The organism is Photobacterium sp. OFAV2-7, from assembly GCF_022347985.1.
GTDB lineage: Bacteria > Pseudomonadota > Gammaproteobacteria > Enterobacterales > Vibrionaceae > Photobacterium.
Map to the genome: position 1 here is coordinate 1 of NZ_JAKRFQ010000004.1, position 57,217 is coordinate 57,217.

The following is a 57,217-nucleotide window of genomic DNA, read 5'->3' on the forward strand; positions in this document are numbered from 1 at the left end:
CATTATCTCTTCGCCAGTTGCATTCTCTGGCAAGTTTAGTATGTGAAACACTTCATTTTCATCATTGTCCATGATCTTTGAGGCGATGTGATATACAGCAAATATAGGAGGCAATTTATCAACAAGCGTGCAAAGCTTCACAGGTAGTAGCATTGCATCCCCAACTTTAGCTGCATCCAATTTGGTAGCGACTACGCCCCCAGTTTCTATCAAATACTGGGGGCAGCTTTTAACAAATAACTTAGGCACCGCTATCTTGATATGTGATTGATAGTTTTCTTTAAAATGAAATGCGCTTCGATACTTACCCGAATCCATAGGCCAATCTTGCTCGTTAAAGTTTTGGTTCGCATTCATAATGATATTGAAGAAGTACTTGGCATTAGAATGCGGATCAGCACAAAACCAATCGATCATTTTTTCTGCAACGTCTTTAATTCGATGCGAATGGTAGGAAATTAGACGCCATGAATAAGTACCAAAGTACTCGTCGAAAATTGTTGGTGGCAATTCATTCGTTAGTTCATGAGCTTTCTCAGGGTTTTCTTGAAAAACAGTTTCTAAATACTGCCCCCATAGATAGACGAGATTTCGTTTTTCATGTGCCTCCAATTCAGCCTTATCTTGGTATTGGTCTATATTCTTACGAAGTAGCGACGCGGCGAGTTCATAGTTTTTATCTTTGTTTGCAAGCAGAGAGTACAGTGTCATCACTTCTTCTCGTTGCTTTTCTTCCTCAGTCAACGTGTCCAAGCGCTTGCTAACGGTACTGTACTGTCTAGCTTGGTGCAGAATATTTAGAAATGAGAAATAAGGTTCTGATAGCCACGGAAGGTGGTCACCAAACGCAACTTGATAGAGTCGTACAGCCAGTTCAGAATACCCGTGCAGTGCCAACTCGAGTGCCACGGTGTTAACATACGAAACAGCTAAATTTGAGCTTGCAAACGTGTTCTCTATTATTTCTTCTATTTGCCTGTGGGGAAATTCTTGTGCTGGAATAATAGGGCAACTGATAGCAACTAGTGCCATAAGGTTCGCTTTGGCACTCATCGACTCCTGCTCAGCCAAGCTACCTAAAGTACCAATGATTAAGTCGGTGTCGCCACTTTCGTATAACAACTTACATGCAGGAAGGTTGCAAAAATCCGTCTTAGTTTGGTTTATTAACTCTAGTGCGATTTCTTCTGGCTCCAATACTTTTAGGCCATCAAATTCCTTGAGTTTTGTTTGTGTAAGAATTGACTGTAACTCTTCGTTGTCGAAATAGTTCTTCGCTTCCAGATGTTCTTTGTTACTGGAAAGACAGTCGCTAATAATGAAACAGGAGTATTGAGTAAAGCAAAATAGCTGAGTGAGGATATTCAACAGTTTAAAATCTGGCACTTCACTGGACGTAATCAACTCAATGAGAGAGTCTCGCAGATGGTCAAATTTAGACTTTTCATCGGAGCTAAGGCAATAATAGTCCTTATTAATTAGAGTGTTTGCATTGACGCACTCTAAAATCACCGTTTCACGCTTAAAATCTGCTAGGGGCTTTAACGCCCGTAACTGTTCGAGAATGCTATTGGACTCGGCTATCATTGATAGCTCCAGTGTTTTCTCAAATAAAGCGCTTAAGATGAAATCAGACAACTCATCTTTGCGTTCTACAAGCCCGCACACATAGTCTCTTGTTGCTAACCTCTGTAAAAACACATATTGAGGAATTGTCAGCTCAGGACGCGATAGAAAGTACTTCTGAGCCGCATCAACACCATTTCTCATATCGATAAGCTTCAGTACCGCTGCTTCAGCGAGCTCTTTTGCAAATGAAGATAATTCTTGGTTTTGTGAGTAACCTTCAACGAGCCGCTCGTCTTCTCTTTGAGTATCTTCACTCAATAATATTCTAAGAGAGGCGATTGCAAGTAGCGCTTCATCGTCTAAAACTTTAAGTTCACTTAGTAGGCTAAGTCTAGCCAGTGCACTGGTTTTCTTGTTTTCCCGAAAGTCTTGGAGAGCTTCGACGAGAGGGCGACTAATTGTGTTCAGTGTAACCGTATCGGTGATTTGCATCTGAAGAGTTTGTATGAATACATCTGCATTGACGATCTTATCGCCGCCAAATGCATCACCATTACCGTGACTGGTTATGTTATAGGTGTTCATTGATACCTCGTGGAGCATACTCTTTTTCTGCGGTTCTGACTGTACTAGTAAGACGCTATAAGAAGGCTTTATAATTGCCCCAGCCAAGGGGCTGGGGTAGGCTTGTGCGTGAAATACTGGGGTTAATTATCGCCGGCGTCGCTCTTATGCTCCATCACTTTATCACCGTTGATTTTATCACCCATAACTTTATCACCGTAGAACGCATCACCGCTGCCATGTGCGTTAATATTGATAACGGTCTGTGGTTTATCGTTCAATTGAGTGATTACTTCTTGAAGAACTCTAGATGACTCGATCAGAGCCGTTAACTCTTCTTTTGAACCAGCATTCTTATATTCTTGTTTAGATAACTCTTCAGCTATGACTCCAGCAACCCTGTCTTCAATATTAACGACATTCTCTAATCCTGCTTTGATATAACCAGCTGTGAGCTTTATTGGCGAAGATACCAAGTCATACAACGCGCCGCCAAGTAGAGCACCACTTACAAAATCCATAATGAATCCTTAAGCAACATATTAGGGAGGGACATTATACTTCTTCTATATCTCCCTAAAAGTGTAAAGAATTTTAGATACCAAAAATCAATGTTTACTGTGAAGTCGGTAGGTAAAATTGTTTTTTTTACAAAAATCCTTTATTTGTAATGGTTCTTTTTTTGGGGATATTGCAGCAATAGCAGTACAGGACTGACTTAGTCACTCACTCACGCACATCTAACTCAAAATTTTCTTGCATATAAAGACATCTCATCCAAGAACAAGATCCCGTTATGGGCCAGAGAGATTTCACCCGGCCTCGGCACCGAGCCGCCACCGACCAGCGCAGCCATCGAGCTGGAATGGTGCGGAGTCCGAAACGGCCGGGTGCGCCAGTTACCCTCATGCAATGCCTGCTGGGTCAGCGATGCCACCGCCGCAGTTTCCAGCGCCTCATCGACCGTCATCTCCGGCAGCAAGTCACACAGCCGAGAAGCCAGCATCGTTTTGCCGGTACCGGGAGGACCGAGAAACAGCAGATTATGGCCTCCGGCGGCAGCAATCTCCAGCGCCCGCTTGCCCTGTTGCTGGCCGATGATATCTTGCATGTCACGGCCGGAAGAGATCGGCGCTGGCGCATTTTTCGCCTCGCTGCGAACGCGCAGTTCCAGCTGGTGCTGCCCGCATAACTGCCCGCAGACGGCCAGCAGATCCGGTGCCGATTTATGAATATCTTTACCCACCAGGGCTACCTGCTCCCCGTTGCTGTCGGGCACCACCAGGCAACGGCCAGCCTGCTTTGCCGCCAGCGCCGCGGGCAAGGTTCCCTTGACATGACGCAGCTCGCCAGAAAGCGCCAACTCGCCTAAAAACTCATAACTTTGTAGGCTATCTGCCGGTATTTGCTCAGAAGCGGCCAAGATCCCCAAGGCTATCGGCAAGTCAAAACGCCCGCCTTCCTTAGGCAGATCGGCCGGTGCCAGATTCACCGTAATACGCCGGGAGGGAAACTCGAAATTGGCATTCACAATCGCACTACGGACCCGGTCTCGGGCTTCCTTGACTGTCGTTTCCGGCAACCCGACCAAAGTCAGTGCCGGCATCCCGTTACTGATATGCACTTCAACCGTTACTGGCGGTGCATCAACACCGACGCAGGCGCGGCTATGAACAATCGCAAGAGTCATGATCTATTCCCCGGTGAAATATCACCCACTTAAGTTAATAAAAATCAGTAATTCCGTTTCACAAATAGCCTATTTATGCACAAAGATTGCTAATTAATTTTCACTTTTTACTTGTCATGCGACAGATGTCTGTGTTACCACTTAGAAAGAGCAACAAATAAACAATAAAACTGGACAGACAGTAGATGCCATTTAACGCCAACGCTATCGCACTCATTCTCATCGTCATCGTGGTGATTATTTCACCGCGAGAGGGGCTGGCAGGCGTAAAGTAGCAACAAACACAACAAACGCAGAAAGCCCCCGCACCGAACGGTCCGGGGGCTTTTTTTTAGACATTGGATGTAATTATGCTGGAAATACCACCAATACAGCTTTCAGCAACACACGAGCAAGGAAAAGGGGAGCAGCGATGACGGGAGCAGAGTTAGTTGTTAATGCGCTGCAGCAGCAGGGGATATCCACGGTCTTCGGATATCCGGGCGGGGCTATCATGCCCATCTATGACGCGCTCTACGACGGCGGGGTCGAGCACATCCTCTGCCGTCACGAGCAAGGTGCCGCCATGGCAGCTATCGGCATGGCCAGAGCCACCCAGGATGTCGCCGTCTGCATGGCCACCTCCGGCCCGGGGGCGACCAACCTGGTCACCGGCCTGGCGGATGCCTTTCTTGACTCCATCCCGCTGGTGGCCATCACCGGACAGGTAGCCAGCTCACACATAGGCACCGATGCGTTCCAGGAAATGGATGTCATCGGCATGTCACTGTCCTGTACTAAGCACAGCTACCTGGTTACCGATATCCACGAGCTTGCTCCGACGCTGGCCGAGGCTTTCGAAGTCGCCAAAAGCGGCCGCCCCGGTCCGGTCATTGTCGATATCGCCAAAGATGTCCAGCTCGCCCAGGCACCGGTAGAAACCCTACCGCCCTTTACGCCACCGGCCATCCCGGTAGCCTCCAATGAGTGCCTCGCCAATGCCCAACGCATTTTGTCGCAAAGCCAGCGCCCGGTGCTCTATGTCGGCGGCGGGGTACAGCTGGCCAAGGCGACCCAGACCATTCGCACTTTCCTGAAGATGAATCCGATGCCTTCGGTAAGTACGCTGAAAGGGCTCGGCACCATCGAGCGCCACGATCCTCACTACCTGGGCATGCTTGGTATGCACGGCACCAAAGCCGCCAACCTGGTAGTACAGGAGTCGGATCTGCTAATCGTAGTCGGTGCCCGCTTTGACGATCGGGTGACAGGCAAGCTGGATACCTTTGCTCCCCACGCCAAGGTCATTCACCTGGATATCGATGCGGCCGAGTTTAGCAAGCTACGTCACGCCCATGCTCCGCTTCGAGGCGATATCAATGTGATCCTGCCGCAGCTAGAGCTCTCCCAGGATATTACGCCTTGGGTAGAGCGCAGTGAGAGCCTGCGTTCCGAATTCAAGTGGCGCTATAACCATCCCGGTGATCTCATCTACGCACCGCTGCTGTTAAAGCAGCTATCGGACATGATGCCCGACAGTGCGATGGTCTCGACCGATGTCGGCCAGCACCAGATGTGGGCAGCGCAGCACGTCCAGCCTCGCGAGCCGCAAAACTACATTACCTCGGCCGGACTGGGGACTATGGGCTTCGGCCTGCCCGCAGCCATGGGCGCCAAAGTAGCCAGACCGGACGACGAGTCGATCCTGATCTCGGGCGACGGCTCCTTCATGATGAACGTCCAGGAGCTCGGCACTCTCAAGCGCAGGCAAATTCCCGTCAAGATGGTTCTGATCAACAACCAGCGCCTGGGCATGGTTCGACAGTGGCAGTCACTATTCTTTGACGGCCGCCACAGCGAAACCATCCTCGATGACAACCCGGACTTCGTCACCCTGGCCAGTGCATTTGGTATTCCGGGCAAAACCATTACCACCAAAGCCGAGGTCGAACCGGCTTTGAAAGAAATGCTGGAGAGTGAAACGTCATACCTGCTTCACGTTCTGATCTCCGAAGAAGAAAATGTGTGGCCTCTCGTTCCGCCCGGCGCTGCAAACCAAGATATGCTGGAGAATACTTAATGGATAGATATTTACTCGACATCAAAGCGGATGATAAGCCAGTATTATTAGAGCGCGTCCTTCGCGTCATTCGTCACCGTGGCTTTATCATCAAGCAAGTTATGGCGACACAAAACCATGAAAGTAAGATAGCCAGTGTAGAAATAATCGTAGACAGTGACCGGCCCATCAGCACGCTTATCAACCAAATAGAAAAGCTATGGGATATCCGCACTGTCAAGACAACAATATTGGATCAGCGTGATTAGCGCATAAGGAAGGATACAAGATGGCAAACACAGCAGATTATATTTGGTTCAATGGTGAGCTCGTTCCGTGGCAAGATGCCAAGGTACACGTACTCACCCACGCAATGCATTATGGGACCTCTGTTTTTGAAGGGATCCGCTGCTACGATACGCCAAGCGGCCCAGTCGTATTTCGCCACCAGGAACACATGCAACGCCTGAAGGATTCGGCGAAGATTTACCGTTTTCCTATTCCCTATTCCGTCGACGAGCTGATGGCAGCCTGCCGCCAGACCCTGCGCGAGAACAAGCTGACGTCGGCCTATATTCGCCCACTCGGTTACGTGCCGAATGTCGGCCTTGGTGTCTGCCCGCCACCGGAAACCGAGATGGACTTGATCATCGCCGCATTCTCATGGGGCACCTATCTGGGTGAAGATGCCCTGGCCAACGGCGTCGATGCCATGATTTCCAGCTGGAACCGTGCCGCGCCAAACACCATCCCAACCGCGGCCAAGGCCGGGGGTAACTACCTGTCTTCATTGCTGGTCGGCGGCGAGGCACGACGCCACGGTTATGCCGAGGGTATCGCTCTGAGCGTTGACGGTTACCTGTCTGAAGGGGCCGGCGAGAATATCTTTGTAGTTCGCAACGGGGTGATTTCTACGCCACCGGCAACCAGTGCCATTTTGCCGGGAATCACCCGTGACTCGATAATGACGCTGGCCAAAGAGCTCGGCTACGAGATCCGCGAAGAAAATATCGCCCGCGAGGCACTGTATCTGGCCGATGAGGTGTTTATGACAGGTACCGCTGCTGAAATCGTACCGGTGCGCAGCGTTGACCAGATCACCGTCGGTGAAGGACGACGCGGTCCGGTGACCGAAAAAATCCAGTCGACCTTCTTTGGCCTGTTCAATGGCCAGACCGAAGACAAATGGGGCTGGTTGGATCCGGTCTACCCAGAATCAGCAGATAAATAAGTTAACTCACATAGCTGCCCGGTCCTTCCTCCGGGCGGCTAGAAAAAGGAATTTGTAGTTATGCCTAAGTACCGTTCAGCCACCACGACCCACGGCCGCAATATGGCCGGCGCCCGCGCTCTATGGCGTGCAACCGGTGTAAAAGATGAGGATTTTGGTAAACCCATAATCGCGGTGGTGAACTCGTTTACCCAGTTTGTGCCGGGTCACGTCCACCTCAAAGACATGGGACAACTAGTAGCCGGCGAGATCGAAAAAGCCGGTGGGATCGCCAAAGAATTTAACACCATCGCCGTCGATGACGGTATCGCGATGGGTCACGGCGGCATGCTGTACTCCCTGCCATCACGCGAGCTGATCGCCGACTCAGTCGAATACATGGTCAACGCCCACTGCGCCGATGCGATGGTGTGTATCTCCAACTGCGACAAAATCACCCCGGGAATGCTGATGGCCGCGCTGCGGATCAATATTCCGGTGATCTTTGTGTCGGGCGGGCCGATGGAAGCAGGTAAGACCAAGCTGTCTGATCAGATCCTCAAACTCGATCTGGTCGACGCGATGATCCAGGGTGCCGATCCGACGGTGTCCGACGAGCAGAGCGAACAAATCGAGCGCTCGGCCTGTCCGACCTGTGGCTCCTGCTCGGGCATGTTCACCGCCAACTCGATGAACTGCCTCACTGAAGCACTTGGTTTAAGCCAGCCGGGCAACGGCTCAATGCTGGCCACCCATGCCGACCGCGAACAACTATTCACCAATGCCGGTAAACGCATCGTCGATCTGACCCGCCGCTACTACGAGAAGGATGATGCCAGCGCGCTGCCGCGCAGCATTGCCACCAAGAAAGCCTTCGAGAATGCCATGGCACTGGATATCGCCATGGGCGGCTCGACCAATACGGTATTGCACCTGCTGGCAGCCGCGCAGGAAGGCGAGGTCGACTTTACCATGGAAGACATCGACCGGATGTCGCGTCTGGTACCGCATCTGTGCAAGGTCGCACCGTCAACCCAGCAATACCATATGGAAGACGTTCACCGTGCCGGCGGCGTCTACGGTATCCTGGGCGAGCTCAACCGAGCAGGCCTACTGCACAGCGACTGCTATAACGTACTAGGGCAAACCTTCGCCGACTCACTGGCCCATTTTGATATAGCCGTAACGGAGTCGCCGGAAGTCAAAGATTTTTATCGTGCCGGCCCTGCCGGTATCCGTACCACCAAGGCGTTCTCGCAAGACTGCCGCTGGGACAGCGTCGATGACGACCGTGAGAACGGCTGTATCCGCAGCAAAGAACACGCCTTCAGCCAGGACGGCGGATTGGCAGTGCTATCAGGCAACATGGCCGTTGACGGCTGTATCGTCAAAACCGCCGGTGTTGACGAAAGCTGCCTGACCTTCCGCGGCCCGGCAGTAGTCTTCGAAAGCCAGGATACCGCGGTCGAGGGGATCCTCGGCGGTAAGGTGAAAGCGGGTGATGTGGTTGTTATCCGCTATGAGGGACCCAAAGGCGGACCGGGCATGCAGGAAATGCTGTATCCGACCACCTACCTCAAATCCATGGGTCTGGGCAAAGAGTGCGCCCTGATCACTGACGGCCGTTTTTCTGGCGGCACCAGTGGCCTGTCAATCGGTCACGTCTCTCCAGAAGCGGCAAGCGGCGGGACCATTGGCCTGATAAAAGACGGCGATATCATCGATATCGACATTCCAAACCGCAGTATCGAGCTTGTGGTCGAGGAACAGGAGCTGGCTCAGCGCCGTGCAGCGAACGATCAACAGGGCTGGCAACCGGCTGACCGTCAGCGCGAAGTGTCTTACGCGCTACGCGCCTATGCACTGCTTGCCACCAGCGCCGACAAAGGGGCTGTCCGAGATAAAACCAAGCTGGAAGGATAGAATGATGAGCGAAGTGAAACAGGCCGGGGATGTAGCGCTACCAAGCGGAGCCGACTACCTTCGCGATATTCTTCGGGCACCGGTCTACGAGGTGGCACAAGTCACCCCGTTGCAGACCATGAGCCGCCTGGCCGCAAGGCTGGGCAACAGCGTTCAGCTTAAGCGGGAGGACCGCCAGCCGGTCCACTCGTTCAAGTTGCGCGGTGCCTATACCATGATGGCCCAGCTTACCGAGGCACAGCGTCAGGCCGGGGTCATTGCCGCCTCGGCGGGCAACCACGCCCAGGGGCTGGCGTTGTCGGGCAAGCAGCTCGGGGTCAGTACCACTATCGTCATGCCGCGTACCACACCGGATATCAAGGTGGATGCGGTCAGAAGCTTTGGCGGCAAGGTCGTCCTGCACGGCGGCAACTTCGACGAGGCCAAGGCCCATGCCGAGGCACTGGCAGCCCAGCATAGCTATACCTTCATTCCGCCGTTCGATCACCCAGCAGTTATTGCCGGACAGGGCACGATAGGCATTGAGCTGGTCCAGCAAAACGGCCATCTCAACTATGTCTTTGTGCCGGTGGGTGGCGGTGGCCTGGCTGCTGGGGTGTCAGTGCTGCTCAAGCAGCTGATGCCGGAAATCAAGGTTATCGGCGTTGAGGCAGAAGACTCAGCCTGCCTCAAGGCGGCACTTGATGCCGGTGAGCCGGTCACGCTGGATCAGGTCGGCATGTTTGCCGACGGTGTCGCGGTAAAACGGATTGGGGAAGAAACCTTCCGCCTTTGTCAGCAATATATCGATGATGTGATCACAGTGACCAGTGACGAGATCTGCTCGGCTGTCAAAGACATCTTCGAAGATACCCGTGCTATTGCCGAACCATCCGGGGCTCTGTCGCTGGCCGGGCTGAAAAAGTATGCCGAAGAACACCAACTGCAAGATCAGCAGCTGGCCGCCATTCTATCGGGGGCCAACCTGAACTTTCATGGCCTGCGTTATGTATCTGAGCGTTGTGAGCTGGGTGAGAAACGTGAAGGCCTGCTGGCCGTTACGATCCCCGAGCGACCGGGGGCGTTTCTGGACTTCTGCCATATTATCGGCGGACGGGCAGTGACGGAGTTTAACTACCGCTACAACGACGATGCACTGGCCAATGTCTTTGTCGGTGTCCGCTTGCTGCAGGGACAGGAAGAGCTGGATAGCATCATTCACGATCTGCGCAAGGGCGGCTATCCGGTGGTTGATTTGTCTGACGATGAAATGGCCAAGGTGCATGTCCGTTACATGATCGGTGGCCGACCGTCGAAACCACTGAAAGAGCGGCTGTACAGCTTTGAGTTTCCGGAATACCCGGGAGCACTGCTGAAGTTTTTGAATACGCTCGGTACACACTGGAACATCAGTTTGTTCAACTACCGCAACCATGGTGCCGACTACGGCCGGGTATTATGCGGGTTCGAACTGGAAGATCATGATTTGCTGTCATTCACCAGCCATCTCCGTGAGCTGGGGTACCAGTGGAAGGATGAAACGGATAACCCTGCCTATAAGTTCTTCCTGGCGCAGTAACGCCATATGTAACTCACTAAAATAGCAGCCTTCGGGCTGCTTTTTACTCAGTGTCGACGACTTATTTCACAGAATCCAAATGCTCGATATAGCTACTTATCATGCCTATCTGGTGGGCAATGAGCTTGGTTTTCAGCGGCTCCGGCACCTTGTCTAACAATTCGATCAACTGTTGGCTCTGAGTGTGTCGATGTATAGACTGCGGGATCGTCTCCTCTTCAATAAACCAGGTCAATGGTCGCCCGGTGATCTCCGCAATCTTCATCAGGGTTGTTATCCTTGGCTCGGTTTTCCCCGACTCAAGGTCAAGGTACGTTTGCCTTGCAATATCAAGGCGCTTTGCCATTGCAACTTGCGAAATCTCTTTCCACTCTCTGGCATCTCGAACTCGCGCCGCAATGTGTGGTTTTGAGCTTTGCATTTAGCCACCATCTGTTAATTATGTCCCTAACTAACCTTCCTCTCAGACAAAGACAACAAGTTGTAATTGCAGGAAAAAGTGTCAAAGAACGGGAAATTATCTAACAGAATTGCATAAGTTCACTACAGATCTAGCGAAACTGTGAGCCTATACGTTTAATGTCGAGCAAAGCAGACAACTTGAATCACCAATGTAAAACATTGTATACATACAAAAAGCATCGTAATTAAATGCGTATTGATATGGGATTTATTTGTCTTTCTGAGTCAGTGCCCGGGTGTATTCCGCCATAAAGCCGGCCAGGTTAATACTCTGCTGCAAAATAACATTTCTGGCCGAGTGGGGGAGGCGGCTAAAGTATTGCAATAGACGATCGATTTCCTCTTTGTATTCGCTTTCCAAGATTTCTATCCCTTCGTCACCGTAAACAAACCAGGTCAGGGGTCGCTCGGTGATTTCCGAAATCTCAGACAACAGCCTGACTTTGGGTTCGGTCTTTCCGGTTTCCAAATCGAGATAGGTCTGGCGAGCGACACGCAACTGCTGCGCCATATGGACCTGAGTAAGCCCTTTCCACTCACGCGCTTCCTTAATTCGCGCCGCGATTTTCGCTTTGGGATCTGTCATGTCTAACCTCCAATACAGAATTAAATGAATACTGCCCAGCTTTCAATCCTAGGGGTGCATAACATAAGCCAACTTTTCAACAAGAAACAAAAAGATTAAAAATCAAATACTTAAAGATATTATTATTGATGAGATTCTTATTATGAGTTGCAGTTCGTCACTATGCAGATCTTTTTTCCTATTTCGCAATAAAACTAGTCAATCTTGTCTAGAGAGTAGCTTCTCCCATGCTCAAAAACGAGAAAAGGCGCCAAAGTTGGCGCCTTTTCTCATTATTGAGACTCTCGAAAAGTCAGTTATTCAACCGTCACAGCTTTCGCCAGGTTACGCGGCTGATCCACATCGGTTCCCTTGATCAACGCGACATGGTACGACAGCAACTGCATTGGTACTGTGTAGAAAATAGGGGCAATCACTTCATCGACACGAGGCATGGTAATGATCTTCATCCCGTCAACCTCTTCGAAGCCTGCCTCGCTGTCAGCGAAGACATACAGCAAGCCGCCACGAGCACGTACTTCCTCGATATTCGACTTCAGCTTCTCAAGCAAGTCATTGGTTGGTGCCACGACGATAACCGGCATATCAGCATCAATCAGTGCCAACGGACCGTGTTTTAGCTCACCTGCCGCATAGGCCTCTGCGTGAATGTAAGAGATCTCCTTAAGCTTCAGTGACGCTTCCATGGCAATCGGGTAAAACTCACCGCGACCAAGGAACAGGGCATGGTGCTTGTCGGCAAAATCTTCGGCCAGCTGCTCGATTGGCTTGTCGAATGCCAGTGCTTTTTCAACCTGGGTCGGTAGCGAATGCAGAGAATCGACGATCGCTTTCTCTTTGGCCGTATCAATCAGGCCTTTCTCTTTACCCAGAGCCGTCACAAACATCAGCAGCGTTACCAGCTGGGTAGTAAATGCCTTGGTCGATGCCACACCGATTTCTGTACCGGCACGGGTCATGAAGGCCAGATCGGATTCACGAACCAATGATGAGCCAGCAACGTTACAGATGGTCATTGCAGCCATGTAGCCTTTCTCTTTGGCCAAACGGAGGGCAGCCAACGTATCGGCAGTCTCGCCTGACTGGGACAGAGTGATCAGCAGGCTATTCGGACGGGTCACAAACTTGCGGTAACGGAACTCTGAGGCAATCTCGACATCACAGCTAACACCGGCCATCGCCTCGAACCAGTAGCGGGCAACCATACCGGCATTGTAGGAAGTACCACAGGCGACAATCTGCACATGCTCGACATTTTCCAGAATATCGGTCGCACCGTTGCCAATGCTTTCAACAATCACAGAACCACTTCCGATACGGCCTTCCATGGTGTTGATCAGCGCACTTGGCTGCTCATAAATTTCTTTTTGCATGTAGTGACGGTACTGACCCTTGTCAGCGGCATCCTGCTGCAGGTTAGATTCGTGTACCTCGCGAGTGGCCGGCTGGCCGTCAACATCAAAGATATTCACTTCGCGGCGGGTGATTTCAGCCACATCGCCTTCTTCAAGGAACATAAAGCGACGGGTTACATTCAGCAGCGCCAACTGATCTGAGGCCAGGAAGTTCTCGCCGACACCCAAGCCAATGACCAGCGGGCTACCAGAACGCGCAACCACAACACGCTCTGGATCGCGGCGATCCATCACAACCGTCCCGTAGGCACCTTCAAGCTGAGCCGCTGTTTTCTGTACCGCTTCAAGCAAAGTAGCAGCTGTGCGCAGCTCCCACTCAACCAAGTGAGCAATCACTTCGGTGTCAGTCTGCGAAACAAATACGTAGCCGCGCTCGGTCAATAACTCGCGCAGTTCTTCATGGTTTTCAATGATCCCGTTATGGACCAGCGCAATGTTGTCACCTGACATATGCGGGTGGGCATTAGCCTCTGACGGCTCGCCATGCGTTGCCCAGCGCGTATGGGCAATACCGGTTCCACCTACAAGCGGTGCCTGCTCGACAGCATCAGCCAGCTCCTGCACTTTACCCAGGCGGCGGACGCGGGTTAGGTTACTCTCGCTATCAATCACCGCCACACCGGCAGAGTCATAGCCACGGTATTCCAGACGACGCAGACCTTCGACAAGAATTTCAGCTACATCACGCTGTGCTACTGCACCAACAATCCCACACATAATCGTTTCTCTCTAAAAGTTTATTCCGATGCTGTACAGATCACCTGTACACCATGCTGTTCAATCTGTTGTTTCGCTTCGTCACTCAAGCCGTCATCGGTAATCAAGGTACTGATATTCGACCAGGGAAGCTCAAGGTTGGGGATCTTGCGTCCAACCTTGCTAGATTCGACCATCACCACGACCTCGCGTGACACCTCGGCCATCACTCGGCTCAGTCCGATCAGTTCATTAAACGTCGTTGTACCGCGTGCAATATCAATACCGTCAGCGCCGATAAACAGCTGATCAAAGTCGTAGGAGCGCAACACTGACTCCGCGACCTGGCCTTGAAACGCTTCCGAATGCGGATCCCAGGTACCGCCGGTCATTAGCAAAGTCGGCTCGTCCTCTAGCTCATTCAAGGCATTGGCGACGCTCAGTGAGTTAGTCATTACTATCAGCCCCTGCTTGCCCCCCAGCAAGCCAATCAGGCCCGCCGTGGTACTACCGCTGTCGATGATGACCCGGTTATGGTCACGGATCCGCTCAGCCGCCGCTTTGGCAATCGCTAACTTACGAACCGAAACATTTTCTTCTACCTCACTGACCATTTCGGTCGGCATCGCAATCGCACCGCCATAACGGCGCAGCAATAAGCCGTTCTTTTCCAGGGCGGCAAGGTCTTTTCGAATGGTGACTTCCGAGGTGGCAAAAAACTTCGCCAGCTTATCAACGCTGACTTCACCCGCTTCATTGACCATGGAGACAATGGCATGACGGCGCTGCTGGGTATTTCGCTTCGACATAAATTACGAACTGACACTTTAAAGTTTCGATTTGAAAGAAATGGTAGCAGATCAAAACTTTCCTGATCAAGAATGTGCAATTAATTTTTTATAAAAAAGAAGAAGAGGGAAGAGGGAAGAGGGAAGTAAAATAACCACTCTGGCACAAAAAAGGCAAGGATAACCCTTGCCTTTCTTAGCATAAGAAACAGCCGTTATTTTTGTTTCACCGGGCGTTTCCAGCCTTTGATGGTACGGGCTGGGGCGCGAGTAATGACTAACTCACCTTCACCGATATCCCGGTTGATTGTCGCGCCTGCACCGATGGTCGCTCCCTTGGCCACTTTAACCGGGGCAATCAGCTGGGTATCAGAACCAATAAAGACATCATCTGCAATCTCAGTCTTGAACTTATTGGCGCCGTCATAGTTACAGGTAATGGTACCGGCACCGATATTAACCCGGTCGCCAATCTCGGCATCGCCCAGATAGGTCAGGTGGTTGGCTTTGGAGCCCTTGCCCAGACGCGCCTTCTTCATTTCGACAAAGTTGCCGACATGCGAGTCACCGACCAGCTCGGCTCCAGGTCGCAGGCGAGTAAACGGTCCTACGGTACAATCTTCACCGACCGTCGCACCTTCAATCACGCTATACGGACGGACAAGCGTGTTGTCATCTATCTCACAGTCTTTCAGAACACAGCCAGCGCCGATAACCACGTTATCACCCAGCGACACTGAGCCCTCGATGATGACATTGACGTCAATCTCGACATCCGTGCCGCACTGCAGCTCACCGCGCAAGTCAAAGCGGCTTGGGTCACGCAACATTACACCTTGCTCGAGCAAGCGTTCTGCCTGCATCTCTTGATAAGCCCGCTCCAGTTTTGCCAGTTGAATACGGTTATTCACCCCTTCCACTTCGATAGCTTTCTCCGGGTGTACTGCCTCGACGGCACGGCCTTCATTGTGGGCCATCGCAATAATGTCGGTCAGGTAGTACTCGCCCTGGGCGTTATCGTTTTTAAGCGCTGCCAGCCAGCGCTTGAGATCGCCGCCGTTGGCAACCATCACCCCAGTGTTAATCTCTTTGATCAACTTCTGCTCTTCGGACGCATCTTTCTGCTCGACAATCGCCACCACAGGGCCGTTGCGACGGACGATGCGGCCATAGCCAGTCGGATCGTCAAGTACCACCGTCAGCAGGGCAATACCGCCCTCTGGCTGGGCATCAAGAAGGTTTTCCAATGTCTGGCCACTGATCAGCGGCACATCACCATAGAGGATCAGCACTTTCTCGTCATCGGCTAGATCCGGGCAGGCCTGGTTAACCGCGTGCCCCGTCCCCAGCTGCTCAGCCTGCAGTACCCAGTTTACCGGCTCTTCAGCCAGGGCAGCCTTCATCTGCTCACCGCCGTGGCCATAGACCAGGTGGATATTTTCTGCACCCAGGCCGTCACAAGTATCGATGACATGCTTGGCCATCGGCTTGCCCGCCAGCTTATGCAGCACCTTAGGTAAGTTCGAGTACATGCGGGTTCCTTTACCCGCCGCCAGGATCACAGCACTGAAGCTCATGATAGATAATCCTTCTTGATGCATATTCAATTTTAAACTTCCCGCATTGTATCGGTTCACCCAGGAAGGTTTAAGAAAAATAGATTTTTTTTTGCGAGTAATAACCGTATATCGCCTGCAAATGCAACAAAACACACGGCGTACAGCAAACAATGATATAACTATCAGGTACTCTTAGACGGCCAGCACCGTCAGGCAGCAGACATAAAAAAAGCGACCCTAGGGTCGCTTTTTTGCGTCATGCGCCTGATTAACGCGCTTTTTTCGTCAGCTCGATAACTCGAAGCTGAGCGATCGCTTTAGCCAGGTCACTGGCCGCCTGAGCAAAGTCGATATCGCCATGCTGGTTGTGGATATGCTCCTCAGCCTGACGTTTCGCTTCTTCCGCCTTAGCAGCGTCCAAATCTTCACCACGGATTGCGGTGTCAGCCAGTACAGTTACTGTACCTGGCTGAACTTCCAGCATGCCGCCGGAAAGATAGATAATCTCTTCCTCGCCATGCTGTTTAACGATTCGAACCATTCCCGGCGTTATAGCGGTCAGCAGCTGCACGTGTCCTGCGTGAATACCCAGTTCACCTTCGCTACCGGTCACCTGGATGTTTTCAGCACGGCCAGAGAACAGTTTTTTCTCTGCGCTTACTACGTCCAGGTGGAAGGTTATCGCTGCCATGTCGCCTCCTACTTAGCTTAAAGCTTCTTAGCGTTTTCCAATACGTCTTCGATCGCGCCGCAGTACATGAATGCCTGCTCTGGGATGTCATCGTATTCGCCAGCTAGAAGACCTTTGAAACTACGTAGCGTGTCTTTCAGTGCTACGTAGATACCAGGGTCACCAGTGAAGACTTCAGCAACGTGGTAAGGCTGAGTTAGGAAACGCTCAATCTTACGGGCACGGGATACAGCTTGCTTATCTTCTTCAGATAGCTCGTCCATACCCAGGATTGCAATGATATCTTTCAGCTCTTTATAGCGCTGCAGAATGCTCTGTACACCACGAGCGATGTCATAGTGCTCCTGACCAACCACTAGCGGATCAAGCATACGCGATGTTGAATCCAGTGGGTCGATCGCCGGGTATAGACCTAGCGATGCAATCTGACGAGAAAGTACAACTGTCGCATCCAAGTGGGCAAACGTTGTTGCCGGAGATGGATCCGTCAAGTCATCCGCAGGTACGTATACTGCCTGAACAGAGGTGATAGAACCGCTCTTCGTTGACGTGATACGCTCCTGAAGTACACCCATCTCTTCTGCAAGAGTTGGCTGATAACCTACCGCAGACGGCATACGGCCAAGAAGTGCCGATACCTCTGTACCCGCAAGGGTATAACGGTAGATGTTATCGATAAACAGCAGTACGTCACGACCTTCGTCACGGAAACGCTCTGCCATTGTCAGGCCAGTCAGGGCAACACGTAGACGGTTACCTGGTGGCTCGTTCATCTGACCGTAAACCATTGCTACTTTAGACTCTTCAGGATTTTCGACGTTAACAACGCCTGCTTCCTGCATCTCGTAGTAGAAATCGTTACCTTCACGAGTACGCTCACCAACACCGGCGAATACTGACAGACCAGAGTGCTGTAGTGCGATGTTGTTGATAAGCTCCATCATGTTAACGGTCTTACCTACACCCGCACCACCGAACAGGCCGATTTTACCACCCTTGGCGAATGGACAAATCAGGTCGATAACCTTAACACCTGTTTCCAGTAGCTCAGTCACGTTAGACTGTTCTTCGTAGCTTGGTGCTTCACGGTGAATCGCGTAACGCTCTTGCTCGCCGATCTCACCACACTCATCAATTGGCTGGCCCAGAACGTTCATGATACGTCCTAGGGTTGCATTACCAACTGGAACCTCAATTGGGCGGCCTGTATTTTCAACAGACAGACCACGACGCAAGCCATCAGAACTACCCATTGCGATACCACGTACAACACCGCCACCTAGCTGCTGCTGAACTTCAAGAACTAGCGTGCCGTTCTCTTTAGCATCAACGTGTAGGGCGTCGTATACCTGTGGTACAGAGTCCTGCGGAAACTCTACGTCGACTACCGCACCGATGATCTGTACGATCTTACCTGTAGCCATCGTTAATCCTCTAAACTTATTAATTCTTTGCCTTAAACAGCTGATGCACCAGAAACGATTTCTGACAGTTCTTGTGTAATCGCCGCCTGACGGGCTTTGTTGTACACAAGCTGTAGATCGTCAATCAAGTTTCCTGCATTATCTGTTGCTGCTTTCATCGCAACCATACGGGCCGCTTGCTCACTGGCAAGGTTCTCGACCACCCCCTGGTAAACCTGTGATTCGACATAGCGAACCAGTAGGGTATCCAGCAGGGCTTTCGGCTCGGGCTCATAAATGTAGTCCCAAGAGTGGTTGCGCTGCATTTCTTCGTCTTCTGACTTAGGCAAAGGCAGCAATTGATCGATAACTGGTTCCTGAACCATGGTATTAACAAACTTGTTGTAAACCAGGTACAGGCGATCCAATTGGCCTTCATCATATTTCTTCAGCATTACGCCAACAGTACCAATCAGCTCTTCGACGGATGGGTTATCACCCAAACCAGAGACCTGAGCGATAACGTTACCGCCGTAGCTGTTAAAGAACGCCGTAGCCTTCGCGCCAACAAGCGCCAAGTCAATTTCAGCTCCTTTATCTGACCAGCCTTGAATGTCAGTCATGGCTTGCTTGAACAGGTTAATGTTCAAACCACCACACAGACCGCGGTCAGTAGAAACAATGATGTAACCCACGCGCTTGGCTTCACGCTCTTCGAGATAAGGATGCTTATACTCAAGGCTGCCAAGGGCGATATGACCGATCACTTTGCGCATAGTTTGTGCGTATGGACGTGATGATTCCATGGCATCTTGCGTTTTACGCATTTTAGATGCTGCAACCATCTCCATCGCTTTTGTGATCTTCTGAGTGTTTTTAACACTACCGATCTTGTTACGAATCTCTTTTGCGCCGGCCATCGTTACTCTCCGTTAGTAGGTGATCGCAAGCGATCACCAACCAATTACCAAGTCTGGGTCGCTTTGAAATCTTCAACCAGTTTTACAAACTGAGCTTCGATTTCACCATTCCAAGCACCCGTTTCATCAACCTGAGATACTAACTCAGCGTATTGAGCTTTGGCATATGAAAGCAACGCATCTTCAAAATCAGCCAGCTTGTTCAGCTCGACATCATTCAAGTAGCCTTTTTCTGCAGCAAAGATAACCACAGCCTGCTCGAACACAGACATAGGTGCATATTGCTTCTGCTTCATCAGCTCAGTTACTTTCTGACCGTGATCAAGCTGCTTCTTGGTTGCTTCATCAAGATCTGACGAGAACTGGGCAAACGCCGCTAGTTCACGGTACTGTGCCAGTGCAGTACGGATACCGCCAGACAGTTTCTTGATGATCTTGGTCTGCGCAGAACCACCTACACGCGATACAGAGATACCTGGGTCAACCGCTGGACGAATACCGGCGTTGAACAGCTCTGTCTGCAGGAAGATCTGACCATCAGTGATCGAGATAACGTTGGTCGGTACGAATGCTGATACGTCGCCCGCTTGCGTTTCGATAATCGGAAGCGCAGTTAGGGAACCAGTACGGCCTTTCACTTCACCGTTAGTGAACTTCTCTACGTAGTTCTCGTTTACACGTGCAGCACGCTCTAGTAGACGAGAGTGGAGGTAGAAAACATCACCTGGGAATGCTTCACGGCCAGGTGGGCGCTTAAGCAGTAGTGAGATCTGACGGTAGGCAACAGCCTGCTTAGACAGGTCATCGTATACGATCAGTGCATCTTCACCTCGGTCACGGAAGTATTCACCCATTGCACAACCTGAGTATGGTGCCAGGTATTGCAGTGCCGCCGCTTCAGAAGCTGATGCAACAACAACAATCGTGTTAGACAGTGCACTATGCTCTTCCAGTTTGCGAACTACGTTAGCGATAGTTGACGCTTTCTGGCCGATAGCTACATAAACAGAGTAAATACCAGAGTTTTTCTGGTTGATGATCGCATCGATCGCCATCGCTGTTTTACCAGTCTGGCGGTCACCGATGATCAGCTCACGCTGGCCACGGCCAATTGGGATCATTGAGTCAACTGCCTTATAACCAGTCTGTACAGGCTGATCAACAGATTGACGATCGATAACGCCAGGTGCAATCACTTCAACAGGAGAGAATGTCTCTGTTTCGATTGGACCTTTACCATCGATTGGCTCACCCAGGGTGTTTACTACACGGCCTAGTAGAGCCGGGCCTACTGGTACTTCAAGGATACGACCAGTACCCGTTACTTTCATGCCTTCCTGAAGGTCAGCATATGGGCCCATTACAACCGCACCAACCGAGTCACGCTCAAGGTTAAGTGCCAGTGCAAAACGGCCACCTGGTAATTCAATCATTTCACCTTGCATTACGTCTGCAAGGCCATGGATACGAATGATACCGTCGCTTACCGATACGATAGTACCTTCGTTACGCGCTTCACTTACAACGTCGAACTTTTCGATACGCTGTTTGATCAGTGCGCTAATTTCCGTGGAATTAAGTTGCATGCTCCAATTCCCCAAATCAAGACTGCAAAGTATCGCTCAGGCGGTTTAGTTTTCCGCGTACTGAGTTATCGATGACCAAGTCTCCAGCTCTAATCACAACCCCGGCTATCAGGGTCTCGTCTACACTGCAATTCAGCTTAACCTTACGGTCCAGGCGTTCTTCCAGCTTCGCGCTGATCGCGTCAAGTTGGCTATCGTCCAGAGTAACCGCCGAGGTTACTTCCGCATCGATAGTCTTCTCATGTTCGTTTTTCAGGAACAGGAACTCGTCGCAGACATCAGGGAGCGCTTTCAGGCGTCCGTTTTCAGCCATCACCTTAAGAAGGTTCTGGCCAGACTCGTTGAGTTGCTCGCCGCAAACCGAAATAAAGATTTCGGTCAGCTTGTCGGCAGCATAACCGCTGTCCAGGATATCCTGGATAGTCTCATTATTGGCTACCTCGGCAGCAAAGGTGAGCATTTCAGCCCACTGGGCCAGCTCACCTTTCTCAACCGCAAGATCAAAAGCTGCTTTAGCGTAGGGGCGTGCGATAGTAGTCATATCAGACATGTGCTTGCCCCTTTAATTACAGTTCTGCAGTGACTTTGTTAAGAAGATCAGCATGCGCATCCTTATCGATAGAACGCTCGATGATTTTCTCAGCACCAATCACAGCTAGAGTTGCAACTTGTTTGCGTAGATCATCACGTGCGCGGTTACGTTCGGCTTCGATCTCAGCAAGACCTTGGGCCAGAATTTTGTCACGCTCAGCCAGGGCTTCAGCCTTCGCTTCGTCGATGATTTGAGCTTTGCGCTTGTTCGCTTGCTCTACAAGTTCAGTTGCAGTTTGTTTCGCTTCTTTTAGTTGCTCAGAAGCATTTGCCTGCGCTAGGTTCAGGTCTTTGGCAGCGCGATCCGCGGCTGCCAAACCGTCAGCAATTTTCTTCTGACGATCTTCAATCGCTTCCATAATTGGTGGCCATACATATTTCATGCAGAACACCACAAATAGGAAAAACGCGATAGCCTGACCCAGCAAGGTTGCATTCATATTCACAACGCATCTCCTTAAAAAGGGTTGCTATGGGTCCGTTCGTTTTTATTTATTAACCAGCTAGTTGGCCAACGAATGGGTTTGCGAATGTGAATAGTAGAGCGATTACGATACCGATCATTGGAACCGCATCAAGCAGACCTGCAATGATGAACATCTTAACTTGCAGCATAGGTGCCATTTCAGGTTGACGAGCTGCACCTTCAAGGAATTTACCACCTAGAAGTGCGAAGCCGATCGCTGTACCCAGTGCAGCAAGACCTACAATGATGCCCACGGCAATTGCAGAAAAGCTTAGTAAAGTTTCCATCACTATCTCCAGTTTATAGTTGTCGGCTAAAGTGCCAGTAAAAAATTAAAAATTTACAAATAATCGTTAATGATTGTCTTCATGCGCCTGAGACAGGTACACAATAGTCAACATCATAAACACGAATGATTGAATTGTAATGACCAGGATGTGGAAAATTGCCCACGGGACCGAGCCCAGCCATTGTGCCCACCACGGCATTAATGCCGCAATTAGGATAAACACCACCTCACCGGCAAACATGTTACCGAACAGACGCATACCAAGCGAAATAGGCTTCGCTAGCAACGACACTACTTCAAGCAGCAAGTTGAACGGGATCATTACCGGGTGATTGAACGGGTGAAGTGCCAGTTCTTTCGCAAAACCGCCAAGGCCTTTGATTTTGATGCTGTAATAAAGCATCAAAGCAAACACACCCAACGCCATTGCCATGGTGATGTTGACATCAGCACTCGGTACTACCTTAAGATAAGGAATACCTAACCAGTGCTCCGCCGGATACGGAAGAAAATCAATTGGCACTAAGTCCATGATGTTCATCAGCATGATCCAACAGAATATGGTCAGAGCCAAAGGAGCTATCAGTTTATTGCGGCCATGGAAGGTCTCTTTTACGCTGCTATCAACGAATTCGACCATAATCTCCACAAAACACTGTAGTTTTCCTGGAACTCCTGATGTCGCTGATTTCGCTGCCTTGTAGAATAGCCCTAAAAAGAGCAGTCCTGTGAAAGCAGAGAAAAACAGGCTATCTATATGAACCGTCCAGAAACCATCACCCACCGACAAGTTAGTCAAGTGGTGAGTAATGTAGCCTGACGGCGTTAGCGCTTCACCTGGCGCAGCCATAACTCATCCTATTTGTTGTTGTTAATGAATAAAACCGGCCCAAAGATATTAATCCCGAGAGCCAGCAAATAGGTCAGTTTGAGGGGAACAAGTTCCACCTCGACATACAGGTAAACAATGGCAAATAGGATGACCGTGATGAGGATTTTCAGCACTTCTCCACCGTAAAATGACGCCATGATCAGCCGGGCCCGGCGGGCTCCGCTGAATAGAAAGGCACATTTAGCAAAGACAGCGTTGGCAATTACAAAAATGCCGCCACCTATTAATGCGGAGATTCCCCAGTCAACACTGACAGCAAACACTGCCAGTAATGCCGTTGTCAAAACGACGCCAGATTGTAGCAAGAGCAACCGTTTCGCCAGTTGGCGGCCCGGTCTAACTAGCGCCGATACCATGTATTCGTTCCTCGAGTCCATTCCACTACACAAACGTCGTGCTGGGAAAACTGCGAAAATTATACGGCTCATTAGATTGAATGCAATCTAATCGCAGCAAAAAAAAGTGTTAGATTTTACAACACAATAACTTGATCACGTCATTGTAAATTTTGCAACAAAATATCCACGTTTTATGTCACATTTCGTGACCAAACATTGCAATGAATTGCTTCAATTTGTGGGCTTCGTCAAAGCTGAAAACGATTTTTCCTTTACCGTTTTTCTGCTGATTAATCGCCACCTGGGTGCCAAAGTGCTCACTTAGGTGATTTTCTGCCGCTTCGAGCTCGGCATTCACGGCTTTCATTTTTGGCTCGGCAACAGGTTGTAAAAGTTTCTTCACCAGCTTCTCGGTGTCACGAACCGTTAACAGCTTGGCAACAACCATTTGTGCCGCTTCCAGCTGCTGCTCGGGCTCAAGCGCGAGCAGGGCACGGGCATGGCCCATTTCGAGCTGTCTCTGCTCGACCATGCGCTTAACCGGCTCCGACAGCTGGTTCAAACGCAACAGGTTTGATACGGCCGCCCGCGATTTACCCACGGCTTCGGCAACCTGTTGGTGGGTCAGCGAAAATTCATTCTGCAGCCGCTCCAGTGCCTGCGCCTCTTCCATCGCATTGAGATCTTCCCGCTGGATATTCTCAATAAGGGCAATGGCTACCGTCGCCCGATCATTAACATCCTTAATAATACAAGGGACTTTCTGAAGCCCAGCTTGACGGGCCGCGCGCCAGCGTCGCTCACCGGCAATAATCTCAAACTGCTGCGGCGCGACTTCGCGCACCACAATCGGTTGAATCACACCCTGGGCACGGATTGAGTCCGTCAGCTCGGCCAGAGCGTCATCCGACATATCTTTACGAGGCTGGAACTTACCGGCCTGCAGCGCTTGCACAGGAAGGTCTTTCAGTGTCCCTTCCTCTGAGAGCGATTGTGCCTGCTCGGCACTTTTTTGTTTTGCCTGGGCAACCGAACTGGTAGCCAGTAGCGCATCAAGGCCTTTTCCAAGGCCTCGCTTATTCATGTTCATTGTTTACCCTTATGCATCCACAGCGCCGGCATTGCGCTCCATTTCGTCGCGACGAATAATTTCACCGGCCAGGGCCAGATATGCCTTGGCACCACTGGAGTACTTATCGTAGTACATTGCCGGACGCCCGTGGCTCGGAGCTTCTGCCAAACGGACATTTCGTGGGATCACGGTACGGTAGACTTTCTCGCCAAAGTGTTTCTTCAACTGTTGGGAGACTTCATTTGCCAACCGGTTACGCGGGTCATACATGGTACGAAGCAACCCTTCAATCTTCAGGTCGGCATTCACCACGGCGGTCAATTTGCTGATGGTATCCATCAATGCGGTCAGGCCTTCCAGCGCAAAATACTCACACTGCATAGGGACAAGCACAGAATCAGCTGCTGTCATAGCGTTGATTGTAAGAAGGTTTAATGCCGGAGGACAATCGATAAAGATGAAATCATAGTTATCACGAACTACCTCCAAAGCGTTACGCAGGCGCACTTCGCGGGCAAACACTTCCATCAGCTTGATTTCTGCGGCCGTCACATCACCGTTGGCGGCAATCAGATGATAGCCGCCGGTCGTGTCGGTGACCGCCACTTCGCTAAACGGGGTTTCTTCGACCAGAAGATCATAGGCTGTTGCATCAACCTGGTATTTATCCACGCCGCTGGCCATGGTGGCATTTCCCTGCGGATCCAGATCAATAACTAGAACTTTGCGCTGTGTCGCGGCCAGTGAAGCCGCTAGATTAACGCAAGTGGTGGTTTTACCCACGCCTCCTTTCTGGTTGGCAACCGCTATGACTCTTCCCACGAAAAAACCTCATCAATTAATCCTTTGCCGTCAAGATTACTAGATGACGCTCGCCTTCTAGCTCTGGGACTTGCAAAGATTTGACCTCAGTCACAGAACACCACTCAGGGAGTTCTTCGACCTCTTGTTGATTAAATTGCCCTTTCAGCGCCATAAAACACCCGTCCCTATTCGGCAGGTGGTGGCACCAGGACACCATATCATTCATCGACGCAAATGCACGGCTCAATACTGCATCAAAGCCCACTTCCGGCTGAAATTCCTCAACCCGGCTCTGCACCGGCGTCACATTCTCGATACCCAGCTCATGGATCACCTGGCGAATAAAGCGAATTCGCTTGCCCAGGCTATCGAGCAGGGTAAAGTCCTTGTTCGGATTCATAATCGCCAGCGGGATCCCCGGCAAGCCCGGTCCCGTACCGACATCGATAAAGCGCTCACCGTCAAGGTGAGTGCTTACCACAATACTATCCATAATATGTTTCACCAACATATCCTGGGGATCGCGAACAGAGGTCAGATTATACGCTTTGTTCCACTTGTGCAGCAGGGCAACATAACCAACCAGTTGCTCCACTTGCTGATCTGTGACCTCGAGGTCAGTTTGCGCGATCAGTTGCGCCAAACGTTGTTTCACCGGTGACTCCTATTCGCCTTTCTTAAGCATGCCTTGTTTTTTCAGGTAAACCAACAGCAGGGAAATTGCCGCCGGCGTAACGCCCGAGATCCGTGACGCCTGGCCTATGGTTTCCGGCTTGGCATCATTGAGTTTTGCAATGACCTCGTTAGACAGGCCCTTCACCATGCTGTAATCCAGCTCAAACGGTAGCTTGGTGTTTTCATGGCGCAGGGATTTTTCGACCTCGTCTTTCTGGCGATCGATATAACCCTGGTATTTCACCTGGATTTCAACTTGCTCGCTCGCCTGAGCATCATCGTGGGCCGGGGCAAAGGCCTCGATGGCCGTCAGCTGCTCGTAGGTCACCTCGGGACGGCGCAGAAGATCCTCACCGCTGGCCTCACGAGCGATCGGTGTCTTGAGGATCTTGTTCAGCGCCTCGGCATGATCCGATGCCGGGTTGATCCAGATATCTTTCAGACGCTGGCGCTCCTGCGCCATGTTCTCGATCTTCTGGTTGAAGCGAGCCCAGCGCTCGTCGTCGACCAGACCAAACTCACGGCCTATTTCGGTCAGACGCAAGTCGGCGTTGTCTTCGCGCAGCAACAGGCGGTATTCGGCACGGGAAGTAAACATCCGGTACGGCTCTTTGGTACCCATGGTCGAGAGATCGTCGATAAGAACGCCCATATAGGCCTGATCACGACGCGGACTCCAACCTTCTTTGTCCTGTGCCAGCAGTGCGGCATTCATACCGGCCAGCAAGCCCTGCGCGGCAGCTTCTTCATAGCCTGTTGTACCGTTGATTTGTCCGGCAAAGAACAGGCCCTGGATAAACTTGGTTTCAAATGTCTGTTTCAAATCACGCGGATCGAAGAAATCATACTCAATCGCATAACCCGGGCGGACAATCGCCGCATTCTCGAAGCCCTTCATCGAACGGACGATTTGCATCTGGACATCAAACGGCAGGCTGGTCGAGATACCGTTCGGGTACAGCTCATGGGTTGTCAGGCCTTCAGGTTCGATAAAGATCTGATGGCTGTTCTTGTCGGCAAAGCGCATCACCTTGTCTTCAATCGACGGGCAGTAGCGCGGGCCGATACCTTCAATCACACCGGAATACATCGGGCTGCGATCGAGGTTATTGCGGATCACCTCATGAGTCTGCTCGTTGGTATGGGTGATGTAACACGGGATCTGGCGCGGATGATCCGAAGCCTTGCCCATGAACGAGAACAACGGCGTCGGGTTGTCACCATGCTGGGCCTGTAGCTGGCCAAAATCAACAGTGCGAGCATCAATCCGTGGTGGTGTACCGGTTTTCAGGCGGTCTACACGAAACGGCAGTTCACGCAGGCGTGAGGCCAGGGAGATCGACGGTGGATCCCCGGCACGGCCACCGCTGTAGTTTTCCAGCCCGATGTGGATCTTGCCTCCAAGGAAAGTGCCGACAGTTAGCACGACCGCCTTACCGCGGAATTTCAGTCCCATTTCGGTGATCACACCGACAACTCGATCGTTTTCAACGATCAGGTCGTCCACGGACTGCTGGAACAACATCAGGTTCGGTTGGTTTTCCAGTTTTTCTCGTACGGCAGCCTTGTACAGCGCGCGGTCAGCCTGGGCGCGCGTCGCTCGTACTGCCGGCCCTTTGGAGGAGTTCAGGGTTCTGAACTGGATCCCGCCCTTGTCAATTGCCTGAGCCATCAGGCCGCCGAGGGCATCAACTTCTTTAACCAGGTGTCCTTTCCCGATCCCGCCAATGGCTGGGTTGCAAGACATCTGTCCCAGCGTATCGATGTTATGCGTCAAAAGTAAGGTTTTTTGTCCCATTCGGGCTGCTGCCAACGCGGCCTCAGTGCCGGCATGGCCGCCACCAACCACGATGACATCAAAATTTTCCTGGTAAAACATGAAACTACCTCAGGTATTCGAAATTGCCAGTACGTATCTGCGAGCAAAGGTGGATCATTCTATCCTTTTTCCGAGGAAGAGAGAATCTTTAGTGAAGATCATTTGATCAAGAAGAAAGGCTTCTTTAAATATATATAAGATCTTTTAAAGAGATCTTCTGTTAGATCTATTATATAGATCCCCCGATCGTGTGGATAACCCAGAAATGATCCTAATGATCATGATGTTAGAGAGGATCATTTGCTGTGGAGCAGCTTGGATCTCTACAAGGATTAGCTGGGATCAAAATAGCCACTTATCAACAGGTGGGTGAGGGGTATAAACTTATTCAATGGATAACTATGGGTTGAACACCGTTTAGATCTATAGTTATCCACAGAAAAAAGTTTAATAAAGGCGAAAATATTGAGTAATTTTCGCCGGAATTTTATTCACAGAGGGTGTTTTTCCAGGTTTCCAGCCACAGTTCGGCAGGATCTTCAGGGACGGGATCCTGGGAAACATCGATATCAAGCCGTTCTCCAAGACGGGTTGCCCCAAGTGATGCGAGCTGTTGATCGAGGTTTTTGGCCGCGGCGCAGAAGGTGTCATAGCTGCTGTCGCCAAGCCCGACGATCCCGTACTGCAATGCCGACAAATCGGGTTTCTGGCTGGTGAGCTGTTCGATAAATGGCTGGATGTTGTCCGGAAATTCACCGGCACCATGGGTTGAGCAGACGAGTAGCCAGATATGGTCGGTGGAAAGCTGTTCGAGGTCGGCTTGATTGATGATTTCTGTGCTGTGTCCGTGTTGTTCCAGCAATTCGCTGAGATGGTCGGCAACATATTCAGCACCGCCGAGGGTACTGCCGGTGATCAAGGTGATATAGCTCATGGTCTCTCTGTCCGTTTAGATATTCACAACAAATCTATACACAGCATTGTACTGCTTCGGAACAGGGAGGAAAGCATGATCTTACTGGAGCGGGGATCTTTATTGAAGGGTTATGCACAGCCTGTCCCGGGGATCCGGAACAGGCTACGGGTGTGATCGCGTTGTGGGATCTGCTATTTACCGATACAGAATGAGGTAAAGATCCGACCGAGAAGATCGTCAGAGGTAAATTCGCCGGTGATCTCGCTCAGGTGCTGCTGGGCGAGGCGCAGTTCCTCGGCCAGTATTTCTCCGGCCATGAAGCCTTCCAGCTGGTCTCTGCCTGTCTCAAGGTGCTCTGCGGCGCGCTCCAGGGCCTCCAGATGGCGACGACGGGCCATAAAGCCGCCTTCGGTGGTACCGGCAAAGCCCATACATTCCTTCAGGTGCTCGCGCAGGCTGTCGACGCCGGCGCCGGTACGTGCTGACAGGCGGATCAGGGTCGGGTTGTTGACATGGCAGATCCCGGCTTCCTCGTTGGTCAGCTCGACTTTGTTGCGGATCACCGTCAGGCCCATGCTGTCTGGCAGGCGTTCGATGAAATCCGGCCAAATCTCTTTGGGATCGGTGGCATCGGTAGTGGTGCCGTCAACCATGAACAGCACGCGGTCGGCCTGCTGGATTTCCTCCCACGCGCGCTCGATACCTATACGCTCGACTTCGTCGGTCGCTTCGCGCAGACCGGCGGTATCAATGATATGCAGTGGCATGCCATCAATATGGATATGTTCGCGCAGTACGTCACGGGTGGTGCCGGCGATATCGGTGACAATGGCAGAATCTTTGCCGGACAGGGCATTGAGCAGGCTGGACTTGCCGGCGTTAGGGCGACCGGCGATAACCACCTTCATCCCTTCGCGCATAATCGCGCCCTGATTGGCTTCGCGGCGCACGGCATCAAGGCGTTCGATGATACCGTTGAGATCGCCGCTGACCTTGCCGTCAGACAGGAAATCGATTTCTTCTTCCGGAAAGTCGATAGCGGCCTCGACATAGATTCTCAGGTGGATAAGAGCCTCCACCAGCTCGCTGACCCGGCCCGAGAAGGCGCCCTGGAGCGATTGGAAGGCACTTTTGGCGGCTTCCTCCGAGCTGGCATCAATCAGGTCGGCAATCGCCTCTGCTTGTGCCAGGTCGAGCTTGTCGTTCATAAAAGCCCGCTCGGAAAATTCCCCCGGACGGGCCGGGCGGATGCCGTCAATTTTCAGGATACGCTTGATCATCATATCCATCAGTACCGGGCCGCCGTGCCCTTGTAGTTCCAGCACATCTTCACCGGTAAAGGAGTTCGGTCCCTTGAAGAATAAAGCGATGCCCTGATCCAGTGCGTTACCGTCCTCGTTTTTGAATGGTAGGTATTCGGCATAACGGGTTTTGAGTTCACGGCCGGCTACCGCGAGTGCGACCTCGTTGGCTTTTGGGCCCGAGACGCGAATAATGCCGACGCCGCCACGGCCCGGAGGGGTAGCTTGCGCAACAATGGTATCAGTATGTTCGATCATAATTTTGGCTTTGCTTTGTAAATTCGCTGCAATTGTAAACAGAGTAGGTGGGAAAACCTAGTAATAGCTTAGATGGTTGGCTGCGAGGCAGGTTTCCTTCGCTGCGACACCGTGGCATAACGTAAAAAGGCGGCCATTGGCCGCCTTTGGGGAGTTCATGGGGTTACATTACTTCGAATGCAGCCCTTTCTTCTCGAGTGAACGGTAGATCAGCGTCTGCTGGATCAGGGTCACGACGTTAGATACCAGCCAGTAAAGGACCAGACCTGACGGGAAGAACAGGAAGAAGAAGGTAAACATCACCGGCATGAAGGTCATGATCTTCTGCTGCATCGGGTCGGTCACCGTGGTCGGGCTCATTTTCTGGATCATGAACATCGACACACCCATCAGAATCGGCAGGATGTAGTACGGGTCCTGTGCAGACAGGTCGTGGATCCAGCCAAAGAAAGGAGAATGACGCAGTTCGACAGATTCCATCAGTGACCAGTACAGGGCAATGAAGATTGGCATCTGTAGCAAGATTGGCAGACAGCCACCCAGTGGGTTCACTTTCTCTTTCTTGTACAGTTCCATCATTTCCTGGCTCATACGCTGGCGATCGTCGCCCAGACGTTCGCGCATTGCTTGCAGTTTAGGCTGCAGCATACGCATTTTGGCCATTGAGGTGTACTGGGCCTTGGTCAGCGGGTACATCGCACCACGGACAATAAAGGTCAGCATCATGATCGCCACACCCCAGTTCACAACGATTCCCTGGATGAATGACAGTAGCATGTGAAGCGGGCTGGCGATAAACCATAGCCAACCGTAGTCGACGGTCAGGTTCAGGTTAGGCGCGGTGGCTTCCATCTGATCCTGCAGTTTAGGACCGACCCACAGGGTGGCAGTTAGTGTCTGCTCGCTACCTGCAGGAACCGTGGTTGCAGGCATACGTACACCGATGTAACCCTGGCCGTTGCTGGTACGGGTGTACAGGTTGGTGGCTTCGTCGGTACGCGGGATCCACGCCGATACGAAGTAGTGCTGCATCATGGCTGCCCAGCCTTGGTTGGCGATAGTCAGGTTCAGGTTCTTGTCCTGCATATCTTCAAAGCTGTATTTCTTGTATTTGGTATCGTCAGCCGAGTAAGCACCACCGCGATAGGTCGGCATCGTCAGGCTGCCGCCGTCATCCATCAGGTTCTGCTTCAGCTGGGCATACATCTGAACGCTTGCCGGTGCAGCTGACTGGTTGTTGATGCTGTATTCAACATCGACTGCGTAGCTGCCGCGCTTAAGTACGAAAGTCTTAGTGTACTGGATGCCGTCTTTTTCATACGTCATCGGTACGCGTAGCTCGTCCTGGCCGTCGGCAAGGGTAAAGCTGTCGGCATCAACCACTAGCTGAGCACGTCCGGCGGTGGTATCGATACCGTTGGCACCGATAAGGCCTGACTGTGCCGTATAGCTGTGGCCCTGCTCGTTTTTCAGAAGAACAAACGGGTCTTCTGAATTGAGTTCGTTGTCGTAAGCCAGCAATTGGGCTTCGATCACATCGCCACCAAGCGTATCGACAGTAAGCGCCAGTACATCTGTATTGATGGTGATTAGATTGTCGGATGTGCTTTGTTCAGTAATCGGCTGGCCGTCAGCTGAATGTGAAGGAACATCACCACTTGTGTTGACTTGTTGCGCTACACCCTGTCCTTGTGGTTGAGGGGCGTTGTCCATGTTCCACTGCTGATATAGTAGGAACGAGACGAACAGTAGGGCAATTAACAGAATATTGCGTTGGGAATCCATCGTTACTTATCTCTGTCGTTATGCTTGGTTGGCGGAACGGGGTCATAACCACCGTCGGTTAAAGGATGACATCTTAATAGACGTTTCGCTGCGAACCAACAACCTTTTATCGCTCCATGCGCTTTTATTGCTTCAATTGCGTATTGGGAACATGTTGGGGTATAGCGACAGCGTGGTCCAATAAGCGGACTTATTGCCAGTTGGTAAAAGCGGACTAGTCCAACGACTAGCCACGCGAAGGGCGAGACAGGCGATGCCATAGTTTATCTAGCAATTTAAATAGCTCTTCGTTGCTCAGCTCACTGGCGCTTTTCCTGGCGATAACGACAAAATCTTTGGCTGGCAGATCGGCTTGCTTGAGGCGGAAGCTTTCACGCACGATGCGTTTGAACTTATTTCTGCCAACAGCAGTTTTGATCTGTTTTTTAGGAACAGCCAAGCCGAGACGGGGATGATTAAGGTCGTTGTTACGGGCAAGAATAGTTAAGTGGGGAGAGCCAGCACGGTGAGCTTGCTGGAAGACTTTTTTATAATGTTCGGGAGTTAACAAACGTAACTCCCGAGCGAAAGCGAGCTTATTCAAAATAATCAAAGATTACTTAGAAAGACGCTTACGGCCTTTAGCGCGACGTGCGTTGATTACAGCGCGACCGTTCTTAGTAGCCATGCGTGCACGGAAACCGTGGCTACGCTTGCGCTTTAGAACTGAAGGTTGAAAAGTGCGTTTCATGGTTTTACCTTAAATTAACTGATCAGTTTTTAAGTTTGTTACTGAGTTTCCGACTGCGAACAACCGGTACCTCTAAACAAAGAGGCGGAATTGTAATCACTGACCTCTAAATAGTCAATAATTATACCCGTTGTTAGCAACGGGCGCTGAATTATACTTCTTGTGTCGCGGAGTGCAAGGATCCTTCGCGGATCCCGACCTTATTCAGGAACTTTTGTAGTCGAGGATCCTGCGGATTGGTGAAGATCTGCTCTGGCGGTCCCTGCTCGACGAACTCACCGTCGGCCATAAAGATCACCCGATCAGCAACTTCGCGTGCAAATTGCATCTCGTGAGTGACCACCAGCATGGTCTGGTGACGAGTCGCCAGTTTCTGCATCAAGGTCAGTACTTCGCCGACCCATTCCGGGTCCAGCGCCGATGTCGGCTCGTCAAACAGCAGCAAATCGGCCTCCAGGGCCATGGCACGGCCGATGCCGACCCGTTGCTGCTGGCCGCCGGACAGGGCGGCGGGATAGTGCTCTCCCTTGTCGCCGAGGCCAATATCATCAAGAATTTGCTGCGCGCGCTGAAAGGCGTCGTCTTTTTTCCAGCCTTTTACCGTGATCAACCCTTCAGCGATGTTCTGCTTCGCCGTCAGGTGCGCAAACAAGGCATAATTCTGGAACACAAACCCGGTTTTGCGGCGCAGGGCGATGATGTCGCTTTTGGCAGCCTGTTGGCTGTCAATGGTGACATCCCCGATCGTAATGTTGCCGCGGTTGGCCGTCTCCAAAAAGTTGATACAGCGTAGTAGGGTGGATTTTCCCGTACCCGACGGACCGATAACCACGACGATTTCGCCTTTCTCTATGGTCAGGTCAATGCCGGAAAAGATGGTGGCGTCGCCAAAGCGCTTGGCGAGATTGTTTAGCTTGATCATCGTGTGTATGCCTTGTTGAGTTTTGCTTCTGCCCAGTTCTGGACCCGGGTCAGTACCAGTACCATCGCCCAGTAAATGAGGGCAACGGCCAGAAAAGCCTCGAAGAACTTGAAGCTCGATGAGGCTTCCATCTGGGCCTTGGCCATAATTTCCGCCACACCCAGTGTAAAGGCCAGTGACGTTGATTTGATCATATCGATGAAGTAGTTCATCAGCGAGGGCAGGGCGACCCGTGTTGCCTGCGGTAGAATGATCCGTCTCATGGCTTGCAGACCGGTCATCCCGATCGAGAGGCTTGCCTCCATCTGGCTGCGGTCAATCCCGATGATGGCAGCACGAATACTCTCCGCCTTGTACGCGGCAAAATGCAGGCTCAGGCCGATGACCGCGGCGCTGAAGGCGTCAAGGCCGACAAAAACAGGAAACACCTGCGGCAGGCCATAGTAGAGTAAAAAAAGCTGAACCAGCAGTGGGGTACCGCGGAAGAAGCTGATGTAGAGCTGGCTGAGCTGATCCAGTACCGGCAGCTTGTATACTCTGACCAGCGCCAGCGTCACAGCTATGACCAAGGCAAAAAGCAAACCCCAGACAGCCATATTCAACGTCGTACCCAGGTACTTCAGGAGAATAGGCAGTAGCGATAACATGTAGTCAAAATCAAAGCCCATGTGGATAAGTATTCCGTTATTGAGGGATGAATAAGCGACAAAGACCCACCTTGCGGTGAGCCTTTAAGTATATGGATATTTAGAAGGAAATGCTGTCAGCGATATTACTGGGTGATATCGGCATCAAACCATTTCACTGAAATTTCTGCCAGGGTACCGTCTTCGCGCATGGCCTTGAGGGCCTTGTTCACTTCGCCACGTAGCTTTTCGCCTTTTTCACCCTTGATGAACGGCCAGGCATTCTCGATACGCTCGAACGGTTCGCCGGCCAGCTGCAGCGGCAGGTTGGCCTTTTTGATCAGCTCGACAGACGATAGACGGTCCATCACAAAGGCATCGGTACGGCCAAGGGCAACATCGTGCTCGATACCGGTATCGTAGGTCTTGATATTGATCTTGCCGTCTTTATCCAGCTCGCGCAGCAGCTGCTCGTAGTTGGAACCCAGGTTGACCCCGACAGTCTTGCCGTTGAGATCATCGGTGCTTTTGATGCTGTCATTTCCCTTGCGCACGACCAGCTGGGCACCATCGACCACATACGGGTCGGCAAACAGGTACTTGGCCTTGCGCTCGTCGGTCATGGTGATTTGGTTGGAGATGGTATCGATACGGCCGGTTTCCAGTAGACCGAACAGGCCAGAGAAGCTAGCGGTCACAAATTCGACGTTATAGTCGTTGCGTTTACCGATTTCGTTCCACAGGTCGACCTCAAAGCCCTGAAGCTGATCTTGTTTTACAAAGGTAAACGGGAAGTAGCGTCCTGACATGCCGACTTTCACGTCTGTAGCGGCCATGGCTGCCTGGCTTGCTGTCAAAGTCAGTGCGACAGCTGTGAATGTTGTTTTTATCCAGCTTTTCATCCTGTTTACTCCTCAGATGGCTGTGATGATGCTCTGTTTTTCACATCCTATATGCTGATATCTGCTTTTTTTAAATAACTTGGAGTTATTTCAAATAACCAATTGTTCGTAGGTAACGGTTACATGCTGTTAATAGCTTTGTGGGTAAGGGCTGGTAAAATTGTGCTGATCTTAGGTTTTATTGTGCGATCTATGTGAATAAGTCTGATCTTATTCACCGGATCTGCGATCTCTTTGCTGGCGATCCTGAGCCAGCAGGTATAAAATTGCATCCCTTTTCGTGTTTTGTTATTCAGTGTGGAGTCGAGCTTGTCATCTTCGCTTTGGTTGCAGTGCCTTCAACGCCTTCAGGAAGAACTCCCTGCAACAGAATTCAGTATGTGGGTTCGACCGCTTCAGGCCGAGTTGAACGATAATACGCTGACCTTGTTTGCGCCTAACCGTTTTGTGCTTGATTGGGTACGGGATAAGTATCTCAACAATATTAATCGGCTGCTGAATGAATTTTGCGGCAACGATGTACCGATCCTGCGATTTGAAGTCGGTAGCCGCCCGGTCACCGCACCGCCGCCACCACAGCCAGCGGCCTCGGTGCCGGTTGTCGAGCCTGCAGCCCCGCAGATGGTGGACGATACGCCTCCGCGTACCTGGGAGCCTGCACCGTCACCGGTCCAGCCCGAGTCTCAGTCCGGCTACCGGTCAAACGTGAATCCCAAGCATAACTTCAACAACTTTGTTGAGGGTAAGTCGAACCAGCTGGGACTGGCCGCCTGCCGCCAGGTGGCGGATAACCCTGGCGCTGCCTATAACCCGCTGTTTTTATATGGCGGAACCGGTCTGGGTAAAACACACCTTTTACATGCGGTTGGCAATGCCATTGCGGATCGCAAACCCAATGCCCGGGTTGTCTATATGCATTCCGAGCGTTTTGTCCAGGATATGGTCAAGGCCCTGCAGAACAATGCGATTGAAGAGTTCAAGCGCTATTACCGTAGCGTCGATGCTTTGCTGATCGATGATATTCAGTTCTTTGCCAACAAAGAGCGATCGCAGGAGGAGTTTTTCCACACCTTTAATGCTCTGCTTGAAGGCAACCAGCAGATCATCCTGACCTCAGACCGCTATCCGCGCGAGATCAACGGTGTTGAGGATCGTCTGAAGTCCCGCTTTGGCTGGGGACTGACGGTGGCGATTGAGCCGCCGGAGCTGGAAACGCGAGTGGCCATTTTGATGAAAAAAGCCGAGGATCACCATATCCGCCTGGCTGACGAAGTGGCTTTCTTTATTGCCAAGCGCCTGCGCTCCAATGTCCGTGAACTGGAAGGGGCCCTGAACCGTGTGATTGCCAACGCCAACTTTACCGGCCGTGCCATTACCATTGACTTTGTCCGTGAGGCACTGCGCGATTTGCTGGCGCTGCAGGAAAAACTGGTAACGATCGATAATATCCAGAAGACCGTGGCCGAATACTATAAAATAAAGATGGCTGATATGCTGTCCAAGCGCCGTTCCCGCTCCGTTGCCCGTCCGCGCCAGATGGCGATGGCACTGGCCAAGGAGCTGACCAACCATAGCCTGCCGGAAATCGGTGATGCCTTTGGTGGTCGCGACCATACAACGGTGCTCCACGCCTGCCGTAAAATCGAGCAGCTGCGTGAAGAAAGCCACGATATAAAAGAAGATTACTCAAACCTAATAAGAACATTGTCGTCTTGATATGAAATTTACCGTCGAACGCGAACATTTATTAAAGCCGCTGCAGCAGGTGTCTGGTGCACTTGGCGGCCGTCCTTCATTACCGATCCTGGGCAATATTCTGCTTCAGGTCGAAGAAGGCTGCCTGTCGATGACAGGTACCGATTTGGAAGTCGAGCTGGTTGCCAAGCTGGCACTGGACGCTGATTTTGAGCCTGGGGCGGTCACTGTCCCGTCGCGTAAGTTTCTCGACATTTGTCGTGGCCTGCCTGATAGCGCCAATATCGTTGTTGCCCTGGAAGGGGACCGGGTGATCATTCGCTCCGGCCGCAGCCGTTATTCCCTGTCGACGCTGCCTGCCGCGGACTTTCCGAATATCGATGACTGGCAGAGCGAGGTTGAGCTAGCGCTGCCGCAAGGGCGGATGCGCCAGTTGATCGACAGCACCCAGTTCTCGATGGCCCATCAGGATGTTCGCTATTACCTTAACGGCATGCTGTTTGAAACCGAGGGCAAGAACCTGCGCTCGGTCGCGACCGATGGCCACCGTATGGCGGTATGCGCCATTGAACTGGATCAGGAGCTGCCTTCCAAACAGATCATTGTGCCGCGCAAAGGGGTACTGGAGCTGGTTCGTTTACTGGATACGCCGGATGCCATGGTGGATATCCAGATTGGTAACTCGAATCTGCGCGCAGTGGTGAATAACTTTGTCTTTACCTCCAAGCTGGTCGACGGACGTTTTCCTGACTATCGTCGCGTCATGCCGCAAAACAGCACCAAGTTTGTCGAGGCGAGCTGTGACGAGCTGAAAAAAGCGTTTTCTCGTGCGGCTATCTTGTCAAACGAAAAATTCCGTGGTGTTCGCGTTAACCTGTCCAACGGCGAGATGCGTATTACCGCTAATAACCCTGAGCAGGAAGAAGCCGAAGAGTTCCTTGATGTCGACTATCAGGGCGAGGATCTGGAGATCGGCTTCAACGTCAGCTATGTACTCGACGTGCTTAATACCCTTAAGTGCGAGCAGGTACGTTGGTCGCTGACCGATGCCAACGCCAGTGCGCTGGTTGAAGACAGTGCCAGTGACGAAGCCATGTATGTCGTGATGCCAATCAGACTCTAGGACATGGCACTTACTCGTCTTATTGTAAAAGACTTCCGTAATATTGAAGCTTGCGACTTATCCTTGTCGGCAAGCTTTAATTTTCTGGTCGGTGCCAACGGCAGTGGCAAAACCAGCGTGCTAGAAGCGCTACACTACCTGGGACACGGGCGCTCGTTTCGCAGCCACTTGACGGGGAGGGTGATCCGCCATGAACAGCAGGAGCTGTTTGTCCATGGCCGGTTGCAGACCGATGGCGAGCTGGAGCTTCCGCTCGGGATCAATAAAAAGCGCGACGGCACTACCGAGGTCAAAATTGGTGGTGAAGGTGGACAGAAACTGGCCCAGCTAGCGCAGGTGCTGCCGCTGCAGTTGATCACACCGGAAGGATTCGAATTGCTGATTGGTGGCCCCAAATACCGCCGGTCATTTATCGACTGGGGCGTCTTTCATGTCGAACCCCAGTTTTATCATGCCTGGAGCCGGGTCAAGCGATTGACCAAGCAGCGTAATGCGCTGCTAAAGACAGCCCGTAGCTATCGCGAGCTGAGCTACTGGGATCAGGAACTGGCAGTACTGGCTGAAGAGATCAGCGAGTGGCGCAGCCAGTATCTCGAGGCGGTGAAGCGAAAGGCCGCAGAGATATGCCAGGGCTTTTTGCCCGAATTTGATATCCAGCTGGGGTATTACCGCGGCTGGGAAAAAGACACCCCGTATGCTGAGCTGCTAACACGCAATTTTGAGCGTGATTGCCAGCTGGGTTATACCGCAAGCGGGCCGCATAAGGCTGACTTGCGGATCAAAGTTGCCGGCACTCCCGTCGAGGATGTTCTGTCCCGCGGGCAGCTGAAGCTGATGGTATGTGCCTTGCGCCTGGCGCAGGGGCTGCACCTCACAGAAGCAACCGGCAAGCAGTGTATATATTTAATTGATGATTTTGCTTCCGAGCTGGATAGCCATAGGCGTGCGCTGCTTGCGCAACGGTTAAAGGAAACCAACGCCCAGGTTTTCATTAGTGCAATTAGTAGCGACCAAATTGCGGAAATGCATGATGAAAATGGCAAGATGTTTCATGTGGAACACGGTAAAATAACCGCAGGATAATTTAAGCGAGAGTAACTCAATGTCCAACAACTACGATTCATCAAGTATTAAGGTACTAAAAGGCCTTGATGCAGTACGTAAGCGCCCAGGGATGTACATTGGCGATACCGATGACGGTACTGGCTTGCACCATATGGTGTTTGAGGTCGTCGATAACTCAATCGATGAAGCTCTTGCTGGCCACTGTGAAGATATCATTGTCACCATCCATGAAGACGGCTCTGTTTCTGTTAGTGATGATGGTCGTGGTATTCCGACAGACATGCACCCGGAAGAAGGCGTTTCGGCTGCAGAAGTTATCATGACCGTTCTTCACGCAGGCGGTAAGTTTGATGATAACTCTTATAAAGTATCGGGCGGTCTGCACGGGGTAGGTGTCTCGGTGGTGAACGCGCTATCCGAGAAAGTTGAACTGACTATCCACCGAAAAGGATCAATTCACCAGCAGGTTTATCATCACGGTGAGCCGGAAGCACCATTGGCTGTGATCGGTGATACCGAAAAAACCGGTACCCGTATTCGTTTCTGGCCAAGTGCAGAAACCTTTACCAATATCGAATTCCAATACGAAATCCTGGCCAAGCGCCTGCGTGAGCTGTCGTTCCTAAACTCTGGCGTGTCAATCAAGCTGATTGACGAGCGCGAGGAAGACAAGCAAGACCACTTTATGTATGAAGGTGGTATCCAGGCGTTTGTCGAGCACCTGAACCGCAACAAGACTCCAATCCATCCAAAGGTCTTCCACTTTAACTTTGAGCGCGAGGACGGTATTGCCGTAGAAGTGGCGATGCAATGGAACGATGGTTTCCAGGAAAACATTTACTGCTTTACCAACAACATTCCACAGCGTGATGGTGGTACTCACCTGGCTGGTTTCCGTGGTGCGCTGACGCGTACACTGAATAACTTTATGGATAAGGAAGGCTACTCGAAGAAGGCCAAGACAGCGACATCCGGTGATGATGCTCGTGAAGGTCTGACTGCCGTGGTATCGGTGAAAGTGCCGGATCCAAAATTCTCGAGCCAGACCAAAGATAAGCTGGTATCAAGTGAAGTGAAACCTGCTGTTGAATCTACGATGGGTGAGAAGTTGGGTGAGTTTCTATTGGAAAACCCGACGGATGCCAAAACGGTATGTACCAAAATCATCGATGCGTCACGTGCCCGTGAAGCGGCTCGTAAAGCGCGTGAGATGACACGCCGTAAAGGTGCGCTGGATCTGGCGGGTTTGCCGGGTAAACTGGCCGATTGTCAGGAAAAAGATCCTGCGCTTTCTGAACTCTACATAGTGGAGGGTGACTCTGCGGGCGGTTCCGCCAAGCAGGGTCGTAACCGTAAGAACCAGGCGATTTTGCCGCTGAAAGGTAAAATTCTGAACGTTGAGAAGGCACGCTTTGACAAGATGCTGTCTTCGCAGGAAGTCGCCACGCTTATTACAGCCATGGGCTGTGGTATCGGTCGCGATGAGTACAACCCGGACAAACTGCGTTACCACAACATCATTATCATGACCGATGCCGATGTCGATGGCTCGCACATCCGTACCCTGCTGTTGACCTTCTTCTACCGTCAGATGCCGGAGCTGATCGAGCGCGGCCATATCTACATTGCTCAGCCACCACTTTATAAAGTGAAGAAGGGCAAGCAAGAGCAGTACATCAAAGATGATGAAGACATGAACCAGTATCAGGTTGCTCTGGCGCTGGATAATGCCGCGCTGTTTGCTGCCGAAGGAGCGCCAGCTGTTTCTGGCCTGGCACTGGAAGACCTAGTGAAGCAGTTTAACAGTGCCAACAAGCTGGTGGATCGCATGAGCCGCCGCTACCCGACATTGTTGCTGAATGAATTTATCTACCAGCCACGCTTGAGCGTCGATGTCCTGAGTCAGCAAGCTGATGTTGAAGCCTGGACTCAGCCGTTAGTTGCTGCGCTGAACGAGAAGCAGTCTGGTGAAAGCAAGTACAACTTCGAAGTGATTCGCGACGAAGAGAACAATGTGTGGTTACCGAAAGTGGTTGTTCGTACCCACGGTGTTGATCATGAATACGTATTGAGCTTTGATTTGCTGAACTCGAAAGAGTATAGCAAGCTGGCTGATCTGTCCGAGGCACTGCACAATCTGCTAGACGATACGGCGTATGTCCAGCGTGGTGAGCGTAAGCAGCCGGTGAGCAGTTTCAAGGAAGCGCTGGACTGGCTGATTAAAGAATCACGCCGTGGCTTGTCATTACAGCGATACAAAGGTCTGGGTGAGATGAACCCAGAGCAGCTATGGGAAACCACCATGGATCCTGAATCTCGCCGTATGATGCAGGTGACCATCAACGACGCTGTTGCGGCTGACGAACTGTTTACGACATTGATGGGGGATCAGGTTGAGCCTCGTCGTCACTTCATCGAAGAGAATGCTCTGAACGCGAACTTGGACGTGTAGTCTGAGTTGTTGGTCGCTTTATTAATAACGCCGCGCGATACGGCGTTTTTTTTATACCTGTAGGTTTACGTAGGAGGCTGGATATTATTCAGCGATAGCAATATTGCCCTTTTCCTTCTTGTTCACTGTGAGGCCTGTTTTGTTCTCTGCAACCATGGGTTGAAGAGTGCAGTTATCTTCCTTGGTTAAGGGCGCTGAAAAATAAATTCAAAATAATTGGATTGAACACTTGGAAAGTAAATTAGCTATCCCTATATCTAATAATGAAGCGCATGGTGCCAAAGATTGGGCCTGCAACCGGTTTGTCCCACAGAGGGAAAACCACTTCAACGACAACATATCGTAATTTTATTGCTTCTAAAGAAGGATAGTTAATATGCGTAACCTAGATTTCACTCCTCTATACCGTTCTGCTATTGGTTTTGATCGTCTGTTTAACCAGATGGAAAAGAATGTCAGTAATGCCAATACGGGTTACCCTCCGTACAATATCGAGCAGCAGGATGAGAATCACTACCGTATCACCATGGCTGTGGCCGGTTTTGCCGAAGAGCAGTTAGATATTACCCAGCAACAGAACAAGCTGATTGTTCGTGGTATCCGTGAAGCCGAAAAGGATGAGCGTCAATACCTGTATCAGGGCATTGCCGAACGCGACTTCGAACGTAAATTCCAGCTGGCCGACTATGTCAAAGTAATTGGTGCCGGAATGGAAAACGGTTTACTGCACATTGATCTCGAGCGCGAGATCCCGGAAGAGCAGAAGCCGCGCAAGATTGCGATCAACGGTCATCGTTTGCTTGAAAACGAGTAATATCGTTCTTGTGTCCATCCTATAACGGACATAGTGGCGCAACAGGAGTGAAGGTCAGCCAAGTGCTGGCCTTTTTTATTTTTGCCTCTCGCCTTTACATCAATGTTGCTTGCGAGCCGTACTTAACTGCTATTTTTTACTTTGCTACGGGTTGGTGTGGGGGATTCTTTGTGCTGACTTGTAGGGGGATCCTGTTTGCAGGCTTTACGCGCTATGATTACAAGAGTTGTTTCACGTGAAACGCTTTCACATTCTTATTTGTTCAGTCGAGATCGCTATGGCCGGAAAGACGCGTTACATCACCACGGATCTGGATATTTTTTCGAATCGGGATTTGTCTGAGCTAGCGGCATTCTTTCAGGACGTAACTTGTATCCTTCATTGCGGATGGCGTAGTGATGATGTCTTCCATTTATGCCTAGAGCCTAATTCCGATAGAGAGAATAAACTCGGGGAAGATTTGGAAAGCTTGTTATCGGCTGTTGAGCAGTTGCCTGATGAACTAAGCGCTCTTTGGCGATTGGTAAGCGAAGTCGATTTTAATATCGGCGTCGAAACAGGGGACTGTCACGGCCACAACATAAAAATATCCGCTAAGCACCTTGAACGTATTGCTAGGCTGAATGGCACCTTGAGTATAACGACTTATCCGGCAGAGTGAGGATGAGATAATAAGCGCTGCCTGATGGCAGCGCTATATGTAGTTACATTTTCTTACTGGCAAGAGTCAGTCTGGTGGTATGTGCTGAGTAAGCTTAAACTGGCTTATTGGCCTTGGTAGGCTTTGGTCACTTCTTCGGCGATGACCGCAATACCTCTCTCCATGTCCTCGTCGTTCTGGACATAGTTCATTCTTAGGCATTCATGACCATGGCTCCAGTCATCGTTGAGTCCGATAAAGAAGTATTCACCCGGTACAATGAGCACACCGCGGGCTTTCAGTCGGCGGTAAAGCTCCATGGTTGTGATAGGGAGATCTTTGAACCATAACCACAGGAACATTGCCCCTTCGGGTTTGTGGATCCTGAAGCGCTCGTCAGTAATGGCAGCCTGCAATAGCTCAACGGCATGCTGTGACTTACGCTGGTAGAATGGTTTGATAACCTGCTCACTGAGACGAAGCAGGTCATGCTTTTCTATCATCTTATTGACAATGGCAGGACCGACGCTGCCCGGTGCCAGGCTGAGTACACCATTCATATTGGTAATGGCTGTGGTGATTTCCTCGCTAGCTACCACGATGCCGCAACGTACGCCGGGCAGCCCGAGTTTGGACAGGCTCATACAGAGAATGGTGTTGTCATTCCAAAAGGGTGTGACGTCCTCGAAAATGATGTCGGGGAAAGGCATGCCATAGGCGTTATCGATGATCAGCGGAATGTTATGTTCGCGCGCTAACTCATCAAGGTGTCTGATCTCTTCATCCGTCAATACATTCCCGGTTGGGTTGGTTGGACGAGAGGCGCAAATCGCACCGATGCTGCTGTCGACTTTCAGTTCTTTGAAGTCGATGTGGTATTTAAACAGACCGTTCTCTAGCAGGGTGATTTCCGGGTGATAGGAGACGAACATGTCTTCACTGAGCCCTGAGTCACCATAGCCAATATATTCCGGGGCTAAAGGAAGCAGTACTTTCTTCCGGCTACCGTCACCAAATTCACCGGCGAGTAAATTGAACAAGTTAAAGAAAGCACTTTGACTGCCATTGGTCAGCGAGATGTTCTTGGCACTGATATCCCAGCCATAGGTGTCACGCAGCAGGTCGGCGAGGGCACTGATAAAGGTATTCTTGCCTTGCGGGCCATCATAGTTGGTCAGTGCCGCTGCCAGCTCGCCGGTTGTGACCATCTCTCCGCTCAGTTGGTTAAAGTACTCGACCATTTCTGGGATTTGAGCTGGGTTACCGCCACCGAGCATGATGGCGTCAGGGTTACGCAAGCCGTCGTTTAAATCATCCATTAGCTGGGTGATCCCAGAATAACGGGCAAACTTGTCTCCGAATGTAGAAAACTCCATGTTTACTTCCGACCTCAGTCTATTGTTCTTATCTTTGGTGATATTGCTACTGTATAGCTTATGTACAGATTTCAACATACCTCATTGTGCTGATAAGGGAAAGACTAAGCCAATTGCTTTATGTCTTATGGGCTAGCTTTAGTGTCGTAGAACGAATAGGTGAGGGCTAGTGCCGTTCGGACGGTGTTTCACGTGAAACGAAATGGGCCGGTAATCACAAAGCAGGGGCGAATAACAGGTATAAAAAAACCCCACGCATGTGCATGGGGTTTGCGTATTTCGAACCAGGTTATTTCTGCAGAAGAGAAATATCCGCAACCTTCAGGAATTCGTTACGCAGCAGGCTTAGCATAGTCAGACGGTTCACTTTCAGCTTCTCGTCATCTGCCATTACCATTACGTTATCGAAGAAGGCATCGACGGCTTCACGCAGCGTTGCCAGCTCAGATAGAGCTTGCTGGTAGTTGCCTTCGGCAAAGACTGGCGCAAGCGCTGTTAGCTTGGCCTCGACTTTTTCCGCCAGTGCTTTTTCGGCGTCTTCAACCAACAGGCTGCTATCAATCGCGGCTGGTAGTTCACCATCGAATTTCGCCAGGATATTACCTACACGCTTGTTGGCGGCTGCCAGTGACTCGGCAGCTTCCAGTGAACGGAAGTGGGTAACCGCTTTGACACGCTTGTCGAAGTCAGATGGTTGAGTAGGGCGACGAGCCAGAACGGCCTGAATCGCATCCACACTATGGCCTTCATCTTGGTACCATGCACGGAAACGACCTAGCATGAAGTCGATAACATCAGCTTCAACGTTGTGGTTGGTGATCTTGGCACCGAACAGCTCTTTGGCCTTGGTGATCAGCGCTACCAGATCAAGGTTGTAGCCTTTCTCTACCATGATGCGTAGTGCACCAAGCGCAGCACGGCGAAGTGCGAACGGGTCGTTGGCACCTTTCGGGTGCTGACCGATACCGAAGATACCAACCAGAGTATCCATCTTGTCTGCAAGGGCTACTGCAGCAGCAACAGCAGACTGCGGAAGTTCGTCACCGGCGAAACGAGGCATGTACTGCTCGTTCAGCGCCACTGCAACATCTTCATGCTCACCGTCAAGGCGCGCATAGTGCATGCCCATCACACCCTGCGTATCGGTAAACTCGAATACCATAGAGGTCATCAGATCGCACTTGGACAGCAGGCCAGCGCGTTCTGCGTGCTCGACATCGGCACCAATCAGGTTGGCGATGAAGCCGGCCATGGCCGTGATGCGATCCGTCTTGTCGCGTAGGGTACCCAGCTGTTTCTGGAACAGTACGGTTTCTAATTCTGGCAGGCGTTCAATCAGCGGACGCTTGCGGTCAGTGTTGAAGAAGAACTCGGCATCTGCCAGGCGAGGGCGTACAACCTTCTCGTTACCTTCGATGATCTGACGTGGGTCTTTCGACTCAATGTTAGAAACAAAGATAAATTTAGGAACCAGCTTGCCTTCGGCATCATAGACTGGGAAATACTTCTGATCACCTTTCATGGTGTAAACCAGGGCTTCAGAAGGAACGTTGAGGAAGTCTTCCTCGAAAGAGGCTGTCAGTACAACCGGCCACTCGACCAACGAAGTCACTTCTTCAACCAGCTCGTCTTCAAGGTCGGCAATTCCGCCAACTTCCTCTGCTGCTTTCTTGGCATCGGCGAGGATAATGGCTTTACGCGCTTCGTAATCTGCCATGACCTTTCCGCGCTCTTCGAGAATCGCAGGGTACTGATCGGCGTTGTCGATGGTAAACTCAGCTTCGCCCATAAAGCGGTGACCGCGGATAACACGGCCTGACTGTGCACCCAGGATCGTACCTTCAATCAGCTCTTCGCCCAGTAGCATTGTCAGGGTTTTAACCGGACGGATGAACTGGGTATCGCTGTCCCCCCAGCGCATTGGCTTAGGGATAGGTAGTTTGGCAAGTGCCGCAGCCGCAAGGTCACATAGTAATGCCTGAGCTGGCTGGCCTTTGACTTCCTGCTTGTACAGCAGCCATTCGCCTTTGTCTGTTTTCAGGCGTTCTGCCTGATCAACGCTGATGCCATTACCACGTGCCCAGCCTTGTGCCGCTTTGGTCGGGTTGCCTTCGGCATCAAACGCAGAGGTAATAGCCGGGCCTCGTTTCTCAACGATTTTATCGGCCTGACCTGCAGCCAGTGCCGTCACTTTCAATGCCAGACGGCGAGGGGCGGCAAACCACTCAACGCCTTGATGCGCCAGATCGGCGCCTTTTAGTTCTGCTTCAAAGTTTGCCGCAAATGCTTCGGCAAGGGTACGCAGTGCTTTTGGTGGTAGCTCTTCGGTACCTAGCTCAATAAGGAAATTCTTGTCGGTCATGCGATACCCTTATTTGTCTTTTTTGCACATAGGGAAGCCAAGGGCTTCGCGAGATGCGTAGTAAGCTTCGGCAACCTGTTTGGTCAGGTTACGGATACGCAGGATATAGCGCTGACGCTCGGTCACCGAGATGGCTTTGCGTGCATCGAGTAGGTTAAAGGCATGACCTGCTTTCAGAATTCGCTCGTAGGCAGGCAATGGCAGCGGCTGCTCCAGTGCCAGTAGATCCTGACACTCTTTCTCGCACTGGTCGAAGAAGGTGAATAGGAAATCTACGTCTGCGTGTTCAAAGTTGTAGGTTGACTGTTCGACTTCGTTCTGGTGGAAAATGTCACCGTAAGTGACTTTACCCAGTGGACCATCGGTCCATACAAGATCGTAAACAGAATCGACGCCCTGGATATACATTGCCAGACGCTCGATACCGTAAGTGATCTCACCGGTAACCGGCTTGCATTCAAGGCCACCAACCTGCTGGAAGTAAGTGAACTGGGTCACTTCCATACCGTTAAGCCAAACTTCCCAACCAAGTCCCCAGGCACCCAGGGTTGGGTTTTCCCAGTTATCCTCGACAAAACGGATGTCGTGAACTTTGGTGTCGATACCGAGTACTTCAAGTGAGCCTAGGTACAGTTCCTGGATATTGTCTGGTGATGGTTTGATGATCACCTGGAACTGATAGTAGTGCTGAAGGCGGTTCGGGTTTTCACCGTAACGGCCGTCTGTCGGGCGGCGAGATGGTTGTACATACGCTGCTGCAATAGGTTCTGGACCCAGAGCTCGTAGACATGTCATTGGGTGAGAGGTACCTGCACCAACTTCCATGTCTAAAGGTTGCACAATGGTACAACCTTGCTGGCCCCAGTAATCCTGCAGCGCGAGGATCATGCCCTGAAAGGTTTTAATATCGTATTTCTGCATTGTCAGCTTCGCGAGATTAGTGGATTAAAAAGTCATTTGAGTAACAATCCAGTATACCTTGCATGGCATTTGCCGAGTAGGGCCATTGCATGCTTTTTGCTCATCTTTGATTAATTTGCTTAAAATAGTTGGGAAATCCGGTAAGGTCGTTGCGGGATGATGAATTTGACATTGTTCTGATGTACTGGTTTTTTCTCTCTATACAATATTCAGGCTCCTGTCTGTGCCGTATGCTATACAGTTACAGTTTATGGCCGATACAATCACATCGATACGAAATCGAGAATAAATGGACAAAACAATGGACTTCAATTTTTCGCTAGCATCCGGTAAATGGATGCGACATGTAATTTTTGCCACTGCGACAGCTATGGTTGCTTCCGGTTGTTCGACAGTGAATCCTTACACAGGGGAAGAGCAGACAGCCAAGGCGACGAGTGGTGCACTGATTGGTGCCGTTGCCGGTGCGGCAATTGGTGTGGCCTCTTCCGGTAAGAGTGATCGTGGGAAAGGGGCCCTGATTGGTGCCGCGTCCGGTGCCGCACTGGGTGGTGGCATTGGTTACTATATGGATGTTCAGGAAGCCGAGCTTCGTCAGCAGCTGCAATCTACCGGTATCAGCGTGACGCGTGACGGTGACAACATTGTTCTGAATATGCCGAACGAGATTACATTCGGTGTCGATCAGACTGACCTCAGCGCCCGGGCCAAGAAAGCCCTATATAATGTAGCGCTGGTTGCCAAGGAATATGATCAGACCATTCTTAACGTATACGGGTTCACCGACAGCAGCGGTAAAGAGTCGTATAACTTGCGCCTGTCGCAGGTACGCGCCAGTGAAGTGAGCAATTACCTGATCCGTGAGGGTGTTGTGGCTAACCGAGTGGTGACCAAGGGGATGGGTGAGTCCCACCCGATTGCGTCTAACAGCACCAAGCAAGGCCGTGCAGAAAACCGCCGTGTTGAAATTGTGCTGACACCGGCATCGTAGTTTCGCCTACCTCTATGTTGCTGGCGCATACTCGCCAGCAGCATCCTTGTTCTTCCCGCACTTCTTCCGACAACACTTGATCCGACCTATTTTAGTGGTTATTATTCCCGCTCCTTTGGGGAGTAGCCTCTCGATCTATCGAGATAATCGTCAACATAATTGAAGCAAAATCTTCATGGCGGTTATGACTCACACTAATCCTACTAGTGAGTTTGGCGAGACCATTGGCAAACCAGCATGAACCGGGGTGGGGCATGTGCGTTTGTCTGTGGTTGCTAACTATAATCCTCGCCCCAATGAGCATGCCGTGAGTGTTTTAGCTGTTTCAATTACTACTGTTGCCCTGGCCGAAATTGGTGATAAAACCCAATTATTATCGCTGTTGCTGGCGAGCCGATATCGCAAACCTTTACCTATCATCTTGGCGATTTTTCTGGCAACCATTGCCAATCATGCCCTGGCAGCATGGCTCGGTGTCGTTGTGGCTGATTATCTGACACCGGATGTGCTGAAGTGGGTACTGGTTGTCAGTTTTGTCATGATGGCAGGCTGGATCCTGATCCCCGACAAGCTTGAAGATGACGAAGAGATCTCTAACCGTGGCCCGTTCGTGGCAAGCTTTATTGCTTTCTTTGTGGCGGAGATTGGCGACAAAACGCAGGTCGCGACAACTATGCTTGGGGCAAAGTATCATGATGCGCTAATCATGGTGGTGCTGGGCACGACAGTCGGGATGCTACTGGCCAATGTGCCTGTGGTATTGATTGGCAAACTGTCGGCGGAGCGTATGCCGCTGGGGATCATCCGAAAAGTGACCGCTGCGATGTTCGCCGGTCTGGCCGTTGCTGCGGTATTCGGACTATAAATAATTAATACGATGTTTCACATGGAACATTTAGCCAGATCATCTAGATGACAAAGCGATGACAGCTTGATGAACTGTGACTTTGTTTACAGTGTGCAACTGGATGCCATGCTAAGGTGAAACCAGTGACGATATGCTGTAAGTAGGAGGGAGTATGAACCGTTTTGTTGCTATTTCTCCGCAAAGCCAGTTTTGGCTGTTTAACGTGGCGTTGGCTCTCAATATTCTGGGAATGGTTCTCACGGATATGTGGCTGCCAATGGTGGTCGGTGCCATTGTGACTACCTACTTGTCTGTCGATGCCTTGGTTCGTCTGCGTTATGTGATCCCGATGAAAAAGGAGATCCGGGAGTTACGACACGAGTTAGAAAAAGCGCACAAGGCAATGCGTGATAACTACCAGTAGGCTGCTGCTCGACAGCAGACAGCGATAAATGAATAAGCAAAAGGCAGCTCAGTGAGCTGCCTTTTTTAATTGGTGCCTTTTTGGATCAGATACCGATAGGGAAGCTGCTCGGTATCGGCGGCCAGCAGGGTATGGTCCATAAAGCGGCAAAAGCTGGGAATATCCCGGGTGGTTGACGGATCATCGGCCGTGACCAGAAGCGTGTCTCCCTCAGCCATCTTGCGGACGGTTTTTCGTACCATCATTACCGGCTCAGGGCAGCGCAGTCCCTGGGCTTCCAGGCTGTGAGTCGGGTTTTCAAAAATCGCTGTCATAACATGTACGTGTAGTTTCGAAGACTCTGATCATACTTATGAGTAAGAATTAATCAATAAGGCTTGGCAAATCAAAATAAAACGTGTAACGTATTTAACAAGTCATTAACGTTTATCTTCTGAAGGATTAGGAGGAACTATGTTGACTCAGATGGATCGCTTAACCATTTACTGCGTGCTGTGCTTTATTACCTTTTGCTCTCTGGTTCTGCGCAGCCCTGACAATACAAGTATTTTCGCGCTTGGTGGTTTAATTGCCGCCGCGCTCGGTCTCTGGTTTGAACTCACCAACTCGCCAGAGCTCGAAGAGGAAGAACACTAACATTGCACATCTACTACACTCCCCCAGTTTTCTTGGGCTTCCCCGCTTTTATAGCGGGATTTTTTTTGTCTGTCGTTCCATAATATCTCTCCCTATAGCGTGATTACCTAATAATAAGGCCTGTTATGGAGCTGGAAGAAGTCTATCGCCGTGATTTAAATTTACTGGTGGCACTGAAAGTGCTGCTGGAAGAAGGCAGTGTCAGCCGGGCGGCGGTAAGGTTGAACCTAAGCCAGTCTGCAATGAGCCGGGTGCTGGGACGTTTGCGGGAGTTGCTGGGCGATCCGCTTTTTACCCGCCAGGGGCAGCGCCTATTGCCAACCCAGAGAGCGCTGGAGCTCAATGACTCGCTAAATGAGCCTTTGGAGGCGATGCGCATTCTGCTCACGCCGAGTGACTTCAAGCCAGCGCAGTGCGAACAGCACTTTGTTATCGCAACGACTGACTATGCTATGCAGACGATTTTGCCGTTTGCCTTGCCGCGTATATACGAAGAAGCGCCGAATATTTCATTGGAGTTTCCACCGCTGCAGCATGATCACTTGTTGGAGCAGCTAACAACGGACGGCTGTGACATGGCAATCTGCCGCCCAATAGGTCCAATCGAACCCTTATGCCGCGACCACCTGGGGCTGGTGAGTGTGTTTTGCATGCTGTCAAAGAACCATCCCTTGGCTGACAAGGAGCTCACGTTAGAGGACTACCTGAATTTCCCCCATGCCATCATTGCAATCAGTGACGGGGTGAAATCCTTGATTGATGAAGCGCTACGCGGGTATCGTCAGCGAAAGATGGTACTGCGGGCTTATCACCTCGAAGCCGCTCTGGCCATTGTCGACAAGATGCCGCTGCTCATTACCGTACCGGCAGACTTGGCGTACCTGGTGGCAGAAAAGCACAACTTGGTGATCAAGTCGTTGCCGTTTGAGTTTAAACCGTTTGACTATTCACTGATTTGGCACCCCCGCTGTGAACACTCGGCGTCTCAGATTTGGTTGCGCAACCTGCTTAAGGAGGAGTGCGGCAAACTGATCGACAAACGGATTTACGATATGGGGTTGTTATAGTTCGAGTTGCTTTCCGGGTGGAATGAAAGTGGTACAAAAAAGGCCAGCATCATGCTGGCCAAGATTAGGTAGTCATTTGCTTCTTTTATTATGGTCTTGAGCTTATAGCTTAATTACGACACGACCGGTGATCTGGCCGTTGGTAATAGCTTCTGCACATTCCGCGACGTCTTCAAGGTTCACTTCACGACATGCCTGCTCGTAGTAGCTTGCAGGAAGCAGCTCCGTCAGGCGTTGCCATGCTTGCTGACGTTTTTCAAACGGACAGGCAACAGAGTCTACACCTTGTAGCCTGACATTACGCAGGATGAAAGGCATAACCGTGGTCGGCAGATCAAAGCCACCGGCCAGCCCGCAAGCGGCCACGGCGCTGTTGTAGTCCATTTGTGCCAATACTTTTGCCAATACTTTGCTGCCGACGGTATCTACGGCACCTGCCCATACCTGTTTTTCCAAAGGACGTGCTGGCTCTTCGAGTACGCTGCGCTCGATAACACGTGCTGCACCAAGCTGTTTTAGCAGTTCGCCATTTTCTTCAATACGGCCTGTGACTGCCGCGACTTGGTAACCCAATTGTGCCAGAAGCGTGACGGCAACAGAGCCAACACCACCGCTTGCACCGGTTACCAGAATTTCTCCCGCTTCTGGTTTTACGCCTGCATCAACCAGAGCCTGGACACAAAGCATGGCAGTCAGGCCAGCGGTACCGACCATCATGGCTTGCTTGCCATTAAGGCCGGATGGTAGCGGGACCAGCCAGTCGGCTTTTAGGCGCGCTTTTTCTGCCATGCCGCCCCAGTGGCCTTCGCCAACGCCCCAGCCAGTCAAAACCACTTTATCGCCTGCCTGATAGCGGCTGTCGCTTGATTCAGACACGGTACCGGTCAGATCAATACCTGGAACCATTGGAAACTGGCGGACAATTTTGCCTTTACCTGTGATGGCCAAGCCATCTTTGTAGTTCAGGGAAGAGTAATCGACATCAATGAGCACATCACCTTCCGGGAGTTGTGATTCGTCGACTTGCTGGATGCCAGCGATAGTTTTTTTCTCTTCTTGGTTTAGAACCAGTGCCTTAAACATAGGTATGCTCCGAGTTTATAAAAGGGGCGTTGCTGGATTACGAGTGTAGTCTGGTTATTGTTATGAATAAAATGAAACTTAGTCATTTAATCTATGTTTGTTGTGCATTCACTTGTGAGGGCAGTTCAGAGGTGTGGCTGAAAGAATAAAGAGCCCGCAGGAGCGGGCTCTGGTTGCGTGGTGGTTACTCGACACGCTCAAAGACAGTCGCAATACCCTGACCGAGGCCGATACACATGGTCGCCAGGCCAAACTGCACATCCTGATGTTCCATCAGGTTGATTAACGTGGTGGAAATACGAGAACCAGAGCAGCCTAACGGGTGCCCGAGAGCGATAGCCCCGCCGTTAAGGTTGACCTTTTCGTCGACTTTGTCCAGAAGACCGAGGTCTTTGGCACATGGCAGGGACTGGGCGGCAAAGGCTTCGTTAAGTTCAACCATCCCGATATCGCCCATGGTCAACCCGGCACGCTTGAGTGCTTTCTGGGTCGCCGGTACCGGGCCGTACCCCATGATGGACGGATCGCAACCGGCGATGGCCATCGATTTCACCCGTGCACGGATCGTCAGGCCGAGTGCCTTGGCTTTTTCCTCGCTCATCACCAGCATGGCGGAGGCACCGTCAGACAGGGCTGACGAGGTACCGGCAGTGACCGTACCGTTGGCTGGGTCAAAGACTGGGCGAAGGCCAGCCAGTGTCTCAACTGTTGTTTCCGGGCGGATGACCTCATCGTAGTCAAACAGCTTCAGTGCGCCAGTTTCGTCATGTCCCTCGGTGGCCAGGATCTCATTCTTGAAGCGGCCTTCCACGGTTGCTGCCTGGGCACGCTGGTGGGAGCGGGCGGCAAACTCATCTTGCATCTCTCGACTGATGCCATGCATCCGGCCCAGCATTTCAGCGGTCAGCCCCATCATGCCAGCCGCCTTGGCGACTGATTTTGATAGTCCCGGATGGAAATCGACCCCATGGTTCATCGGCACATGACCCATATGTTCGACGCCACCAATCAGACAGGTATCTGCATCACCTACCATGATAGTGCGTGCGGCATCGTGCAAGGCCTGCATTGATGAGCCACATAGGCGGTTGACCGTGGTTGCCCCCACGGTGTGCGGGATGCCTGCCAACAGAGCCGCATTACGGGCGACGTTAAAACCCTGCTCAAGGGTTTGCTGAACACAGCCCCAGTAGATATCCTCAATCGATGCCGGATCGACCTGCGGGTTACGGGCCAGCAGACCTTGCATCAGGTGGGCGGAGAGATCTTCCGCCCTGACATTTCTGAACGCACCGCCTTTAGATCGCCCCATCGGGGTACGGATACAATCAACAATTACGACATTATTCATTTTCTGTTCCTCATCCTTAAGCCGTCTTAAGCATCGTGCTGTGCGTTGTAGTAGGTCTCGCCCTGGTTGGCTTTCTGGCGTAGTCCTTCCGGTACCTGATAAACCGCACCGAGGTGGGCATATTGATCTGCCATTGCCACATATTCAGCCAGACCAAGCGTATCTAGGTAACGGAAAACACCGCCGCGGAATGGTGGGAAGCCCAGGCCATATACCAATGCCATATCGGCTTCTGCCGGGCTGGCAATGATGTCTTCTTCCAGGCAGCGGACGACTTCGTTAATCATCGGAATCATGATGCGGGCGATGACTTCTTCGCTGCTGTACTCGGTGGCTTTACCGACGACAGGTGCCAGCAGTTCGGCAACCTCAGGATCCAGGGTCTTCTTCGGCTTGCCCTTGCGGTCAACCGAGTAGGCAAAGAAACCCTTGCCGTTTTTCTGGCCGAAGCGCTTGGCTTCGAACATGACATCGACGGCATCTTTGTAGTCTTTGCCCATGCGCTCAGGGAAGCCTTCTGCCATGACAGCCTGGGCATGGTGGGCGGTATCAATACCGACAACATCCAGCAGGTAGGCAGGCCCCATTGGCCAGCCGAATTGTCTCTCCATGATCTTGTCGACCTTGGTGAAATCGGCACCGTCGCGCAGCAGCATGCTAAAGCCGGCAAAGTATGGGAAAAGAACACGGTTGACGAAAAAGCCCGGGCAGTCATTGACGACGATAGGTGATTTGCCCATTTTGGCAGCGTAGGCAACCACGCGGGAAATGGTTTCTTCCGATGTCTTTTCGCCTCGGATGATTTCGACCAGCGGCATACGGTGCACAGGGTTAAAGAAGTGCATACCGCAGAAGTTTTCCGGGCGCTTGAGCGACTTGGCCAGCTGGTTGATTGGGATAGTGGAGGTATTCGACGTGATGATTGTCTCATCATTCACTTTGTCTTCGACCTCAGCCAGCACGGCTGCTTTGATTTTCGGGTTCTCAACGACCGCTTCGACGATAACGTCGCTGTCTTCGATACCGGTATAGTGCAGGCTTGGCTGAATAGCCGATAGCACCTTGGCCATTTTCAGGCCGTCGATGCGGCCGCGTTCCAGTTGCTTGTTAAGCAGCTTGGCGGCTTCTGACATCCCGAGCTCCAATGACGGCTCGGCAATATCTTTCATCATAACTGGGACCCCTTTCAGGGCTGACTGGTAGGCGATCCCACCGCCCATGATCCCGGCCCCCAGAACGGCACCTTTGCTGGTGGCTTTTCCTTCCTTGGCCGCTTGCTTGGCTTTCCCTTTGATCAGCTGATCATTGAGGAAGATACCGACCAGTGCCTGGGCAACATCGGTTTTGGCCAGTTTGATAAAGTGTTTGTTCTCGATAGCAAGTGCTTCGTCTCTCGATAGCCGGGCAGCTTCTTCGATTGTAATAACCGAAGTAATCGGCGCAGGGTAGTGTGGGCCGGCAACCTGGCTAACCATTCCCTTGGCCATGGTAAAGCTCATGGTCGCTTCAACTTTATTGAGCGGCAGAGGGGCTTTCTTCTGGGCTCGACGCTGTTGCCAGTCAAGCTTGCCGGCAATGGCATCCTTCATCATGGCAACCGCTGCATTTTTTAATTCTTCCGGGGCAACAACGGCATCAACCAGGCCCAGTTTTAGTGCGTCCTGGGCTTTTTTGTCTTTGCCGGCGGTGATGATTTCCATTGCCGAGTCGGCACCGATAAGGCGGGGAAGGCGAACCGTGCCGCCAAAGCCGGGCATAATACCCAGCTTGGTTTCAGGCAAACCGATGCGGGCAGTGTTGTCTGCGAGACGGAAATCGGTGGCGAGAACACATTCACAGCCACCGCCCAGGGCGTGGCCGTTAATGGCGGAAAGCGTAGGTACGGGTAGATCTTCTAATTTATTGAAGATGTCGTTGGCATGGGCAAGCCATTGTGACAGCTCTTCGGCAGGTTTGGCGAATAGGCCAAGAAACTCTTTAATATCAGCACCGACAACAAATGCATCTTTATCCGATGTCAGCACCAGGCCTTTGAGGTCGCTTTGCTGATAAAGGGCATTCAGGGCTTCATTGAAGCTTTCCAGGGTTTTCAAATCAAACTTGTTGATTGGGCCTGGGGCGTTGAGGTTGAGCTCCGCAATGCCATCATCCAGATAGCTGACGGATAGGGTTTCACCTTGGTAAATCATGTTCTATCTCCGTGAATTCCGGTTCTTTGCCGAATTTGATTTAACTGGTTTGACCTGTTGCCAGGTTAAATCTAGTCTGAACCTGTTATGCAACGATTACAACACCTATTTTAAACAAATGTTTAACTTTTTGCTGCGTGTTGATTGATGTTTTTACCAGTTATGTGATGTTTTCCTATATCAAACAATTGTTTGTGGTTTTGGGGTGTGTGGTGGGGTAGAAAAGGTTTTTGTTGCGATTTTGTTGTCTTTGACCGAGGTTTGAACTTAGCCGAAAGGGAAAGTGTGGCACCTGCTGGTTAGTTTGCTTGTGAGCACATCGCAGGTGGCTGATAGCACTGAAATCGTAACAGGTTATAGATAACAACTCGTTATCGCGACTGTTGTGGTATCCTTCGCTCTTATTTTCCTGATTTTGTTTGTGGCTTTTTGATGACAGCAACAGAACCCTATTTTGTGCCAGCAGATGAGGCCTGCTTTGAAGAAGAGATAAAAAAGAGTCGCTTCATTACATACCTAGCCCATACGCCGAATGTCGAGGCGGCGAAAGCATTTGTTCAGCATATAAAGAGCAAGCACAGTGATGCTCGCCATAACTGCTGGGCTTTTGTTGCTGGTCGCCCTTCAGATTCGATGAAGTGGGGCTTTAGTGATGACGGTGAACCATCCGGTACTGCCGGCAAACCAATCCTGGCGCAGTTGACGGGATCGGGAATAGGTGAGATCACAGCAGTGGTCACTCGCTACTCTGGCGGTATCAAGCTAGGTACCGGTGGGCTGGTGAAAGCCTACGGAGGAGGGGTTCAGCAGGCATTAACTGTGTTGCAAACCAAAGAAAAAGTAATAACTTCGGAACTTAGACTGCGCTGTGAGTATAATCAGGTGTCACTAGTCGAGTCGTTGCTTGCCGAATATGCAGGGATTCAGCTTCATGCTGATTATGGAAACCAGGTTCAAATGACCGTGGAGATTGACAGCCGAGTGGTGGATGAGTTTGTGGCCAAGCTCACCAACCGCAGTGGTGGTCGTATTGTCCCGCTTTCTGATTCCAATTAATCGCACGAATAATCATAACTACAGGATGAGAGCCGGCTAAGGCATGCAATTTCGTTCCATCATCAGAATTGTCGGGCAGAT

At 51.2% G+C, this 57,217-nt stretch carries 52 protein-coding genes, 2 pseudogenes and 1 riboswitch; of the genes and pseudogenes, 17 read left to right on the forward strand and 37 right to left on the reverse strand.

Annotated elements, in window-relative coordinates; genetic code table 11:
- From MHN01_RS00960 to MHN01_RS00970, 3 genes and pseudogenes are all read right to left on the reverse strand, one after another.
- Positions 1-2,154, reverse strand: a pseudogene (locus MHN01_RS00960) (hypothetical protein); the annotation flags it as partial.
- 122 nt (positions 2,155-2,276) lie between these two features.
- On the reverse strand, positions 2,277-2,654 hold the full coding sequence (locus MHN01_RS00965) for a hypothetical protein (protein ID WP_239409628.1): 378 nt from the start codon (positions 2,652-2,654) through the stop codon (positions 2,277-2,279).
- A gap of 230 nt (positions 2,655-2,884) precedes the next feature.
- Positions 2,885-3,823, reverse strand: a pseudogene (locus tag MHN01_RS00970) (YifB family Mg chelatase-like AAA ATPase); the annotation flags it as partial.
- 412 nt (positions 3,824-4,235) lie between these two features.
- Between MHN01_RS00970 and ilvG the strand changes: the two are divergent.
- From ilvG to ilvA, 5 genes are read left to right on the forward strand one after another with little or no spacing between them, the layout of a single operon-like run.
- Positions 4,236-5,882, forward strand: a complete 1,647-nt coding sequence (gene ilvG, locus MHN01_RS00975) for an acetolactate synthase 2 catalytic subunit (RefSeq protein ID WP_239409629.1) — start codon at positions 4,236-4,238, stop codon at positions 5,880-5,882.
- Positions 5,882-6,130, forward strand: coding sequence for an acetolactate synthase 2 small subunit (gene ilvM, locus MHN01_RS00980; RefSeq protein ID WP_239409630.1), 249 nt, complete (start codon positions 5,882-5,884; stop codon positions 6,128-6,130). The genes ilvG and ilvM overlap by 1 nt, the downstream gene beginning before the upstream one ends.
- 20 nt (positions 6,131-6,150) lie before the next feature.
- Positions 6,151-7,092, forward strand: coding sequence for a branched-chain amino acid transaminase (locus MHN01_RS00985; protein WP_239409631.1), 942 nt, complete (start codon positions 6,151-6,153; stop codon positions 7,090-7,092).
- Positions 7,093-7,152: 60 nt separating this feature from the next.
- The gene (gene ilvD / locus MHN01_RS00990) at positions 7,153-8,994 is read left to right on the forward strand and encodes a dihydroxy-acid dehydratase (protein ID WP_239409632.1); all 1,842 of its coding nucleotides are present in this window, start codon (positions 7,153-7,155) and stop codon (positions 8,992-8,994) included.
- 4 nt (positions 8,995-8,998) lie between these two features.
- Positions 8,999-10,552: a threonine ammonia-lyase, biosynthetic gene (gene ilvA, locus MHN01_RS00995; RefSeq protein WP_239409633.1), complete on the forward strand. Its 1,554-nt coding sequence runs from the start codon at positions 8,999-9,001 to the stop codon at positions 10,550-10,552.
- Between the two features lie 61 nt (positions 10,553-10,613).
- On the opposite strand, the gene MHN01_RS01000 is transcribed toward ilvA, so the two are convergent.
- From MHN01_RS01000 to MHN01_RS01130, 27 genes are all read right to left on the reverse strand, one after another.
- Positions 10,614-10,973 carry a helix-turn-helix transcriptional regulator gene (locus MHN01_RS01000; RefSeq protein WP_239409634.1) on the reverse strand — a complete coding sequence of 120 codons (360 nt, stop codon included), beginning with the start codon at positions 10,971-10,973 and terminating at the stop codon, positions 10,614-10,616.
- Between the two features lie 249 nt (positions 10,974-11,222).
- Positions 11,223-11,600: a helix-turn-helix transcriptional regulator gene (locus tag MHN01_RS01005; protein WP_075762005.1), complete on the reverse strand. Its 378-nt coding sequence runs from the start codon at positions 11,598-11,600 to the stop codon at positions 11,223-11,225.
- A 296-nt stretch (positions 11,601-11,896) separates the two neighbouring features.
- The gene (gene glmS / locus MHN01_RS01010) at positions 11,897-13,732 is read right to left on the reverse strand and encodes a glutamine--fructose-6-phosphate transaminase (isomerizing) (protein ID WP_239409635.1); all 1,836 of its coding nucleotides are present in this window, start codon (positions 13,730-13,732) and stop codon (positions 11,897-11,899) included.
- Between the two features lie 20 nt (positions 13,733-13,752).
- Entirely contained in the window at positions 13,753-14,520 is a 768-nt protein-coding gene (locus MHN01_RS01015) for a DeoR/GlpR family DNA-binding transcription regulator (protein WP_239409636.1), read from the reverse strand.
- Between the two features lie 194 nt (positions 14,521-14,714).
- On the reverse strand, positions 14,715-16,076 hold the full coding sequence (gene glmU / locus MHN01_RS01020) for a bifunctional UDP-N-acetylglucosamine diphosphorylase/glucosamine-1-phosphate N-acetyltransferase GlmU (protein ID WP_239409637.1): 1,362 nt from the start codon (positions 16,074-16,076) through the stop codon (positions 14,715-14,717).
- Between the two features lie 250 nt (positions 16,077-16,326).
- Positions 16,327-16,749 carry a F0F1 ATP synthase subunit epsilon gene (locus tag MHN01_RS01025; protein ID WP_239409638.1) on the reverse strand — a complete coding sequence of 141 codons (423 nt, stop codon included), beginning with the start codon at positions 16,747-16,749 and terminating at the stop codon, positions 16,327-16,329.
- A 17-nt stretch (positions 16,750-16,766) separates the two neighbouring features.
- Positions 16,767-18,173 (reverse strand): F0F1 ATP synthase subunit beta, encoded by a 1,407-nt coding sequence (gene atpD / locus MHN01_RS01030; protein WP_239409639.1) that lies wholly within the window; start codon positions 18,171-18,173, stop codon positions 16,767-16,769.
- Between the two features lie 32 nt (positions 18,174-18,205).
- A complete protein-coding gene (atpG, locus tag MHN01_RS01035; RefSeq protein WP_239409640.1) occupies positions 18,206-19,072 on the reverse strand; it encodes a F0F1 ATP synthase subunit gamma in 867 nt (288 codons plus the stop codon).
- A gap of 44 nt (positions 19,073-19,116) precedes the next feature.
- Entirely contained in the window at positions 19,117-20,658 is a 1,542-nt protein-coding gene (gene atpA, locus MHN01_RS01040; RefSeq protein WP_239409641.1) for a F0F1 ATP synthase subunit alpha, read from the reverse strand.
- A gap of 16 nt (positions 20,659-20,674) precedes the next feature.
- Positions 20,675-21,208 (reverse strand): F0F1 ATP synthase subunit delta, encoded by a 534-nt coding sequence (atpH, locus tag MHN01_RS01045; protein WP_239409642.1) that lies wholly within the window; start codon positions 21,206-21,208, stop codon positions 20,675-20,677.
- A 16-nt stretch (positions 21,209-21,224) separates the two neighbouring features.
- A complete protein-coding gene (atpF, locus tag MHN01_RS01050; protein WP_239409643.1) occupies positions 21,225-21,695 on the reverse strand; it encodes a F0F1 ATP synthase subunit B in 471 nt (156 codons plus the stop codon).
- Between the two features lie 49 nt (positions 21,696-21,744).
- Entirely contained in the window at positions 21,745-22,002 is a 258-nt protein-coding gene (gene atpE / locus MHN01_RS01055; RefSeq protein ID WP_005302247.1) for a F0F1 ATP synthase subunit C, read from the reverse strand.
- Between the two features lie 66 nt (positions 22,003-22,068).
- Positions 22,069-22,854, reverse strand: a complete 786-nt coding sequence (gene atpB / locus MHN01_RS01060) for a F0F1 ATP synthase subunit A (RefSeq protein WP_075762015.1) — start codon at positions 22,852-22,854, stop codon at positions 22,069-22,071.
- Positions 22,855-22,862: 8 nt separating this feature from the next.
- Positions 22,863-23,252, reverse strand: coding sequence for a F0F1 ATP synthase subunit I (locus MHN01_RS01065; protein WP_075762016.1), 390 nt, complete (start codon positions 23,250-23,252; stop codon positions 22,863-22,865).
- Between the two features lie 178 nt (positions 23,253-23,430).
- Positions 23,431-24,324, reverse strand: a complete 894-nt coding sequence (locus MHN01_RS01070) for a ParB/RepB/Spo0J family partition protein (protein ID WP_239409644.1) — start codon at positions 24,322-24,324, stop codon at positions 23,431-23,433.
- Positions 24,325-24,333: 9 nt separating this feature from the next.
- Positions 24,334-25,128 carry a ParA family protein gene (locus MHN01_RS01075; RefSeq protein WP_239409645.1) on the reverse strand — a complete coding sequence of 265 codons (795 nt, stop codon included), beginning with the start codon at positions 25,126-25,128 and terminating at the stop codon, positions 24,334-24,336.
- Positions 25,129-25,144: 16 nt separating this feature from the next.
- Positions 25,145-25,765 carry a 16S rRNA (guanine(527)-N(7))-methyltransferase RsmG gene (gene rsmG, locus MHN01_RS01080; protein ID WP_239409646.1) on the reverse strand — a complete coding sequence of 207 codons (621 nt, stop codon included), beginning with the start codon at positions 25,763-25,765 and terminating at the stop codon, positions 25,145-25,147.
- 9 nt (positions 25,766-25,774) lie between these two features.
- Positions 25,775-27,664, reverse strand: coding sequence for a tRNA uridine-5-carboxymethylaminomethyl(34) synthesis enzyme MnmG (gene mnmG / locus MHN01_RS01085; protein ID WP_239409647.1), 1,890 nt, complete (start codon positions 27,662-27,664; stop codon positions 25,775-25,777).
- A gap of 427 nt (positions 27,665-28,091) precedes the next feature.
- Positions 28,092-28,538 (reverse strand): FMN-binding protein MioC, encoded by a 447-nt coding sequence (mioC, locus tag MHN01_RS01090; protein WP_239409648.1) that lies wholly within the window; start codon positions 28,536-28,538, stop codon positions 28,092-28,094.
- A gap of 173 nt (positions 28,539-28,711) precedes the next feature.
- Positions 28,712-30,079 (reverse strand): tRNA uridine-5-carboxymethylaminomethyl(34) synthesis GTPase MnmE, encoded by a 1,368-nt coding sequence (gene mnmE, locus MHN01_RS01095; protein WP_239409649.1) that lies wholly within the window; start codon positions 30,077-30,079, stop codon positions 28,712-28,714.
- 168 nt (positions 30,080-30,247) lie between these two features.
- Positions 30,248-31,864, reverse strand: coding sequence for a membrane protein insertase YidC (gene yidC / locus MHN01_RS01100; RefSeq protein ID WP_239409650.1), 1,617 nt, complete (start codon positions 31,862-31,864; stop codon positions 30,248-30,250).
- Between the two features lie 2 nt (positions 31,865-31,866).
- Entirely contained in the window at positions 31,867-32,124 is a 258-nt protein-coding gene (yidD, locus tag MHN01_RS01105) for a membrane protein insertion efficiency factor YidD (RefSeq protein WP_075762024.1), read from the reverse strand.
- The gene (rnpA, locus tag MHN01_RS01110) at positions 32,091-32,447 is read right to left on the reverse strand and encodes a ribonuclease P protein component (RefSeq protein WP_075762051.1); all 357 of its coding nucleotides are present in this window, start codon (positions 32,445-32,447) and stop codon (positions 32,091-32,093) included. Before rnpA ends, yidD begins: the two co-directional genes overlap by 34 nt.
- 12 nt (positions 32,448-32,459) lie before the next feature.
- Positions 32,460-32,594, reverse strand: a complete 135-nt coding sequence (gene rpmH, locus MHN01_RS01115) for a 50S ribosomal protein L34 (RefSeq protein WP_075762025.1) — start codon at positions 32,592-32,594, stop codon at positions 32,460-32,462.
- A 151-nt stretch (positions 32,595-32,745) separates the two neighbouring features.
- Positions 32,746-33,516 carry an amino acid ABC transporter ATP-binding protein gene (locus MHN01_RS01120; RefSeq protein WP_239409651.1) on the reverse strand — a complete coding sequence of 257 codons (771 nt, stop codon included), beginning with the start codon at positions 33,514-33,516 and terminating at the stop codon, positions 32,746-32,748.
- Positions 33,513-34,184 (reverse strand): amino acid ABC transporter permease, encoded by a 672-nt coding sequence (locus tag MHN01_RS01125; RefSeq protein ID WP_239409652.1) that lies wholly within the window; start codon positions 34,182-34,184, stop codon positions 33,513-33,515. Before MHN01_RS01125 ends, MHN01_RS01120 begins: the two co-directional genes overlap by 4 nt.
- Positions 34,185-34,288: 104 nt before the next feature.
- The gene (locus tag MHN01_RS01130) at positions 34,289-35,044 is read right to left on the reverse strand and encodes an amino acid ABC transporter substrate-binding protein (RefSeq protein WP_160656671.1); all 756 of its coding nucleotides are present in this window, start codon (positions 35,042-35,044) and stop codon (positions 34,289-34,291) included.
- 309 nt (positions 35,045-35,353) lie between these two features.
- On the opposite strand from MHN01_RS01130, the gene dnaA reads away from it, so the two are divergent.
- The 6 genes from dnaA to MHN01_RS01160 all read left to right on the forward strand — a co-directional run bounded on the left by dnaA (position 35,354) and on the right by MHN01_RS01160 (position 42,854).
- Positions 35,354-36,760 carry a chromosomal replication initiator protein DnaA gene (gene dnaA, locus MHN01_RS01135; RefSeq protein WP_239409653.1) on the forward strand — a complete coding sequence of 469 codons (1,407 nt, stop codon included), beginning with the start codon at positions 35,354-35,356 and terminating at the stop codon, positions 36,758-36,760.
- 1 nt (position 36,761) lies between these two features.
- Complete coding sequence (dnaN, locus tag MHN01_RS01140; protein ID WP_239409654.1) at positions 36,762-37,862, forward strand: DNA polymerase III subunit beta; 1,101 nt, start codon at positions 36,762-36,764, stop codon at positions 37,860-37,862.
- A gap of 3 nt (positions 37,863-37,865) precedes the next feature.
- Entirely contained in the window at positions 37,866-38,945 is a 1,080-nt protein-coding gene (recF, locus tag MHN01_RS01145; RefSeq protein WP_239409655.1) for a DNA replication/repair protein RecF, read from the forward strand.
- 19 nt (positions 38,946-38,964) lie between these two features.
- Positions 38,965-41,379: a DNA topoisomerase (ATP-hydrolyzing) subunit B gene (gene gyrB / locus MHN01_RS01150; RefSeq protein WP_239409656.1), complete on the forward strand. Its 2,415-nt coding sequence runs from the start codon at positions 38,965-38,967 to the stop codon at positions 41,377-41,379.
- 376 nt (positions 41,380-41,755) lie between these two features.
- On the forward strand, positions 41,756-42,193 hold the full coding sequence (gene ibpA / locus MHN01_RS01155) for a small heat shock chaperone IbpA (protein ID WP_239409657.1): 438 nt from the start codon (positions 41,756-41,758) through the stop codon (positions 42,191-42,193).
- 277 nt (positions 42,194-42,470) lie between these two features.
- Entirely contained in the window at positions 42,471-42,854 is a 384-nt protein-coding gene (locus tag MHN01_RS01160) for a hypothetical protein (protein WP_239409658.1), read from the forward strand.
- A 104-nt stretch (positions 42,855-42,958) separates the two neighbouring features.
- Here MHN01_RS01160 and MHN01_RS01165 read toward each other — a convergent pair whose 3' ends face one another.
- From MHN01_RS01165 to glyQ, 3 genes are all read right to left on the reverse strand, one after another.
- Positions 42,959-44,209 (reverse strand): valine--pyruvate transaminase, encoded by a 1,251-nt coding sequence (locus MHN01_RS01165; protein WP_239409659.1) that lies wholly within the window; start codon positions 44,207-44,209, stop codon positions 42,959-42,961.
- A 289-nt stretch (positions 44,210-44,498) separates the two neighbouring features.
- Positions 44,499-46,571 carry a glycine--tRNA ligase subunit beta gene (glyS, locus tag MHN01_RS01170; protein WP_239409660.1) on the reverse strand — a complete coding sequence of 691 codons (2,073 nt, stop codon included), beginning with the start codon at positions 46,569-46,571 and terminating at the stop codon, positions 44,499-44,501.
- A gap of 9 nt (positions 46,572-46,580) precedes the next feature.
- Positions 46,581-47,492: a glycine--tRNA ligase subunit alpha gene (glyQ, locus tag MHN01_RS01175; protein WP_239409661.1), complete on the reverse strand. Its 912-nt coding sequence runs from the start codon at positions 47,490-47,492 to the stop codon at positions 46,581-46,583.
- A 301-nt stretch (positions 47,493-47,793) separates the two neighbouring features.
- On the opposite strand from glyQ, the gene MHN01_RS01180 reads away from it, so the two are divergent.
- The 3 genes from MHN01_RS01180 (at position 47,794) to MHN01_RS01190 (ending at position 49,754) form a co-directional block, all read left to right on the forward strand.
- Positions 47,794-48,483, forward strand: a complete 690-nt coding sequence (locus tag MHN01_RS01180; protein ID WP_239409662.1) for an OmpA family protein — start codon at positions 47,794-47,796, stop codon at positions 48,481-48,483.
- Positions 48,484-48,595: 112 nt separating this feature from the next.
- Positions 48,596-48,696, forward strand: a riboswitch (yybP-ykoY riboswitch).
- Positions 48,697-48,790: 94 nt separating this feature from the next.
- A complete protein-coding gene (locus tag MHN01_RS01185; protein ID WP_239409663.1) occupies positions 48,791-49,348 on the forward strand; it encodes a TMEM165/GDT1 family protein in 558 nt (185 codons plus the stop codon).
- A gap of 154 nt (positions 49,349-49,502) precedes the next feature.
- Positions 49,503-49,754 carry a hypothetical protein gene (locus MHN01_RS01190; RefSeq protein WP_075762039.1) on the forward strand — a complete coding sequence of 84 codons (252 nt, stop codon included), beginning with the start codon at positions 49,503-49,505 and terminating at the stop codon, positions 49,752-49,754.
- A 65-nt stretch (positions 49,755-49,819) separates the two neighbouring features.
- Here the strand turns inward: MHN01_RS01190 and tusA are convergent, their stop codons facing one another.
- The gene (gene tusA, locus MHN01_RS01195; protein ID WP_075762040.1) at positions 49,820-50,068 is read right to left on the reverse strand and encodes a sulfurtransferase TusA; all 249 of its coding nucleotides are present in this window, start codon (positions 50,066-50,068) and stop codon (positions 49,820-49,822) included.
- 139 nt (positions 50,069-50,207) lie between these two features.
- Here tusA and MHN01_RS01200 point away from each other — a divergent pair, with 139 nt between their 5' ends.
- Positions 50,208-50,390, forward strand: a complete 183-nt coding sequence (locus tag MHN01_RS01200) for a hypothetical protein (RefSeq protein WP_075762041.1) — start codon at positions 50,208-50,210, stop codon at positions 50,388-50,390.
- Positions 50,391-50,515: 125 nt separating this feature from the next.
- Positions 50,516-51,457, forward strand: a complete 942-nt coding sequence (locus MHN01_RS01205; protein ID WP_239409664.1) for a LysR family transcriptional regulator — start codon at positions 50,516-50,518, stop codon at positions 51,455-51,457.
- Between the two features lie 102 nt (positions 51,458-51,559).
- On the opposite strand, the gene MHN01_RS01210 is transcribed toward MHN01_RS01205, so the two are convergent.
- The 3 genes from MHN01_RS01210 to fadB all read right to left on the reverse strand — a co-directional run bounded on the left by MHN01_RS01210 (position 51,560) and on the right by fadB (position 56,080).
- Entirely contained in the window at positions 51,560-52,540 is a 981-nt protein-coding gene (locus MHN01_RS01210; RefSeq protein ID WP_239409665.1) for an MDR family oxidoreductase, read from the reverse strand.
- Positions 52,541-52,724: 184 nt separating this feature from the next.
- Positions 52,725-53,891: an acetyl-CoA C-acyltransferase FadA gene (gene fadA, locus MHN01_RS01215; protein ID WP_239409666.1), complete on the reverse strand. Its 1,167-nt coding sequence runs from the start codon at positions 53,889-53,891 to the stop codon at positions 52,725-52,727.
- A gap of 26 nt (positions 53,892-53,917) precedes the next feature.
- Positions 53,918-56,080 carry a fatty acid oxidation complex subunit alpha FadB gene (gene fadB, locus MHN01_RS01220; RefSeq protein ID WP_239409667.1) on the reverse strand — a complete coding sequence of 721 codons (2,163 nt, stop codon included), beginning with the start codon at positions 56,078-56,080 and terminating at the stop codon, positions 53,918-53,920.
- A gap of 432 nt (positions 56,081-56,512) precedes the next feature.
- Between fadB and MHN01_RS01225 the strand changes: the two genes are divergently transcribed.
- The gene (locus tag MHN01_RS01225; RefSeq protein ID WP_239409668.1) at positions 56,513-57,136 is read left to right on the forward strand and encodes a YigZ family protein; all 624 of its coding nucleotides are present in this window, start codon (positions 56,513-56,515) and stop codon (positions 57,134-57,136) included.
- The last annotated feature ends 81 nt before the right edge of the window (positions 57,137-57,217 follow it).

What these genes read in the sequence shown, in the direction of transcription:
- MHN01_RS00965 (WP_239409628.1), bottom strand. Translation starts at nt 2,654, where the DNA reads ATGGATTTTGTAAGTGGTGCTCTACTTGGCGGCGCGTTGTATGACTTG.
- MHN01_RS00985 (WP_239409631.1), top strand. Translation starts at nt 6,151, where the DNA reads ATGGCAAACACAGCAGATTATATTTGGTTCAATGGTGAGCTCGTTCCG.
- MHN01_RS01165 (WP_239409659.1), bottom strand. Translation starts at nt 44,209, where the DNA reads ATGGAGTTTTCTACATTCGGAGACAAGTTTGCCCGTTATTCTGGGATC.
- rpmH (WP_075762025.1), bottom strand. Translation starts at nt 32,594, where the DNA reads ATGAAACGCACTTTTCAACCTTCAGTTCTAAAGCGCAAGCGTAGCCAC.
- atpB (WP_075762015.1), bottom strand. Translation starts at nt 22,854, where the DNA reads ATGGCTGCGCCAGGTGAAGCGCTAACGCCGTCAGGCTACATTACTCAC.
- MHN01_RS01025 (WP_239409638.1), bottom strand. Translation starts at nt 16,749, where the DNA reads ATGGCAGCGATAACCTTCCACCTGGACGTAGTAAGCGCAGAGAAAAAA.
- MHN01_RS01160 (WP_239409658.1), top strand. Translation starts at nt 42,471, where the DNA reads ATGGCCGGAAAGACGCGTTACATCACCACGGATCTGGATATTTTTTCG.
- ilvA (WP_239409633.1), top strand. Translation starts at nt 8,999, where the DNA reads ATGAGCGAAGTGAAACAGGCCGGGGATGTAGCGCTACCAAGCGGAGCC.
- glmU (WP_239409637.1), bottom strand. Translation starts at nt 16,076, where the DNA reads ATGAGCTTCAGTGCTGTGATCCTGGCGGCGGGTAAAGGAACCCGCATG.
- MHN01_RS01000 (WP_239409634.1), bottom strand. Translation starts at nt 10,973, where the DNA reads ATGCAAAGCTCAAAACCACACATTGCGGCGCGAGTTCGAGATGCCAGA.
- glyQ (WP_239409661.1), bottom strand. Translation starts at nt 47,492, where the DNA reads ATGCAGAAATACGATATTAAAACCTTTCAGGGCATGATCCTCGCGCTG.
- ilvD (WP_239409632.1), top strand. Translation starts at nt 7,153, where the DNA reads ATGCCTAAGTACCGTTCAGCCACCACGACCCACGGCCGCAATATGGCC.
- MHN01_RS01210 (WP_239409665.1), bottom strand. Translation starts at nt 52,540, where the DNA reads ATGTTTAAGGCACTGGTTCTAAACCAAGAAGAGAAAAAAACTATCGCT.
- atpE (WP_005302247.1), bottom strand. Translation starts at nt 22,002, where the DNA reads ATGGAAACTTTACTAAGCTTTTCTGCAATTGCCGTGGGCATCATTGTA.
- ibpA (WP_239409657.1), top strand. Translation starts at nt 41,756, where the DNA reads ATGCGTAACCTAGATTTCACTCCTCTATACCGTTCTGCTATTGGTTTT.
- MHN01_RS01015 (WP_239409636.1), bottom strand. Translation starts at nt 14,520, where the DNA reads ATGTCGAAGCGAAATACCCAGCAGCGCCGTCATGCCATTGTCTCCATG.
- mioC (WP_239409648.1), bottom strand. Translation starts at nt 28,538, where the DNA reads ATGAGCTATATCACCTTGATCACCGGCAGTACCCTCGGCGGTGCTGAA.
- fadB (WP_239409667.1), bottom strand. Translation starts at nt 56,080, where the DNA reads ATGATTTACCAAGGTGAAACCCTATCCGTCAGCTATCTGGATGATGGC.
- MHN01_RS01205 (WP_239409664.1), top strand. Translation starts at nt 50,516, where the DNA reads ATGGAGCTGGAAGAAGTCTATCGCCGTGATTTAAATTTACTGGTGGCA.
- fadA (WP_239409666.1), bottom strand. Translation starts at nt 53,891, where the DNA reads ATGAATAATGTCGTAATTGTTGATTGTATCCGTACCCCGATGGGGCGA.
- yidC (WP_239409650.1), bottom strand. Translation starts at nt 31,864, where the DNA reads ATGGATTCCCAACGCAATATTCTGTTAATTGCCCTACTGTTCGTCTCG.
- ilvM (WP_239409630.1), top strand. Translation starts at nt 5,882, where the DNA reads ATGGATAGATATTTACTCGACATCAAAGCGGATGATAAGCCAGTATTA.
- atpD (WP_239409639.1), bottom strand. Translation starts at nt 18,173, where the DNA reads ATGGCTACAGGTAAGATCGTACAGATCATCGGTGCGGTAGTCGACGTA.
- MHN01_RS01065 (WP_075762016.1), bottom strand. Translation starts at nt 23,252, where the DNA reads ATGGTATCGGCGCTAGTTAGACCGGGCCGCCAACTGGCGAAACGGTTG.
- MHN01_RS01125 (WP_239409652.1), bottom strand. Translation starts at nt 34,184, where the DNA reads ATGGGCTTTGATTTTGACTACATGTTATCGCTACTGCCTATTCTCCTG.
- mnmG (WP_239409647.1), bottom strand. Translation starts at nt 27,664, where the DNA reads ATGTTTTACCAGGAAAATTTTGATGTCATCGTGGTTGGTGGCGGCCAT.
- MHN01_RS01070 (WP_239409644.1), bottom strand. Translation starts at nt 24,324, where the DNA reads ATGAACATGAATAAGCGAGGCCTTGGAAAAGGCCTTGATGCGCTACTG.
- atpH (WP_239409642.1), bottom strand. Translation starts at nt 21,208, where the DNA reads ATGTCTGATATGACTACTATCGCACGCCCCTACGCTAAAGCAGCTTTT.
- MHN01_RS01130 (WP_160656671.1), bottom strand. Translation starts at nt 35,044, where the DNA reads ATGAAAAGCTGGATAAAAACAACATTCACAGCTGTCGCACTGACTTTG.
- MHN01_RS01180 (WP_239409662.1), top strand. Translation starts at nt 47,794, where the DNA reads ATGGACTTCAATTTTTCGCTAGCATCCGGTAAATGGATGCGACATGTA.
- glmS (WP_239409635.1), bottom strand. Translation starts at nt 13,732, where the DNA reads ATGTGTGGGATTGTTGGTGCAGTAGCACAGCGTGATGTAGCTGAAATT.
- recF (WP_239409655.1), top strand. Translation starts at nt 37,866, where the DNA reads ATGGCACTTACTCGTCTTATTGTAAAAGACTTCCGTAATATTGAAGCT.
- gyrB (WP_239409656.1), top strand. Translation starts at nt 38,965, where the DNA reads ATGTCCAACAACTACGATTCATCAAGTATTAAGGTACTAAAAGGCCTT.
- MHN01_RS01225 (WP_239409668.1), top strand. Translation starts at nt 56,513, where the DNA reads ATGACAGCAACAGAACCCTATTTTGTGCCAGCAGATGAGGCCTGCTTT.
- mnmE (WP_239409649.1), bottom strand. Translation starts at nt 30,079, where the DNA reads ATGATCGAACATACTGATACCATTGTTGCGCAAGCTACCCCTCCGGGC.
- atpA (WP_239409641.1), bottom strand. Translation starts at nt 20,658, where the DNA reads ATGCAACTTAATTCCACGGAAATTAGCGCACTGATCAAACAGCGTATC.
- tusA (WP_075762040.1), bottom strand. Translation starts at nt 50,068, where the DNA reads ATGACAGCGATTTTTGAAAACCCGACTCACAGCCTGGAAGCCCAGGGA.
- MHN01_RS01120 (WP_239409651.1), bottom strand. Translation starts at nt 33,516, where the DNA reads ATGATCAAGCTAAACAATCTCGCCAAGCGCTTTGGCGACGCCACCATC.
- glyS (WP_239409660.1), bottom strand. Translation starts at nt 46,571, where the DNA reads ATGACCGACAAGAATTTCCTTATTGAGCTAGGTACCGAAGAGCTACCA.
- dnaN (WP_239409654.1), top strand. Translation starts at nt 36,762, where the DNA reads ATGAAATTTACCGTCGAACGCGAACATTTATTAAAGCCGCTGCAGCAG.
- atpG (WP_239409640.1), bottom strand. Translation starts at nt 19,072, where the DNA reads ATGGCCGGCGCAAAAGAGATTCGTAACAAGATCGGTAGTGTTAAAAAC.
- MHN01_RS01190 (WP_075762039.1), top strand. Translation starts at nt 49,503, where the DNA reads ATGAACCGTTTTGTTGCTATTTCTCCGCAAAGCCAGTTTTGGCTGTTT.
- yidD (WP_075762024.1), bottom strand. Translation starts at nt 32,124, where the DNA reads ATGGCATCGCCTGTCTCGCCCTTCGCGTGGCTAGTCGTTGGACTAGTC.
- MHN01_RS01200 (WP_075762041.1), top strand. Translation starts at nt 50,208, where the DNA reads ATGTTGACTCAGATGGATCGCTTAACCATTTACTGCGTGCTGTGCTTT.
- ilvG (WP_239409629.1), top strand. Translation starts at nt 4,236, where the DNA reads ATGACGGGAGCAGAGTTAGTTGTTAATGCGCTGCAGCAGCAGGGGATA.
- MHN01_RS01005 (WP_075762005.1), bottom strand. Translation starts at nt 11,600, where the DNA reads ATGACAGATCCCAAAGCGAAAATCGCGGCGCGAATTAAGGAAGCGCGT.